The organism is Chloroflexota bacterium, assembly GCA_020850535.1.
Lineage (GTDB): Bacteria > Chloroflexota > UBA6077 > UBA6077 > JACCZL01 > JADZEM01.
This window is the reverse complement of sequence record JADZEM010000176.1, coordinates 1-48,095: the sequence shown is the minus strand read 5'-3', so window position 1 is coordinate 48,095 and position 48,095 is coordinate 1. Positions and strand designations below refer to the sequence as shown.

Genomic DNA, 48,095 nt, shown 5'->3' with positions numbered 1-48,095 from the left:
TCGTATGTTGAGCGCGTCGTGCCGCCGCGTCGGGGCTTGAAAGCCCCGCCTACCATCCTGCAGTCGCTGCGCGACGCTCCAGTCGCACCAGTGCCGGCCGTTCCCGGCGGCCGTCGCGCAGCGACGGTGTGACGGTAGGCGGGGACTTCAGTCCCCGACCGCCCGTTCCATGATGCTTCAGGGACACCAATGAACATGCCATCGCCCTGATCGGGCGAGCCGCCCGGGCTACTTCAGCAGCCAGTTGACCAGCGGCGTCACCAGCAAGATGCGGTCGCGGCACGCGCCGCTGACTCGCGGCAACGGCAGCCGTGCCGTCACCAGTCCCACATACTCGCGCGCCACCCGGATCACGAAGCGGTGATCCCGCCACCACGAGTCGGGGCTGAACGGATCGCCAGCGGCCGGCCGAAGCAGGCCACGCGGGCCGTCCGGAGCCACCTGCCGCCAGAGCGCCGCGACGCGCCGGCTGTGGTACTTCGAGGTGACCAGGATCACCGGCCGATCCGGAGCGTCCAGCGCGCCGGCGGCGATCTCCAGCTCGTCGGCCGTCATGCAGGCGTACTGCTGCGCCACCACAATCGCCGAGGCCGGCACCCCCTGCTGGATCAACAACGCGCGCCGCTGGGCCAGCGTCGGTCGGTCGTCGTCCTCATCGCGCCCGCCATCTGCCTCGAACCATTCGGGCACCAGGACAATGCGCGGCGCAAGCCCCTCACGGTAGACGTTCGCCGCCTCCCACTCACGCGTCGGGTAGCCGCCCGCCAGCACGACGACAGCCTGGGCCGGCTCAAGTTGATCCTCCACGATCAGGAACGCGCCAATCGGGGAGAGGGACACGGCCCCCACGGGCAGGAGCAACAGGCCCAGCGCAAGCCGCTGGAGCAGCCGCGTTGACGGCCAGGAAGCACGCCGCTCGGGGTGGATACGCACAGACACGCCGGATACTATCTCGGAGCGCGTCGGCCGGCCGCCACGATAGTCGCGCGGCCACCAGTACTCCTACAAATGTGTGAGTCAATCGATCATCATTTCGCTGATTCCGTATGAGAGTGTTATGAAACTCTCACCGGAACTGTTACGAGCGTCCCTGCACACATCGAAGGTCCGTTTCTTCGGATAGCTGCACGATGCACAGCGAAATCATCGCGTGCACGATCATGGCGACGCGCACATCGCCAGCCCGACGAGCACCATTGAGGAGTCACAGACAGCGCACATCGCACCGATAAAGGCAAAACGGTCGAAAGGCCGCGACGCAAAGCCACGGGTCTACCCCCGCAACGGGAACGATAGCCGGGCTACCGAAGTGGCAGCCGCTGATCCAGGACACGTCTATGGGGTGGTGGCTGCCTGTTCTCAGGCAGGACGTGTCTCAACGTGAACACCCCATCGCACCATCATCGTCCCCCCTCATGGGGCTGGCTCAAGCAGCTGGGCAGCCTCACCGCCCTGCTCGCCATCGTTGCCAGCATCGCCATGCCCACCACCAGCCCCGTCCCGCCGGTCCAGGCGGCCCCCGCCGCTGCCCCCGTGGCCGCGCCAGCCGACGCCCTTGCTGATTCCTTCCCGCTCGGCATTTTCGACGACGGCAACATGATCTTCGGCAAGCCGGCGAACTTCGACCGGCTCATCCGCGACTCGCAGGCCCAGGGGCTTGATACCGTCCTCTTCAACAACAACTCGGCCATCCGCGACGAGGCGATGCTGAGCGTCTCGGACAGCCTCGGGTTCAATGTGATCTTCGGCCCCCAGGCCGAGCTGCACTCCCAGTGGTACGACGTGGGCGTGCCCGCGACCATCGCGCAGGCCCGCACCGTCGTCTACCCGCTCGTGGACCGCGTCAAGGCGCACCCGAGCGTCAAGGGGTACAACGTCGCCGACGAGCCGCACAACGAGCAGACCGACAAGGTCCGCTACGCCACACAGGCGTTCCAGGAGCGCGACCCGGCCCGCCGCGCGGCCCCGCTGGTCATCGGCGTCAACCGCGGCGACCAGATCTTCGCGGCCTCCGGCGCCAACATGCTCCTGGCCGATGTCTACCCGGTCGGCGCGGACAACCCGCCCTGCAACTTCATGATGACCGGCTTCGGCTACCCAACATTCACGTTCGCGGACTATGTCCGCCGGATGAACGCGAACCGGCCGGCCAACAAGCCGCTCTGGCTGGTGCTCCAGACCCACAACGTCGGCACCGGCGGCGCCTACTCTCTCCGCACGCCCTCCGTGCCTGAGGTGCGCGCCCAGCACTGGATGGCGCTTGGCGAAGGGGCCACCGGCATCTTCTGGTACGCCTACAGCAGTCAGCAGGGCTGGACGGGCCTGAAGGACAACCCGACCCTCTTCGCCGAGATCGGCGCGCAGGCGGCCCGAACCCGACCGCTCCGCTCCACCTTCCTCGGGCTGCACCGCGTGGACGATCAGTTCATCACGTCCGGCGCACCGGGCGCGTACATCAGCACCATGACCACGGCAGACAGCTCGAAGCAGTACGCCGTCGTCGTGAACACCAGCAGCTGCTCGTCGGCCACGCCGATCTCTGTGCTCGCGCCGACGCTCTCCGGCCGCCTCAAGGATGTCGAGACCGGCGAGATCTTCGATCTTGGCACGCCGATCCCCTTCGAGCCGGGCGATGGCAAGCTCTTCGAGCTGGTGCCCTTCCCGCCGCAGGCTGGCCCGACCCCGACGCCCGCTGGCATGGGGCCGAACGTGGTCGTGAACGGTGACTTCACCAGCGCGACCAGCGGCTTCCCCAGCGGCTGGCAGGTGCGCCCGTCCGCAAGCTGGGATGGGACGGTCGGTCGGAACGCCCCCGGCTCGTTCAAGATCAGCGGCGCGTCGAGCACCTACTCGCAGTCCCCGCTGACCGTCCGTCCGGGCGCGTCCTACCTGCTGACCTACTGGATCAAGACCGAGAACGTCACCGGCCAGGGCGCCACCATGCGCTTCGTGCAGCTCCAGCCCTCCACGGCGATCCTCAAGATCCCGCCGCCGGTCAACGGCACCACGGACTGGACCAGCGTGGTCACCACCCTCAACGTGCCCAGCACCTGGGCCGGCGGCCGACTGGACATCCAGTGGGACATCGCCGGCGGCAACGTCTGGCTGGACGACATCGTCCTGGCAGAGCTGGGCTACACCGGCGGCACGGGCAGCTCTGACCCACCAACGGCAACCCCCACGACGGCAGCCGCCGCAACCTCCACCCCCAGCCCGACGGCCACCGCCACGAAGACGCCGACCTCGGCCCCGGCGACGGCCACCCCGACAAAGACCCCGACCGCTGCGCCGCCGACGGCCACGCCAGCGTCCGTCAACCTCGTGACCAACGGCAACTTCAGCACGCCGAACGGGACGTTCCCCGCCAACTGGCAGGCACGCCCGTCTGGCTCCTGGGACAGCACGACCGGCCACGCAGCGGCGGGCTCGCTGAAGGTGTCTGGCTCGGCCGATACCTACTCGTTCCAGGGCCTGCAACTGATAGCTGGAAAATCGTACAGGCTGTCGTTCTGGGTCAAGACCCAGGGCGTGGTCGGCAAGGGCATCGCGATGCGCTACCCGCAGACCTCGCCAAGCACCCAGATCTTCGGCCTGACGAACTACACCACCGGCACGTCGAACTGGACCCAGCAGACGGCCACCTTCACGTTGCCGGCGACCTTCGCCGGCGGCCGGCTCGACATCCTGTGGGATATGACGAGCGGCGCCGCGTGGATCGACGACGTGGTGCTGACGCAGCTTCCGTAACGCCCCAGCAAGTAACCTCGCCCCCGGCCCTCGGGACGACCTCACCCCCCGGCCCGCTGCGCGGCGGGCAGGGGGTGAGGGCAGGGCGATGGCATGTTGATTGGTGTCCCCGAAGCATCATGGAACGGGCGGTCGGGGGTTGAAACCCCCGCCTACAGTCACACCGTCGCTGCGCGACGGACGCAGGGAACGGCAGGCACTGGTGCGACTGGCGCGTCGCGCAGCGACTGCAGGATCGTAGGCGGGGCTTGAAAGCCCCGCCTACGCCGCACGACGACATCAACATGCAATCGCCCTGGGGGTGAGGGGCGTGTCGTCAGCGAATCACCACCAGCAGCTGTGCCCCGGCGATCCACAGAAAGGCGATCGCCAGCGGGACCACGGCGATCGTCAACCCCCGCGCGAACCGGTTCGAGCCGGCGTCGAGCACGCCGCCGGTCGCGTCCTTCAGCACCAGCAGGATCAGGACGACGATCACCGCCACCAGCGGCCCCAGACCGGCGTTCGTCGGGTCCGTCGTTTCGAGGAGGCGGGTCCACGGGCCGTAGGTGGGAAACATCAGCGTGCCGCCACCGGCGTCCGCCGCTCAACAATCAGCAGAGGCCACGACTGATCCTTGGCCGAGATCTCGGTGGGCGGGATCGGCCACTGGATGCCGATGGCCGGATCGTCGTGGCGGATGCCGCGCTCGCAGGACGGCGTGTAGACGCCCGTCGTCGGGTAGAAGACCTCAGCGCCGTCCGTCAATGCCTGGTAGCCGTGCGCGAACATCGGCGGGACGTACAGCGCCTTGCGATTCTCAGCGCTCAGCTCGATGCCGAACCACTGCAGGTAGGTCGGCGAGTCCTCGCGCATGTCCACGATCACATCGTAGATGGCCCCACGGATGCACCGCATCAGCTTCGCCTCGGGCGCTGGCGCAACCTGATAGTGCATCCCACGGACGACGCCCTTCCGGAGATTGTGGGACATGTTGACCTGCACGATGTCCGTCTCCATCCCCAGGGCGCGCATCTCGTCCACGCAGAAGATCCGTGCAAAGAAGCCTCGCTGATCGGAGATCGGCTCCAGTTCGATGCTGTAGGCGTCCTTGAGGCCGGTGTCGATGAACTTCATGCTGTGTTGCGGTCTCCCTCTCGATGGTCTTGGGCACGGCGGCGGCCAGTCGCAGAGCGGCCGGCTGCCGGGGTGAAGGTGAAAGCGGTTGGCTCAGACGAGCGTCGGGATGCGCGCAGCCGGACAGTCCGCCGGCAGCGGCGCTGGCGCGGCGTCCTGCGGCGGATCGCCAGATGGCTGCTCGGCGACGATCACGTACGAGCAGGGCATCGCCCCCCAGCGAAGCGCACTATCGGGAATGGCCTGGCTCGTCGAGACACCGTCGATGCGGTCGATGAGCGCATGTACCCCTGCCAGCCCGCTTCGGAACAGCCAGCCAAAGCCGTGGTGGTCAGCAAACGTCGATGCGTGGATGCCGAGCAGCATCACCAGGACCGAGAGCGTCCGCTCGCAGGCCTCCAGCGACTGCACGCGCAGACCGTTCCGCTCGAAGAGCTTGCGAAGGCCCGTGTGGGTCCAGCGCCAGTGGTCGCTCGGGATCGGGTGGTACAGGTACATCCCGTGCGTCGAGGCAATGACCAGCCCGCCTGGACGGAGAACGCGCCGCCACTCCGCCACCGTCGCATCCGGGTTGTCCACGTGTTCGAGCACCTGGGTCGAAACGATGACATCCGCCGACGCATCGGCGAACGGCAGGTGCTCGGCAGCGCCGCGCACGTCTGGGCCGAGACCATCGCCCGGGTCAACCCCGATGTACTCGCGGGCGTACGGCTCGAAGATCGGGAAATACGGCTTCCGCCCGGAGCCGATGTCGAGGATCCGATAGGTCGCTGTCGGCTCCAGACAGCGCGCCGCGGCAGCCGACAGCGTCAGCACGAGCCGCTTCAGGTGTAGGTAGTGGGCATCGCGCCGTGATGGCTCGCGGATGGCGCGCCCAGGCCAGCCGTTCGAGAGGCCGGCGCTTGTAGCGGGCGAGCGTACGGATGAGAGCACCAAGGAGGCTGCCTCCGGTGTGTCGCACAGACCCACCGCCATCAGGCGACGAGCCTGCCGAGCGCTGCGCGGTCAACGGCTACCCCACACGCCACCCCGACGCGCAAGAGCGAGGCACGGCAGACCGCCCTGCACGCATCATCGACAGCAACGGTTGAGGCTACCCAAGCATCCCGTCAAGAACTGTTTGAGCAAGCCTGTAATCCCACAAGAAGCCGATGGGCAGGAATGACGCATTCATTGTTATGATGAGTGATCATCACCATGAGTGAGCATTGTCGAATAGTATCTCTCATCGTTTTTTGACCATCTGCTCACACATCTTCAAGAGGTCGTCATCAAATCGTCAGTAGACATCATACTCATTCTCGTGAAGTCTCACGATGACTATGCAGTGTTTTACTATGATCAAGTACTGGGCGTATGTCAACGTGTTCTCAACACGTCGCCAGGGATGTAATCAACCGCCGACACACATCCTGTTCCTGCGGCCTCATCCGCGACGCTGCGGGGGGCGTGCCTGTCGGTCTATCGCGCTCGGTATCTCTACCCGATATATCGAACGCGAGCGGCTGACCTGCACGAGCGTCACCTCGACCAGAACAGGAGTGGTGCATGAGTCAGCGCACACTGGAACGAGAGCGAGATGAGCCCTGGGGGCGGCACGCGACGCCAGCGTCGCGCGACACCGTCCGCGAGCTGCTCGGCGAGGTGGGCGCCGAGCCAGGGCTCAGGACTGATCCGCGAGTCGTCGCCGTGGTGCCGGCCTTTAACGAGGAGCGGTCCATCGGCAGCGTGATCCTGAAGGTGCTGCCCCACGTCGACGAGGTCATCGTCGTCGACGATGGCTCGGCAGACGCCACGGCGGACATCGCGCACCGGGCCGGCGCAACCGTTGTCCGGCATGAGGAGAATCAGGGCAAGGGCGTCGCCTTGCAGACCGGCTTTCGCTACGCTCAAGAGCGCAAGGCGGACGCCGTCGTCACGCTCGACGCCGACGGCCAGCACATCCCGGCCGAGATCCCGAAGGTTGTGCGGCCCGTCCTGGACGACGAAGCTGATATCGTCGTCGGCTCCCGCTATCTGGAGCCGGCCAGCGACGTGCCGCTGGCACGGATCTGGGGCCATCGCGTCTTCAACTTCATCACCAACCGCTCGTCAGGCGTCTCCGTCACCGATTCGCAGAGCGGTTTCCGCGCCTTCTCGCAACACGCCCTGGAGAATTTCCGCTTCAGCTCGAGCAGCTTCTCGGTCGAGTCCGAGATGCAGTTTCTGGCCCACGAGCGCGGGCTGCGGCTGACCGAAGTCCCCATCATCATTCGGTACGACGATCCGCCGAAGCGCAACGTCTTCGTGCACGGGCTGATCGTCCTCAACGGCATCATGCGGTTGATCGGTCAGCATCACCCGCTGCTGTTCTTCTCGCTGCCGGGCCTGATCATCCTGCTGGCCGGTCTCGGCCTCGGGATGTTCGTCGTGGACCGCTACACCAACTACGGACAGCTTGCCGTCGGCTACGGCCTGATCACAGTGCTGCTGCTGGTGGTCGGCCACGTCTCGTTCTTCGCAGGGGTGATCCTGCACTCGGTCCGTGGGCTGCTGCTCTCGCTGATCCCACGTGGATCGCAGTAGCGTGCAGGTCGTCTCGCAGCCGCCCGCCAAGGCGGCAGATTCCATAACGCGCACTGGTGACGCCGGCGTCGTCGCCGCCAGTGCGAGCGTCATCATCGTGAACTACAACGGCGCGGAGAAGATCGAAGCGTGCTTGCGCTCGATCCTCCGCGAGGGCCGCCCGGCCACCGAGATCATCGTCGTGGACAACCAGTCCACCGACGGGAGCGCTGAGCTGATCGAGGCCCGTCTGCCGACGGTTCGCCTGATCCGCAGCGCTCGCAACGGCGGCTTCGGCTACGGCTGCAACCTGGCCGCCCAGCACGCCACCGGCGAGTACCTGGTGTTCCTCAACCCGGATACTGAGGTCCGGCCGGGCTGGATCGACGGGCTGATCGGCTCCCTGGAGCGCCACCCTGAGGCCGGCATGACGACCTCGCGGATCCTGCTGACGCGGACGCCGGACCGGCTCAACGCCGCCGGCAACGAGCTGCACCCGACGGGCCTCTCGCTCTGCCGAGGGGTTGGGCAGCCGCATGGCCGCTACCCACAGGACGAAGAGATCGGCCTGATCTCGGGGGCCGCGTTCGCCATGCGCCGCGCGCTGTTCCAGACGCTCGGCGGCTTCGACGAGGCGTACTTCCTGTACGTCGAGGACACCGATCTCTCGGTGCGGGTGCGGCTGGCCGGGTACACCATCCGCTACGTGCCGGCCTCCGAGGTGCTGCACGACTACGAGCTGCGGTTCGGCCCGAACAAGACGTACCACCTGGAGCGCAACCGCTACCGGCTGCTGCTCAAGGCGTACCGCTGGCGTACGCTGGCGGCCCTGCTGCCGTCGCTGGCGCTGGCCGAAGCGCTGACCTGGGGCTACGTGCTGCTGCTCCAGCGCCAGCGTGCGCAGGAGAAGCTGCGCGCCTACCGCTGGGTTGCCGCCAGTTGGGATGAGATCATGGCCGCCCGCCGCCAGACTCAGCAGCAGCGCCGCGTGCCAGACCGCGCCATCCTCGGCGTCTGTGTCCCCGACCTTGACTTCGGCCAGGTTGGCACGTCTCCTGCTGCCACCCTGGCCGCACGCATCTGCAACCCGATCTTCCGCGTGCTGCTCGGAGCAACGCGCGCCGTCGTGAGGTGGTAGTCCCGGTGGCTGGCCGTATGCGGATCGCCCATGTCACGGCGACCTTCCCCCCGTACTACGCTGGGACCGGCATGGTCTGCTACCGCAACGCCCAGGAGCTGGCACGGCTCGGGCATGACGTGACGGTGCTCACGGCAGCCTACGGCCCCGGCGACCGCGAGGCCCCCGAAGGTGTGCGCGTGCGGCGGCTGCCGCCAGCGTTCCGGATCGGCAACGCGCCGCTGCTCCCGGGCCTGCTCTCCCCTGAGCGCTTCGACGTGATCCACCTCCACTACCCGTTCATCTTCGGGGCGGAGATGATCTGGGCGCGGGCGCGGGCGACCGGCGTGCCGTACGTGCTGACCCACCACAACGACCTGATCGGGGATGGTGGGCGCGGCAAGCTGTTCGAGGTCTACTCCCGGGTGACGGCCCCCGTCATCCTGGGCGGCGCGCGCAAGCTGGCGGCCGTCTCGCTCGATCACGCGGCCAACTGCCGGCTGGGTGGCATCTTCCGGCGGCGCTGGAGCGATGTCGTCGAGATGCCGAACGGCGTGGACACGGAGATTTTCCGCCCGGACGCTGACGGTGCGAGCGTGCGTGCACGCCTCGGCATCAGCCCAGATGCGCGGGTCGTGCTGTTCGTCGGCGCGATGGACCGCGCGCACCACTTCAAGGGCGTCGAGTATCTGTTGCGGGCGCTGGCGCAGATCGAGGACCGCGACGTCATCGGCCTGCTGGTGGGCGAGGGCGACCTCCGGCCCGGCTTCCAGGCCGAAACTGACCGTCTGGGGCTGTCCGAGCGCACCAGATTCATTGGTGGCATTCCGCACGCCCAGCTGCCGCCCTACTACGCGGCGGCTGACGTGGTAGTGCTGCCCTCGTTCCCCCCAGAGTCGTTCGGCATGGTGCTGATCGAAGGCATGGCCTGTGGCGTACCGGTCATCGCGCACAACATCCCTGGCGTGCGGACCGTGGTGAAGCACGGCGAGACCGGGCTGCTGGTCGAGCCGGGCGACACGCCCGGGCTGGCCGAGGCGATCACCCGTATCGTGCAGGACCGCTCGACGCGGGACACGATGGGCGCGCGCGGACTGGCCCACGTCCACGAGCGCTACACCTGGCCGGCCATCGGGCGGCGGCTGGAGGCTCTGTACGAGCAGGTGACCGGGCGGGCAGGTCGCCCGGCCCCCGTGGAGGCGGTGGATGCAGGTCCAACGGCCGTCCATGCTGGCTGACCGCCCAGGCGCGGCGACGCACGCTGCGCGCATGGCCGTGCCCGGCCTGACCGACGGCTGGCCGACCCGCCGCCCGAGCCTCGCCTACCAGTGGGCACTCGACCAGGCGGCCCGGGCCGCCTGGGAGCACGGCGGCAGCCGCGTGGTGGTTGCCGATCACCCCCTGCTCGGGCAGGAAGCGATGCGCCGGCTGGGCGGGGTCTGGTTTGGGCAGGCCAGCCTCGCGCCGGAGGACGCCCGCGACATCGCCGCCCTGACTGTCGTCACGCGCGGCCTCTCCGGGCCAACCGACCCGCGGGCAGCCTTCGACACGGCCCTCTGGATCGAGCCGACGGCCGCCCAGTGGCCCACAACGCTGGCCAGCCTCTCGGAGCGGCTGGCCGAGCGCGGACAGTTGCTGGTCATCTGCACGACGCCCCTGCTCGGGCGCAACCTGCCCGAGCGAGCCGCCCCTGGAGCCGCCCCGGTCACCGAGCTGTTGAGCGGGCGGGCGGTCGCCAACCGGCTGCTGGCCCGGGGCTGGACCCTCGACGCGCCGCTCGGATTTCGGGGCGTGCGCGCCCTCGGGCTGAGCGTGCTGGAGCGGGCGGCGACCGTCATACGGAGGCCGGCGCTGGCCGACCGGCTGGGCGTCAGCGCGCGGGCCGCCTTCGTGGAGCGTGGCTGGCTGGCGCACCTTGGCTCGGTGGTGCTGCTGCGCGCGCACCCGCCACAGGCCTGGTCGGCGCAGCCGGGAGCCGCACCATGACCCCGGACCGGCCCGACGTGGGCCACGACCGGCCTGCCATCGGCCACGGCCAGCCCGACGTGGGCCACGACCGGCCTGCCCTGGGCCACGACCGGCCTGCCCTGGGCCTCGCTGTCGCGCGTCTTGACGCCTGGCTGGAGACGATGCGCGGTCCGTCCGGTTACACCGGCCCCGTCGCGCACTGGTGGCAGAACTGTCTGCTGTACACCGGCCCCGGCCTGGATTGGCGGTATGAGGGGATCATCCACGGCTACCTGACCCTCGCCTCGGTGACCGGCGAGGCGCGCTGGCTCGCGAAGGCGAAGCGGGCCGGCGACGACATTCGGGGCGGCCAGCTCCCCTCGGGCCACTTCGAGAGCTCCTGCTTCGAGTTGAACCCCTACACCGGCGGAACCCCCCACGAAGCCGCCTGCGACATCGCGTTGCTGGCACTGGCCACCACACTCCGTGAGCGCGGCGATGATTCCTGGCGAGCCTACCAGATGGCCGCCGAGCGGAACGTGCGGGTCGCCCAGCTCGGCAGGCTCTGGAACGGCGAGAGCGGCATGCTCCAGGACGATCCGTCCACGCCGACGTTCGTCCCGAACAAGGCCGCCACCCTTTCCGAGGCGATCCTCGCCCTGGCACGGGTCTCGTCGGACGGCGTCGAGCTGATCGAGCGGTACGCCCTGCCGATCCTCGATCACATTCGCGCTCACCAGATCGAGGACGGCCCGCAGCGGGGCGGCATCTGGCAGAATACCTACGGCTCGCAGCGCGTCGAGAAGCTGTTCCCGTTCTACGTGGCCCGCTGCGTGCCGGCCCTGGTGGAGGGCTACCGGGCCTCCAGCGACGAGCGGTATCTGACCAGCGCCCTCGAAGCGATGGAGTTCGTGCTGCGGTACCGCGATGCCGACGGCGGCTTTGCCCAGGTGGTCTACGCCGACGGCTCGACGAACGTCTACCCGCGCTGGATCGCCGGCGTGGCCGACATCCTGCGGGCCATCGAGACGCTGCGCCCACACGGCTACGAGGCGGACCTCGAACCGACCCTCTCCTGGCTGCTGGCGGCGCAGAGTCCATCCGGCGCCTTCCCGACAGCCGAAGGGTTCTCGGCGCAGACGGCGACCGGCCGCCCCACCGTTGCCCCAACCCTGCGCGACGTGCTGCCCGTCGTCGGCTGGAACGACAAGGCGTTCCGTTTCCTGACCACCCTGCTGCCGCCCGGTGTGCAGCTGCCGGGCGTCCGCTCAGAGGCGTACGAGACGGCCTGCGTCGTCGAGCGCGGGACCGGCGTCTGGGCCGAGACCCCGCGCCACCTGGAGCTGCGCGTCGCCAACGACGTGGTCTACCGCTGGGAGAAAGGATCGGCCTGGGCGACCATCGCCGCGCCGGATCTCGCATGGAAGTAGTCAGACGCGCACGACAGCTCCTGGACACCGTGGCGCTGCCGCTCTCGGTGGCGCTCCTCGGGGCGTCGGGCTGGCGCGCATGGCAGCAGTACCGTGCGACGCCCCCGGCCGAGACGCTGCCAACCCCCGTGACCGTGGACAGCGTAGCCCGAGAAGGCGCGCCGCTCGTCAGCGTCCTGGTGGCCGCCTGGAACGAGCGCGACACCATCGGCGCGCTGATCGACAGCTTCGAGTCGCTGACGTACCCGGCCGCCGAGCTGATCCTCTGCGCGGGCGGCCGGGACGGCACCTACGAGCTTGCCAGCCAGCGGGCCTCAGACCGGATCCGCGTGGTGTACCAGGAACCGGGCCTGGGCAAGCAGCGCGCCTTGCAGCGCTGCTACGCCGAGGCGCACGGCTCCATCATCATGCTGACGGATGCTGACTGCCGACTCGTGGACGAGGCGTTCCTCCGGCTGCTGGCACCGATCCTCCAGGGCGAGGCCGAGGTTGCCACCGGTCTCTCTGAGCCGGGCGAGGAGGAGCGGCGGGCCGGGCTGGTGCACTACCAGTGGCTCATCGACCGCTGGTGGCACCATCAGCTGCCGCGGGAGGGCGATGGCCTCCACGGGCGCAACTGCGCGCTGACCCGCGCCGTGCTCGACCGTGTCGGCGCGTTCGAGACCCACGTGCCAACCGGCACGGACTACCACCTGTCGCAGTCGTTGCGGCAGGCCGGCTACCGCATCCGCGTCGTGCATGACAGCCGCGTCGTCTCGGAGTACCCGGCCGAGGCCGCTGGCTACCTCCGCATGTACGAACGCTGGCACAAGAACCTGTTGATCCTCGGGCCGCGCTTCGGGGCCTGGATGGACGTGCGACGCGTCCTGACGGCCTTCGGGCTGTACGGCACGATGGTTGCCCTGCCGTTTGCCGCGCCGCTGGTCGGCCGCATCGCCCCGGCCGCCTCAGGCGTGCTGCTCGCGACGGCCCTGCTCCAGCGCCTCGCGCGGGCGAGCGCCGGCGCCCGACTGGCCGGGGAGCCCATCTCGTCGTCCCTGGTGCTGCAAGCCGCCCAGGCCACCGTTCTCGATATCACCGCCGTGTTCCTTGCGATGTACGCGACCCTCGATCCGCGACGACGAGGTCGCTGGTAGGCCGGCTCTGCCGGTAGCCCGGCCGCGCCGGGCGCACACCTTTTCAGGAGGAAGAGCACGCATGGCCGTCAGCCAGCGACCGACCGAGCAGCTCGGCGGACCCGAGCCGAGCACGCAGCCAACCCAGGGCGCGGCAGCTCCGGAGCGGCGTCCGATCCGCAAGCCGCGCTACCTGATGATCAGCAGCGAGGTGCGCCGCGATCTCCAGCAGCCGCTCACCTACTTCAAGAACCTGGAGATCATCCACCTCTACCGCAGCGCGCCCTGGAACGACATGCGGGATGAGGACTTCAACAAGCGCACGATCCGCTTCCAGTGGCCCTGGGATCTGTACTGGACGATCTCCCGGGCGAAGCCGGACATCATCCAGGGGCCGGACCCGCTCTCGATCTTGATGCTGCCGTTCCTGGTGACCGCGCTGGTCTACCTCTGGCTCCATCCGAAGGTCAAGCTCGTCACCCTCAGCCTCGAGCCGATCCCCCTCCACAAGAAGTACCACTGGCTCGTCGTGCCGCCCTACTGGGCGATCCTGGCGCTCTGGTGGCGGCGGGCCTCGGTCATCTTCTGGCTCGACACGAAGTCCCGCGACAACATGATCCGCTACAGTGCGCCGAAGCACCGCCTGGTCTACATGCTGTACGGCTGCTGGGGCATCGACGTCGAGCGCTTCCGCCCCGAAGGCCAGGCCGTCCCCATCGCGACCACCGATCCCGTCGTCCTCTTCGCCGGGCGGATCACACCAGAGAAGGGCCTGGATTACCTCTTCGATGCCATCAGGATGGTCCGCGACCGAGGCCTGGGCGTCCACCTGGCGCTGTGCGGGGCTGGCCCGCAGGAGCAGGAGCTACGAGACAAAGCCGAGCGGCTGGGCATCACGAAGCACGTCACCTGGTTCGGCAACATCAAGCACGCGGACCTCGACCGCTACATGCGGGCCGCCGACATCTTCGCACTGCCGAGCACCACCACGAAGCTCTGGATTCAGCAGCTCAGCACGGCGGCGTGGCACGCCATGGCCTCCGGACTGCCGGTCATCGCCACACAGACCGGCTGCCTCGACGAGTTCACGCCGCCGGAGGCCGGCATCCTGGTGCCCGAGCGCAACGCCCAGGCCCTGGCCGATGCCATCGCGGACCTCGTCTCGAACACCGAGAAGCGCGAGGCCATGTCGAAGGGGGCGCGGGCGTACGCCGAGACGCGCTTCGACGACCGCAAGAACGTCGCCACCGCCGAGGAGGCGATCCTCCGCTGGTGCAGATAGTGTACGGACGAACGTCTCGCTTGAGAAGCCCGAGGTGGGTGGGCGTCCTGGAGCAGCAGTAGGTATGGACGTTGCCCTGATCGCGAAGGCGGGCCATGCACACACCGGCGTCGGTCGCTACACCGGTGCGCTGACGCCGGCCCTGCAACGGCTCGGGCACCGCGTCGCACTGACCCACCCGATTGTGCCGGTGCCGACTGCCCTGACGCGGCTCGGGCAGCGGGTGGCCGGCGTGGACGCTGCCGCCTTCTTCAACAACTACCCCGTCCGGGCGCGGCCGCCGCGCGCGGACGTGGCGCATGTCAGCAGCCAGAACCTCGCCACGGTCTTGCTGCTCCGCCGGCCACGCGCGCCCACCGTCGTCACCGTCCACGACATCATCCCCTACATGGTCCGCAACGATCCGGCCCTCTGCACCTACCGCACCCTGGCGGATCGGGTGTTCGACCTGCTGGCGCTGACGGGTCTCAAGCGCGCCCACGGGTTGATCGCCGACTCGGAGTACACGCGGCAGGCGCTGGGGCAGCACCTCGGGATCGACACGGGGCGGGTGCGGGTCGTCCACCTGGGCATCGACCAGGAGCGATTCCGGCCGCGGCCGGTCACCCAGGAGCTGCGCGACCGCTTCCAGCTACGCCAGGACCGCCGCTACCTGATCTACGTCGGCTCGGAAGACCCGCGCAAGGATCTCGGCTCGCTGATCGACGCGCTGGCCCAGATCCGGCAGACCGCGCCAGACGTGGAGCTGCTGAAGATCGGGCAGGCCCACTTCGCCGACGAGCGCGAGCGGCTGCTGGCTCGCGCACGCACGGCGGGCGTCGGGGCGGCCGTCCACTTCCTCAACGACGTCTCGGACGCCGACCTGCCGGCCCTCTACTCGCTGGCCAGCGTCTGCGTGATGCCATCACTCTACGAGGGCTTCGGCTTTCCGGTGCTGGAGGCGATGGCCTGCGGAACGCCGGTGGTGGCCGCCGATGCCAGCTCGCTGCCGGAGCTGGTGGGCGACGCCGGGCTGCTGGCCCCGCCCCGCGCGCCGGCCCGGCTGGCCGCGGCCGTCGGCCAGATGCTCGACGTGGACGGCTGGTCACGCGACTGGCGGGCGGCCGGCCTGCATCGAGCGAGCCTCTTCACCTGGGACCGCACCGCCCGCCAGACGGCCGAGGTCTACGAGGATGTCCGCCACGGCACGAGATCGAAATCGCCGCCCGCGCAGGTCCGCGCACCCAGCGCCGTCTGAGCGCCGCGCTCCCCGCTCCCTTGTCGTCAACGCGTCCCCCTGCCACCCGAGAAACGCCCCTACTGCTGAGGTTCGCTGATGGCGACGAGCGCCCTTGAGGCTCCGCACCGGCCGGCGCGTACGGCTTCGCAGACGGTGGCGGCGGCGTCAGCCCTGACCGACGACCGTCTGCTGCGGCTCTTGCCGTTCCTCGTCGCCCTGTTCGTGTACGGCGCAGCCTACCTGCACATGCAGCCCACGCCGACCGGCGACGAGCCGCACTACATCCTGTACAGCCACAGCCTCGTCTTCGACCATGACGCCGACCTCGCCAACAACTACGACCGCGCCACCGTCCAGCGCTACTTCCCGTACTACGGCCAGCTCGATCCGCACGGCCGCGAGTACCTGGGCGATGGCACGATTCACTCGATCCACTACCTGGGCGTGCCGCTGCTGATCTCCCCGATCATCCTGGCCGGCGGCGGGCTGGCAGCGGTGCGGGCGCTGATGCTCCTGCTGAGCGCGCTGCTGGCGTATCAGGTGTTCGGCCTGCTCAAGGACACCCGTCTCGGGAGCGGCGGCTACGTCTGGCTGGCCTGGATCGCCACCGCCCTCTGCATGCCGATGCTGACCTTCTCCGGGCAGGTCTACCCGGAATTCCCGGGCGCGCTGCTGATCGTCAGTTGCCTGCGCGTCCTGCTCCGCACGCGGCCCACGCACCGCGCGCTGGTGCTGGCGATGCTCGGAGCGGCCGTGCTGCCCTGGCTCCACTTCCGCTTCATCGTGTTTGCCGCCGGCATCGGGCTGGGCGTCCTGTACCACCTGGCGCGCGGCCTGACGCCGGTGGGGACGTTGCGAGCGGGCCTCCAGCGTCTCCGCGAGCCGGCAGCATGGCGAGTGTTCTGGCCCGCCCTGCTGCCCGTCTCGACGCTGCTGGCGCTCAGCATCGTCACCTACCGCCTCTACGGCAGCCCGTGGCCCCCGGCGATGTATGCGCCTGAGCTGGCCTCGATTGCCCCCTGGAGCCTCGCCATCGCCTACCGTCACGGTCTCGGCGCACTGTTCAGCCCGGGCGATGGCTGGCTGCCGTATGCGCCGGTCCAGTGGCTCGGGCTGGCCGCGCTGATCCCGCTGGCCGTGCGCTTCCGCCGTGCCACACCCGCCGTGCTCCTGTTCGTCGGCGTGTACTTCCTGCTGGTGGCGGGGCCGGTGGCCGTCGGCAACAGCCTGCCTGCCCGCTACATCGTCGTGCTGACGCCGCTGGTGGCCGTGCCATTACTGCTCGCCATCGCCACCAGCGTGGCCGCGCGGCTGCTGTTCGTGCCGCTGCTCGGGCTGTCACTGGTGCTCGCCAGCCTGGGCGTCCTGCACCATACGCTGCTCTACCAGGACGGCTCGGCGCTGCCATCCCTGCCCCTGGCCACCGAGCTGCAGGAGATCTGGCCGGACATCGGCGCGGACCGGCCGCGCCTGCCGTTGACGACCCGCCTGGAGTTTGTGGTCGCCCCGGCCACGGCCCAGCGGCAGACGGGCCGCGTGGTGGACGGGACGGCCGCCCCCGTCGCCTTTGCCGCCCCTGGGACGGACCAGCCCGGAATGCTCTCCTACGGGCCGTACAGGCCGCTTCTGCCAGGGCGCTACGTGGCCCGTTTCCACCTCGCGGCGGCCGGCGACGCACCGATCCGCTCCGTCGCCACCCTCGACATCATGACCGAGCTGCCGGTGCTCTACACCGTGCTGGCCCAGCGCGATATCCGCCTCGGCGATCTGCCAACGGGCGGCGGCTACACGACCGTCGAGCTGCCGTTCACCGTCCGCGAGCGCGGGCGCATCGAGACGCGCGTGCGCTACCACGGCGAGACGGAGCTGTGGCTCGGGTCCATCGAGGTGCTGCCGGCCGCGATACAGGACACCGTCGACCAGCAGTTTCCGTCCTGGCCGCGCACCCTGCTGTGGCTGGTGCTGACGGTGTTCGTCGGCGGGCTGCTGGTGGGGCCGGCGCGGCGCGCGCCGGCCTCACTCGAACGGTAAGCGCGGACCTACGGGAGCGCGAGGCGCGGATCGACGGCGCTGGTGCTCACCCGCAGCTCGAAGTGCAAGTGCGGCCCCGTCGTGCGGCCGGTCATCCCGACCGCCCCGAGCACGTCGCCAGCCTTGACCTTGTCGCCGTCCTTGACGGAGAACGAGCCGCAGTGGGCGTACCACGTCGAGATACCGTCGCCGTGATCCACGATGACGATCCAGCCGTAGCCACTGAACCCGTCCGGGTTCTTCGCCGCCATCTTGACCGTCCCGGCAGCCGCCGCCTTGATCGGCGTGCCTTCAGGCGTGTAGATGTCGATGCCGGTGTGGCCGGGGCGGAAGCCCTGGCTGACGCCGCTCTTAGGCGGGTTGTTCGGGACCGGCCAGGCGAGCTTCGGCACCTTGCGGTTGGTGACCGTCACCGTTGGCGTGCCCATCGCCGTCATCACGCCCGGCACCTGAATGACCGGGGCGATGCTGGAGATCAGCGGCGGCGTGGGAGAACCCGTGCCAGCATTTGTTGGGATCTGCGGGATCGGCACCGGCTCCTCGGCGCTCGCAGCGGCCACGGGGGCCGGCGTGAACGCGGGATCGCCGTTGCCGCTCTTGACGGGGATCAGCAGCCGCTGCCCAGCCTTGAGGGTCGCATCCTCAGCCAGCCCATTGACCGCCGCGATGCCGGTCTTCGAGACGCTGTAGGTCTGCGCCAGCGAGTCGAGCGTGTCGCCGTCCTTCGCGACGTGCAGCTTGCCGGTGGACGGTGGGATCACCAGCTGCTGGCCCTGCTTGATGACGTTCGGGTCCGTCAGGTTGTTGGCCCAGAGCAGCGCATCGACGCTGACGCCGTGCCGCTTGGCGATCGAGAACATCGTGTCGCTGGCCTGGACGGTGTACGTCTTTGGCACGGTCGGCGCAGGCGGGACAGCGGCCGTCTCGGGGGCCGGCGCGGCAGCAGGGGTCGTCTCAGCGGCCGGCTCCTCAGCCGGAGCGTCCTCGCCAGCCGGGACGGCGGCAGCATCCGTCATGACGATGCTGTCAACGTCCTGGGCGTGCACCGCGCCGTTGCTGAGCGTCAAGCACGCCGCAACGCCAAGGATCATACCGAGGACATCGCGCCGACTACGCCGACGCCTGTCGCTCACCATCGATGTAGCTGAAGCCCTGGCCTCAGGGCCACTGCCCGACTGCGCGTCGAGCGGGAGCGGTTGTGCCAGGAAGCGGTCTGCGGGACCAATCATCGCGCGGCGGGGCCCTTCCAGCGGGGATGAGTCGGGTCACTGGGAGACGTACACGCCTGCCAGCCCGTGCGAAGCCCCCGAATAGTAGGGGCTAGCGCCTGAGGCGTCAACTCTGGGTGGGTCACAACGGAATTACATCCGCCCAAAACACGCCTCCCTGAGAAAACGACGAGCGAGGATACGAAGGGATTCGCGGCGCGTTACGATTTGAGGCGAATTCGTGACTTCCGTCAAGCAGAAAGCCTTCTCTCGGATTGCGACGGGCCTCAACGGCGCATTCGATCGACGTCGCACGCCCCGAATGCCGCGATTCTGGCCTGTCAAGACCCCCGCGCCGCCACAGTGTACATGGTCCGCCTGTTTCGCGGGCAATGTGCAGCCGAACACCTGACCGATGCATCCGGACACGGCCATCCGACGGCGCCGGGCGCGCCTGCTCAGGCAACCCATTCGGTCTGGAACACCGAGCCGTCGGGCCGCTTCTGCACGTCGATCCGCACCGGGAACCGCTCTTTCAGGTCGTCCAGGTGGGTGATGACGAGGATCATGGCGAACTCTGGCTCGATACTCTTGATCGCCTCGACCAGCCGGTCGCGCCCCTCCTGATCCTGGCTCCCGAACCCCTCGTCGATCACGAGCGTCTCCAGGCGCGCACCGGCCCGCTGGGCCAGCAGCCGTGACAGCGCGATGCGCAGGGCGAAGTTGACACGGAACGCCTCGCCGCCGGAGTACATCTCGTAGGGCCGGCTGCCGAGGTTGTCGTGGATGACCACGTCGAGCGTCTCGATCTGGCCGTCGCCGCTGGCGCGCTCGCGCTGGGTCTTCAGCTCGACGTGCATGCGCCCGGAGGTCATCGCCGCCAGCAGCCGGTTGGCCTCGTCCTGGATCTCGGGAATGGCCGTCTCGACGAGCATCGCCTGAATGCCGTTCCGCCCGAAGGCCGTCGCCAGGTCGGTGTAGAGGCCTTTCTCGCGGAGGACATCTTCCAGCTCACGGAGCCGCTCGGCACGGGTCTCCTGCAGGCGGTCGAGGTAGCTGAGCCGCTGCTGGGCCTCGCCAAGCTGCCGGCTGGCGGCCGTGTGCTCGCGCCGCAGCCGTTGGACGGCCTGCTCGCTCTCGGCCTGCCGCTCGCGTAGGGCGGGCAGATCCTTGACCTCCTCGCGGAGGGCCAGCACGCGGGCCTTGTCCTCCGCAAGCCGGGCGTCCCAGGTTGCCAGCGCCGCCCGGGCCGCGTCCAGGGCCTCGTTGCGCAGCGAGACCTCACGGCGGGCGCCGTCCAGCTCACGGGCTAGCTGCTCGTACTGCAAGAGCGGCGTCAGCTCGCCGCGGATACGGCGGTGGGTCGCCGGGTCGTAGCCGAGAGCATCGATGCGGGCCGCCACCTCGCGCAGTTGGGCCGCGTCGTCCTGGGCGTACGCCTCACACGAAAGCTGATCCTGCAGCTTCGTGACCTCCGCCCGCGCCTGCTCGACCTCCCGCGCCGACTTCTGGGCGGCCTCCAGGGCGTGCTCGGCGGTTGCCAGCCGGCGCTCGACCCCGGCCAGCTGCCCCTGCTCGGCCGCCAGCCGCTGCTGATCGGCGGTCTTCTGCTCGATGACGCCATCGAGCGCTTTGGCTCGCGCCTGGTTCTGGCGGTACTGCTCCCGCTGCGCGACGCCCTCATCGGTGTACTCGGCGGTCAGCCGCTCGCGGCGGGCAGGGTCGAGCTGGCTGTGGCAGATCGGGCAGATCGGCTCAGACTGGATCGTGTCGATCCGCGAGCGGAGGACATCCATCTCCTTCCGCAAGCCGAGGTTCGCACCGCGCAGCTCGGCGGCCTCCTCGCGGGCCGTCGCCAGCTCCCGCTCGACCTCGGCCTGCCGGGCCTGGATGCGCGCCAGCTCGCCCTGGTCCTGGTGGGCTTTCTGGACCGCCTGCTCGTACTCGCGGACCTTCCCCGCCTCGCGCTCGTGGCGACCCAGGTGCTGCTCGACGTTCCGCAGCTCCCCCTCCAGGCGCGTCCGCGCCTGCGCGATGGCGCTCTCCAGGCGGCCACGCTCGTCGTTGAGCGGCGTCAGGTCGCGCAGCTTCTGGCTCAAGGCCTCGTCGGCCTGCCGTGTGCGCTGGAGATCGGCGACGCCCTGCTCGATCTCCCGGGCGTTCTCGAGCAGCCGCTGCTGCCCGGCGATGGCCCGCTCGTGATCGGCAATGGCCTTCTTCTGCCGCTCGACCTCCGTCACAGACTGCCGCGCGCGGTTCGTCGCCTCGTCCAGCTCGCGCTCGCGGGCGGTCAGCCGGGTGACGGACTCCTGTACGGCCCGCAGCGCCGCCTCGTCCTCGGCCAGCCGCCGCTCGACCTCCACGATCTCGGCTTCGAGGCGCTGACGCTCGGCCTCATAGGTCGGGCGCTCGCGCAGCTCGGCGTCGGCCTCACGGAGCCGGTCGGTCAGCTCGCGGTGGCGAGCGTCGCGGGTACGGACCTCCTCGCGGGCGCGCTCCTGCAAGCGGTCGTACTCGGCCAGCTCCAGGATCTCGCCCAGCACCTCCTTGCGCTGGGTGGGCGTGCGGGTCGTGAAGGCGTCGGCCTGCCCCTGGAGGATGAACGCCGAGTTGGTGAAGGTCGTGTAGCTCATCCGCAGCAGCCCGACGATTTTGGCATCGGTCTCGCGGATGGTGCTCCCGCTGATCGAGCGGAAATGGTCGCCGTCGAGGATCGAGAGATCGAGCAAGGTCGTGCCGCTGCCGCGTCCGGTCCTGGGGGCGGTCCATTTTCGCAGCACGCGGTAGGTCTCGCCGGCCAGGCGGAACTCGTATTCGACTTCCATCTCGGTGCGGCCGGCGTGCACGAGTTGCTGAGCCGAGCCAGCCCCGGCCCGCGAGTAGCCCCAGAGCGCCCAGGTGACCGCGTCAAGGAGCGTGGACTTACCGGCGCCGTTCTCGCCCGAGAGGCAGGCGAGATGGATGCCCTCGAACACGAGCGGCTCGTGGACGTCGGTGTACGACATGAAGTTGCGGAGGCCGAGCTTGACGGGGATCATGGCGAGGTACTCCCCTCACCCCCCGCCCCGCTGCGCGGCGGGGGGTGAGGGGTGGTCTTCGCAAGCTGCAGCACGTCGAGTCTACTCCGCCATCAGGCCGCGCGCGCGCGCCAGCAGCTGTTCACGGCGGTCACTGGTCACGGACTGCTGGCGCTCGAAGTAGAGCGCAAGCAGCTCCAGAGGCGAGCGGCCCTGCAAGTCCGCGCCAGCGATCCGGATGCGCGCCTCGTCGGTGTACTCCCGCTGGATCGGGATGACGTAGTGGGCATCGGCAAGCTGGTGGCGCAGCTCGCGCTCGTCCAGGGCCTGGATGCGCGAGCGCGGCCCCGCCAGTTGCAGCCGCACGATCGATCCGGGGAGCTTCGGGCCGGCGCGGAGGATCGCCCGCGAGACCTCTTCCATCGGCGAGTCGGTCATCGGCTCGCAGCGGATCGTCAGAAAGGGCCGCGCCTTGACCGGCACGAACTGCCACTCGCTCTTGCCGGGCTGCAGCTCGACCAGCACAAACCCCTTCCGCTCGTCCTCCTCGCTGAAGTCCACCCGGTTGATGCTGCCCGAGTAGACGACGGGCCGCTGGCCGCTGACCACCTGCTGATGCTTGTGGATGTGCCCGAGCGCGTAGTACCCGATGTTCGGCAAGTCGAGCATGCTGACGTTGAGCATCGGATCATTGCCGAGCGTCAGCAGCCGCTCGGCCCCGACGCGCGCCCCGAAGACGTGGGCATGCCCGACCAGCGCCGTCGGCAGGCTCGGGTCCAGCTCGGCGCTCAGCTCCTGAAGCCGGGTGTCGATCATGCCGGCCATCTGCTGCATCAGCTCGTCCAACCCGAGGTTCTTGAAATCTTCGTGGGCCAGGAACGTGCTGCGGGTGAGCCAGGGCAGCGCCACGATCTGCAACGGGCCGTGCCGCGTCTGCACGCGGGCGGTCGCCATGGTGCGGAGGACGGTGACGCCCGGCAGCTCCAGCGTGCGGAAGATGTCGAGCGAGGTGGCGCGGCCGGCCGCCATCGGAGTGTCATGGTTGCCAGGGACCAGGATCACTTCGACGTTGGCGCGAATCAGCTTCAGGATGCGCCGGGCGAACTCCCGCTGATGGGTCGGGGAAGGGTCGCGCGACTTGTAGACGTCGCCGGCCACCACGACGGCGTCGACCTCGTCCTCAATCGCCCGGTTGACGGCCTCGTCCAGCGTGTCGAGAAAATCGTGGAGGCGGGTATTGAGGCCGGTCTCCGGGTTGATCCGCCCGTAGTTCTCCATGCCGATGTGGACGTCGGCGATGTGCAGCAGCTTGATCATGCCTGGGCCAGAGGATGGCCCTCACCCCCCGGCCCCCTCTCCCGCGTACAGGGAGAGGGGGAGATACCGTGCTCGCTGCCGGTCGCCCCTCTCCCCGTGAGGGAGAGGGGGTGGGGGTGAGGGGGAAGGTTGAATCTATTCATCATCAGGGAACAGATCCTGGTACTTGCGGGTCGGCTTGACGCTCGTGGCGATGGGATCCTGGCCCCAGGGGCGATCGTTCGTCACCAGGCGCGGCATCTTGCTGGCTGCCTCGGCGACCCATGCGTAGAACGTCTCGTCGTAGGTACGGGTACGCAGCGCCATCGGCATCGGGACGGCGTGCCCGAGGATCATCGCCTGCTGGCGCGAGTCGAGGCTGGCGAGGATCGAGCGGAGGTGCCCAGCGCCGCTGACACCCGCCAGCACCGCCTCGATGTCCTTGTCGTCGTTGAGGGCGCAGGTGATCCGCGTACCGATCTGCGAGAGCACCTCGTCGTCGATGCCCGAGGGCCGCTGATCGACCACCAGCAGCGTCACGTTGTACTTCCGCAGCTCCCGCGCGATGGTCCCGAAGATCGTCTGGTTGGCCGCCCGCGAGTTGAGAAACTTGTGGGCCTCTTCGATGGTGATGGTCAACTGCGGGGGCGCCTGCCCGCCGCCCTGCTTGTGCGCCTCGACCTTCTTCGTCCACTCACGGTGGATGCGCCGTGTGATGACGTTGGCGGCCAGCATGTAGGCCAGCAGGCTGTTGTGCTGCCCGAACTCCAACACCACGTGCTGGCGCTGGCCGAGCGCCGCCAGCAGCCGATCCAGGCCAGAATCGCGGTCGCTGACGTGCGGCTGCACGAACGGCAGACGGCGGATCAGCAGCAGCTTGCGCTGGAGCGCTGACAGCGAGCCTTCGTGCGCGCCGACCCGCCCATTCAGCTCGGCAATGACCACGTCCTCGTCGGTCAGCTGCGCGATCCAGTCCCGCCCGAGCCGCGACTCGCACAGCGCCGCCGACTCGACGGCTGTGGCGTTCAGCCGCAGCTCGTCGGCCAGCAGCTCGATGTCCTCGATCTCGATCTCGTTCAGCCCGATCTTGATGAGGCCGTCGTTGCTGGTGGTGGAGCGCGGATCGAGCGTGTAGACCTGGACCCGCGAGCCGAACAGCGGCTTCAGCCCCTTGACCCCGTAGCCGCCCTCGCTCTGGCTGGTCCAGCCGTACTCGCTGTGCATGTCGAAGATCAGGTTGACGGCCGCGCCGCTGGTCACGACGCCACAGAGCAGCAGCCGCGTCAGAAAACTCTTGCCGGTGCCGGACTTCCCGAAGACGCCGTTGGAGCGCTCCACGAACCGTTTCAGATCGAGGCGGACGGGCACATCCATGTCGAGCGGCTGCCCGATCTCGAAGCGATGATCGGCCTCCGCGCCGAAGACGCGGTCGAAATCGCCCTCGGCCGCCGTGAAGACCTCGGCGAAGTGCGGCGGGATGGTGCGGACGGGGCGCGGGCCGTCCTCCGTCGCGGCGTCTTCCGAGCCGTCGCGGGCCAGCATCAGCATCGGCTGGACCGCCAGCGCGCCGTAGGCCGTGGTGCCAGCCAGCACCTCCAGCGCGAAGAGATCGTCGGGCACGGGCGGATCGGCCACCATGTCGTGGCTGGTCGAGTCGAGGCGGACATCGGTCACCAGACAAAAGTAGTCGTGCTTGCGGCCGGTGACGCGCACGAACTGGCCGACGCGCACGTCCTCGATGGACTGGAGGCCATCGAGCCGCGCACGCAGGCCATCCACGAGCGAGCCCTCGACGATCAGGCCCAGGCGATCATCTGCCACGGCTCTCTCCCACTACCGAACCTGGTCCTCCACCGCCGCTCTCAGAGCAACATATGCAAGGTTCAATTGTTATCCCGAGCCTGCGAACGATCTCTCCCGCTGGCTCGATCCTCGCTGTTCAGTTGTCATCCCGAGCCTGCGAACGATCTCTCCCGCTGGCTCGATCCTCGCTGATGAGGCTGTCACCCTGAGCCTGCGAACGATCTCTCCCGCTGGCTCGATCCTCGCTGTTCAGTTGTCATCCTGAGCCTGCGAAGGATCTCTCCCGCTGGCTCGATCCTCGCTGATGAGGCTGTGAGATCCTTCGACTGCGCTCGCACGCTCGCTCCGCTCAGGATGACAGATGGACGTTGCATGCTCGCTCCGCTCAGGATGACAGATGGACGTTGCGCGCCCACTCCACCTGCAGACTCCTCAGTCAGCCAGCGCCCGCAGGATCGCCGTCAGGCGCGGATAGTCGTTTTTCAGGAGCGTCGCCAGCTCGCGGCCAGCCTTGATGCGGAAGCCGCGCGCGTCCCGGTGCGCCGTCGAGGCCAGCCGGATGTTGGCCGCCAGCAGCGCATCGACGGGCGTCTGGAGCGATGAGAGAATGGTACGCAAGTAGTCCAGCCGACCGGTCAATTTTGCGATCTCAGACGGGTCACATTCAACAACCGACCAGTGCAGCGGCGGCGGGCTGGGCGGCAGGTAGGCGCGCAGGGCGTCTCCTTCCTGGTGGCCGACGATCAGCGCCGAGAACTCCGTCCGCAGCAACTGTTCGAGGTCGGGGTTCTGGTCGAAGATCGCCTTGTCGCGCATGCCGTCGCGCCCGCGCAGGACGGCCCGGCCGCCCGGCTCGAGGCTGCCGGTGTGGATGGCGTAGACCACGCCGTAGACCGTCCGCTCAGGGACGGTGACCTTGACGAACCCGCCGAACGGCGGCGCGACGTTCAGGGTGCAGGCCTGGGCCGTGAACTCGGCCACGGCGGTGTCGATGATCTCGCCGCTGGGCGCACCCTGCGCGCTCCTGTCAGCCGCCTCGTGGTCGGCGTGGGTCAGGGGCAGCCAGTGGTAGCCGTTGCCGCCGTTCAGTCCTTCCATGCTGCTCCCCCGGGGCCGCCCGGACCGCCTGGACTGGCCAACCCTCGAACATCTGTCTCAGTGTACACGCCAGCGGACGCCTGCATGAAGTCCTGTGAGAAAAACGGACCGGCCCCTGCGTGGTGCGGCCAGCGGCGTCACGTCTGCGTGCCAGAACGGGAGGGCGGCGTTGGCGTCGGCATCTCGGATTCTGAGCGGCCACGCCGCCGGATGCGCTAGAGTCCCCCTCTAGAGCATTGTGGGCGCACCTGTGGCGTCCAGGCGGGAGTAGGACCGTGCGCGAGCAACTGGCGAACGCGATCCGGGAACGGACCGGACTTGACGAGGCGATGGCCCTACAGGTGGCCGATGTCGCACTGGACTTCATCAAGGGGCAGTTGCCGCCCGCGCTCGCGCCGGTGCTGGACGGGCAGGCGCCTGACCTGAGCGATCCGGGCGCGCTGCTGGGGCAGCTTGGCGGGCTGGGCGGCCAGCTTGGGAACCTCGGGGCGTTCGGCGGCCTGTTCGGGCGGCGTCCGGAACAGGGATGACGCGTCTTCAGCGATCGGTTGTCAGGAGCGTTCGAGGCGGCGCATCAGGTTGTCTCGCATGCACGCCGGCTCAACCGCTGACGACCGATCGCTGTTAGCTGACAGCTGACTTCAGGAGCGCCCGACGAGCTCCGGCTCCAGCAGCTCGGACAGCGGCGCCGGCAGCTTGGCGAGCGGGCGGTCGATCCAGACTTGCCAGGCCCGCTCGCTGTCGCGCCACCACGTCTCCAGCGTGCCCTCGACGGTCACCTCCGGCAGCGCCGGCAACTCGACCAGCACGGTTCGCTCGCCCCGCAGGAAGTAGTACTGCACCAGCACTCCTGGAGCATCCACCTCGTCAAGGCGAACCGCTCCGTCACCGCCTGTCACGCCGGCCACCGCCCACGTCAGCGGGGTTCCATCGGCGTCCAGCACGCGCACTTCCTGACCGTCAAGCCTGCTGCGCCCAGTCATCGCACGCCTCCCGGGATCGAGCCAGTGCCTCAGCTCCACCTCTACGCTCATCTCGTGTCGGTGCGCGTGCGCTTGTGGCCAGGCCACACCGGAGCGCCCGACGCAGACACGATAACGCCACCCGCACGGGATGTCACGGATTACGTCACGTGAGCCGATGTTCTCCTTGCACTGGCAGCTTCCTTGCTTGGGCGGCCACCGTTGGCCGTCACCGGGTCCACCCTGCATAACGCCCGTTCACCCAGATGTGGGACGGCCCAGGCGCGCGAATTCATGCAGATGTGTCACCGGACGCTCAGGCCGGCCCGCGTCACGAGCCGGCCGACATCGGCGAGGCCGGAGGCCGCTTGCGAGGCGCTGTGCAGCATGCGTTCCGCGATCTGTGCACCGGGGTTACGATCTGGTGACAGTCGTGCGACGGTGTGCGCACCCGTGCGCGGGGCAGCTCAGCGCGTGGAGGCCGTCAGGCGAAAGGCGTCGCTCAGGGTGCGGGTCAGCTCCAGAAAGCGCATCCCGTAGCTGGCTGACGGCTCGATCTGGTGTCCTTCGAGCCACTCATTGAACGACGAGATCATCACCCAGTCCGGCCCCGAGGCAATGGCCCCCTGGAAGGTGCGCTCGTAGTAGCTGCCGCCCGCCCGATCCACCGCGAAGGTCTTCCCGCGCCCGGGAATGCGGGTATCGTCGTAGCCGGGCATCGCCGTGGCGATCCACCGCTTCGCCGTCCCGTTCGCGCCGTTGTACGCGCGGACCTTACCGCCGTAGCTGGCAAGCTGGCTGGCCGGGTCCGCCGCCCAGGCGATGGAGTACGGGAAGATGCCGTCGAACACGTCGAGGATGCTGAAGTCGTCGCCTTCGCCGATCCAGACGGCCTGCCGGGCCGGATCGACCTCGTCCAGCAGCGCGCGCCACGCGGCAACCGCTGGCGCACCGCGCTGGTTGACCCGCGCGCCGTTCGGACCGAAGACGGCGGACGGCCGCCACACAAAGATGACGGGGCGGCCATCCACACGCAGATAGGCCGGGTGGCTCGCATGGGTTGCCAGCGCGTGCTTGAGCGCCGTCACCAGCGAGGCGCGCGTCGGGAAGAACTCGCCGCTGTCCGTCTCCAGCAAGATCGCCAGCTTCAGGCCGGCCGGCTGGGCCACGTCGAGCAGCGTCTTCAGATTGTTCTCGGTGGGGTTGTTGTCGCGCGGGCCGAACCACGCCGAGACCAGCACATCGATGCCAGCGTCCTTCGCCCAGCCCACGTGCCGCTCGACGGTCTCACGGTGCCAGGAGGCGTACGGGATCAGCGGCCGGTCCGCCGTCACGCCGCTGTCCCAGGCGCCCTCGTCGTACCAGGGGTAGTAGAGCGCCAGCACCAGCGGCTGCGTCCCTGGGAATGAGGTCGGCACACCCTGCGCGGCGGCGATGCCCGCCCCCAAACCGAGGGCTACGGCGAGAGCAAGCGCAAGGGCGATCAGGCGACGCATCGGGACTCCGGACATCAGGATACGGCACAGAGGGAACGAGCGGGCGCTGCCGGCGGTGACGGCCGACGACGGAGCACCTCACCAGCATGAGGTGGCCGCCAGTATCCTGGTCTACGGTGAGGTCCACGTCGCGTCCTGCTCTCGCGTCTGCCATCATGTGCGGGTGCGCCGCTGACAGCGCAGCAGCGCCGCTGCTGCCGTTCGGGCGTCAGAGGGGGTCAACGATGGAGTTTGGCGTCACCATGTTCCCGGCCGACTACGCCATGGACATCCCAGAGCTGGCTCGGGAGTCCGAGGCGCGCGGGTTCGAATCGCTCTGGTTCCCGGAGCATACCCACATGCCGGTGGCCACCGTCCTGAACTCGACGGGCACTGGGCCGCTCGCGGACGAGTACCGGCGGACGCTCGATCAGTGGGTGGCGCTGGCGGCGGCAGCGGCCGTCACCTCGAAGATCAAGCTCGGGAGCGGCATCTGCCTCGTCACCCAGCGCGACCCGATCCTCCTGGCGAAGGAGGTCGCAAGCGTCGATCACCTCTCGAACGGGCGCGTCATCTTCGGCATTGGGGCCGGCTGGAACCGACCAGAGATCGAGAACCACGGCGTCCCGTATGCCCGGCGCTGGCGAATGATGCGCGAGCGGATCGCTGCGATGAGGGCGATCTGGGCAAACGACGAGGCCGAGTACCACGGCGATCTGGTCGATTTCGGCCCGATCCACTCCTGGCCGAAGCCGGTCCAGAAGCCGCACCCGCCGATCATCGTGGGCGGGGACGGCCCCCGCGCCGTTGACCACATGGTGGAGTACGGCGACGGCTGGCTGCCGCACCCGACGGGTGGCGGGGCCTCGCTGGAAGATCGGATGGCGGCGGCAAAGGAGAAGCTGGCGGCGGCGGGACGTGGGCCAGCCCCGGTCACCGTCTTCGGGGCCGTCGGCGACGACGCCGAGGTGGCGGAGTACCAACGGCTCGGCGTGGCGCGCTGCGTGCTGCGCCTGCCGCCCCGGGGCCGCGATCAGGTGCTGCCGGCGCTGGATCGGTTCGCGGCGCTGGTCGCCCGGCATAGCTGAAACGCAGACGCGTACCCTGGAGGCTTGCCATGCAGTTCGGCGCCATGATGTTCCCCACGGATTACGCCATCGACCCGGTCAGGCTGGGCCAGGAGCTGGAGTCGCGCAACTTCGACTCGGTGTTCCTGCCCGAGCACACCCACATCCCCACCAGCCGCCAGACGCCGTTCCCGTCTGGCGGCGACCTCCCCGACGAGTACCGTCACACCATCGACCCGTTCGTGGCGCTGGCCGCGATGGCCGCCACGACCACCCGGCTGAAGCTGGGGACCGGCATCCTGCTGGTGATCCAGCGGGACACCATCACCACGGCCCGCGAGGTCGCCAGCCTGGACCACATCTCCAACGGCCGGGCGCTGTTCGGCATCGGGGCCGGCTGGAATCGCGAGGAGATGGGCAACCACGGCACCCGCTTCTCGACCCGCTGGCGGCTGATGCGCGAGCAGATGCTGGCGATGCAGGAGATCTGGACGAAGGAGGAGGCCGAGTACCACGGCGAGTTCGTGAACTTCGACCCGATCTGGCAGTGGCCGAAGCCGGTCCAGAAGCCGCACCCGCCCATTATCATCGGCGGCGACGGCCCGAAGGCTGTCGAGGCCCTGCTGGAGTACGGGACCGGCTGGATCCCGCGCCCGCAGGACCGCTTTGCGCCGCTGGCGGACCGCATCGCCGACATCAATCGTCGGCTGGCCGAGCGGGGCCGCGAGCCGGTGCCGATCTGGGTCTTTGGGGCGCCGCTGGACCCGAAGAAGCTGGAGGAGTTCCGCGCGGCCGGCGTCGGCACCTGCGTCTTCCGCCTCCCGCCGACCGGCCCCGACGACGCGCTGCGGACGCTCGACCAGATCGGCGAGGCGATCAAGCAGCTCGGCTGACCGGCGCCGGCTCGCGCCGTTCCGGAGTGCGCCGGCGCAGCGGCCGGCGCACGATACAATCAGCGGAGGGGCGTCCATCACCATGTGCCGCCCGCCCGCGCCCCGGGCCGTGGGCTTCAGCCACACCGAGGGCTTCAGATGACGGCCAACACGAAGCTGCTGACGGCAGACGACCTCTGGCAGCTCCCGGACGACGGGATGCAGCACGAGCTGGTGCGCGGAGAGCTGAGATCGATGGCTCCACGGGGATTTCAACACGGACGATCATCAACGCGGATTGGACGATCACTCGACCACTTCGTTGAGGAACACGGGCTCGGCGAGGTGATGACCAGCGAGATCGGCTACCGGCTGGAGTCCGATCCGGACACGGTGCGCGGACCGGATGTCTCGTTCATCTCGGCAGCGCATCTTGCGAGGGTCGGCGAGCCGCGCACCTTCTTCGCGGGCTCCCCGGATCTCGCCGTCGAGGTCGTCTCGCCGAATGACCGCTACACCGATGTCCAGGAGAAGGTTTCTGAGTGGCTCCAGGCCGGGGCACGGCTCGTGTTCGTCGTCGATCCTCGTCGCCGGACTGTGACCGTCTCTCGGCCCGACCTCACGACCTTCACGCTCGGCATCGAGGACACGCTGCCTGGCGAGGACGTGGTGCCCGGCTGGTCGATGTCCGTTCGGGAGCTGTTCGAGCAGAAGTAGTGGTCGGCGTCAGGCTGGGGACGACGCCGTCGCGGAGGCTTCTTCGGGTGAGGCGAACTGCTGCTGGTGCAGGCGGTGGTACGCGCCGCCTCGGGCCAACAGCTCGGCGTGCCGGCCTCGCTCAACGATCTCGCCGCCGTCCACCACCAGCACCTGATCGGCGGCATGGATCGTCGAGAGCCGGTGCGCCACCACGAGGCTGGTGCGGCCGGACAGCAGCCGCTGCAACGCCTCCTGCAACTGGACCTCGGTGCGCGGGTCCACATTGGACGTTGCCTCGTCCAGGATCAGCACACGCGGATCGGCCAGCACGGCCCGCGCGATGGCGATCAACTGGCGCTGCCCGAGCGAGAGGTTGGCGGCCCGCTCCATGACAGTCGTCTCATACCCTTTGGGGAAGCGGGTGATGAACTCGTGGGCGTGGGCCAGCTTCGCCGCCTCGATCACCTGTTCGTCGGTGGCATCTGGGCGGCCGTAGCGGATGTTCTCGGCGACGGTGCCGGAGAAGAGGAAGTTGTCCTGGAGGACGACGGCGATGTTCTTCCGCAGGGCCGCAAACGAGAGATCGCGCAGGTCGTGGCCGTCGAGCAGGACGGCCCCCTCGGTCGGATCGTAGAAGCGAGCGAGCAGGGCTGAGATGGTCGTCTTACCGGCCCCGGTGTGGCCGACGAGGGCGGTCATCGTGCCGGCTGGGATATCAAAACTGATGTCCGTGAGCACGGGCCGGACGCCGTAGCTGAACCCGACGTGCTGGAACGAGACATCGCCGCGCACCGTCTCGGGCGTCACGGCGTTCGGGCGCTCGTCCAGCGTGACCGGCTCGTCCAGCAGCTCGAAGACCTTCTCCGCGCCGGCCATCGCGGCCTGGAGCTGGTTGTAGAACTGGGTCAGCTCACGCAGGGGCTGGAAGAAGCGGGTGACGTAGGTCAGGAAGGCGACCAGCACGCCGAGCGTCACGCTGGGGTCGCCGGCCAGCACCAGCATGCCGCCGTACCAGACGACAGAGACGGTGGCGAGGGCGTTCGCCAGCTCGATGACGGGCATCAGGCCCGAGGACAGCGTATTGGCGCTGACGTTCGCCTGCCGGTTGTCCTCGTTGATGCGGTCGAACTGGTCCTCGTTGACGCCCTCGCGGGAGAACGCCTGCACCACACGCACGCCGTCCACGTTCTCCTGGAAGCCGGCCGCCACCGCCCCGACCGTCTGGCGGGTCCGGCGGTACGCAACCTTCGCCCGCTCGGTGAATATCCAGATAGCGATGACCATGATCGGCATGACGCCGATGGTGACCAGGGCCAGCCGGGGACTCAGGTAGAGCATGATGGCGACGGTCGAGAGCAACAGGAGGATGTCCGTCACCAGGCTGAGGATGCCGTTGGTGAGCACCTCGTTCATCGCCAGCACGTCGCTGATGAGCCGCGAGACGGTGACGCCCGTGGGCGTGCGGTGGTAGTAGCCCATCGGGAGCCGCTGCAGGTGGCGGAACAACTGGGCGCGCATCGTCAGCAGGATCTGCTGCCCGACGACGGACATGATGACGATCTGGCGGGCCGAGGCGAGGTAGCCGAGGACGTAGACGCCGAGCGTGATGACGGCGATGACCGTCAGTCCGGCGATGTCCCCCACGGCGATATGCTCGTCAATGGCGACCTTCACGAGGTACGGCGCCAGGACGCTCATCGCGGTGGCGAAGGTGGTCAGGATCAGGGCGATCAGCAGTTGCCGTCGATGCGGGCGGGTGTAGGCGATAGCCCGCTGCATGTTCCGCTTGTCGAAGGGGACACGATCGACATCTGGGACATCGTCGAGACCGCCGCCGCCCCGCCAGGTGCCGGGTCGCGCGATCATGAGGGCGCACGCTCCACGCGCACGGGCGCGCCGGTAGCCGTGTGGCCGGTGGAGCCAGCGATACCGTTCGTCGGAGATGGCAGCTGACCAGCACGATCGGGCTCGCCTGTCGAGGATGCGGCGTCGTCGGACTGGAGCTGGAGGGCGTAGGTGTCGCGGTAGAGCGGCGTCGTCTCCAGCAGCTGCTCGTGCGTGCCGATGGCGACGAGCTGCCCGGCCTCCAGCACCAGGATCTGGTTGGCTGCGCGGACCGTCGAGAGGCGGTGCGCGATGACGAACGTGGTGCGGTTCCGCATCAACTCGACCAGGGCGGCGCGGATCAGCCGCTCGGTGGCAACGTCCACGCTGGAGGTGAACTCGTCGAGGATCAGGATGCGCGGGTTCATCAGCAGCGCCCGCGCGATGGCGATGCGCTGCTTCTGGCCGCCCGAGAGCGAGACGCCGCGCTCGCCGACGGGGGTCTCGTACCGTTCCGGCAGCCGCTCGATGAACTCGTCGGCGCGGGCGGCACGGGCAGCGGCGCGGATCTCGGCATCACTCGCGCCGGGCCGGCCAAACGCGATATTCGCGCGAACGGTGTCGGCGAACAGCAGCGTCTCCTGCATGACGATACCGATCTGCTGGCGCAGGCTCCCGATCTGCACGTCGCGGACGTCGTGGCCGTCCACCAGCACCCGGCCGCCATCCACGTCGTAGAAGCGCGGGATCAGGTTGGCGATCGAGGTCTTGCCGGAGCCGGTCGCGCCGACGAGTGCGACGGTCTGCCCAGGCTCGGCGCGGAAGCTGACCTGCTGGAGCACCGGGCGGCCGGGATAGTAGGAGCAGGAGACGTCTTCGAACTCGACGGACCCGATGAGCGGCGGCAGGACGGTTGCGCCATCACGGTCTGCCACGCGCACGGGCGTATCGAGGATCTCGAAGATGCGCTCAGAGGAGGCCGAGGCGCGGGCGGCCATCGTCATCAGCCAGCCGCCGCGGCGGATCGGCAACACCAGTTGGAGCAGGTAGGCGTAGAAGGCGACCAGCTCGCCGAAGCTCAACTGCCCCCAGACGACGAGGATGCCGCCGAGCCAGAGCATCAAGAGGGTGCAGCCGTTGGAGAGGAGGTCGAGGAAGGGGGCGTTGAGTGCGGTGGCGCGGGCTGCCGCGACGTAGCGACGGTAGAGCCGCTCGTTCTGGCGGTCGAACCGCTCGACTTCGTACTGACCGCGCCCGAACGCCTTGACGACCTGGATGCCGGCGACGGTCTCCTGGATACGGTTCGCCAGGGTCGCCAGCTCGTCCTGCACGGCGCGGTGCATCGGGCGGACCTCGCGGCCGAAGCGGTAGGCGCGCCAGGCCAGGGCCGGCAGCAGCAGCATCGAGAGCAGCGCCAGCTTCCAGTTCATCCCAAACAGGGCGATGGCGACGCCGAGCAGCAGCAGCACCATGTTGGCAACCTGCGTCAGCCCGCGCCCGGTGAAGGCGCGGACGGACTCGACGTCGGCCGTGGCACGGGCCATCAGCTCGCCGGTCTGGGCCTGATCGTGGAAGCTGAAAGAGAGCCGCTGAACGTGGCCGTACAGGGCCCTGCGTAGCTGATAGCTGACGCCCTGGGCGGAGGCCTCCGCGAGATAGCCCTGTCCGAAGGCGAAGAGGCCGCGCAGGACGCTGGCGGCCAGGATGAAGACGCCCATTTTGGCGACGAACGACATGTCGCCAAGGACGATGCCGCGATCGACGGCCTGCCCAAGCATCCACGGCACGACGAGGGTGAACGCTGCATTGAGGACAACGCAGATGTACGCGCCGGCGGTGAGACGCCAGTACGGCCGCAGGAATGAGAGCAGGCGGAGGAGCAGTCGCACACCTGACCTACGACACGGGGTGCGTCCGCTCTCGCGAGCCACTCACTGACCGGCGGCGGGGAGCGCGCCGGCCTCAGTGGACCGCGAGAGGGGACACTCGGAACATACCGCGTCTGGCAGGGACGATGCCAGGGACCGGTTGGTCACGTCAGGGCGATTGCATGTTGATGTCGTCGTGCCGCCGCGTCGGGGCTTGAAAGCCCCGCCTACCATCCTGCAGTCGCTGCGCGACGCGCCAGTCGCACCAGTGCCTGCTGTTCCCGACGGCCGTCGCGCAGCGACGGAATGCGTGTAGGCGGGGACTTCAGTCCCCGACGCGGCGGCACGACGACATCAACATGCAATCGCCCTGTCTCCGCTGCGACGGATGTTGCTCAGCGACAGGTCCATGTGGCAGACGCCACGATCTAGTGCCGGATCGTCGATGCGTTGCTTCAGACGCTCGGCCAAGGCGACCATCTCGGGCCAGCGGCCGGCCTGCACGAGGTGCCGGCGCATGCGCTCCAGCTGCTCGTCGATCGGCGCGACCACGGGCACGCCGTGCCGCAGCAGGTGCCTGATGAGGTCAGTCTCCCACTGCACCTCAGCGGCGGTCCGCGTCCGCGTGTTGTAGAGCTTGAGCGCGAACCTGCCCTGCCGGGCGGTGACCGCGGCGACGTCGTTGACGGGCACGCGCAGCCGCTCTAGGCCGACGTCGGCGAGCCCGTAGCGAGCTGCCGTTCGAGTGACGCACCGGCATCTAGCAGATTCATGGGGTAGAGCCGCGGTCTGTTTCCACCGACCTCCGGTCATCACGCCCTCCTTCGATGCCGTTCGAGAACACCGCCTCGATTTTGCTCATCCAGGCGAGCAGGTGCTCGTCCTGATCCGGGCGGGCTCCTCCCTGAATCCCGAGGGGGAGCCCCGATGGATCCGGATCGGCTGGTACGGTGGCGCAGGGCATACCGACGTACGACCAGGCCGTCGTCATGCCGCCCCAACCGGTGACGTCGAGACCGGCCGGGGCAGGGCCAGCGCTCGCCGGGGTGATCCAGAGGTCGATGGCTGTTTCGTCCATCAGGGTCTCGACCCGAAAGCAGAACGCCAGGCGATGCTCCCGACACCCCATTACGTCCTGGTAGATGATCGCCTGGCCACGTTGGATCGCCCGTTAGGCTGCACACCGCGGATGCTTCGCTCCCCCGGAAGAGCTCCGGCGGCAGTTCTGAGCCGGCGCGTGTGGGAAGACCGTCAACTCGGAAGCAATCCTTGACGCCGACCGCGACGCCGTAGAGCGGTGGGGGGAGCGGACGCATCGCTCGTCCACCGCTCCAGTGAGATAACCTCCCGCCGGATCCGATCCGATCTGCCAGGCTCCGGCACGAAAGCGTGCAGGTGAGGATCGACGCGCTCGACTCTGGCTTGGATCTGGTCCCAGTAGGCAGAGACCGGCAATTCTCCCGTGCGCAGGGCCCCAGCCGTTGGGGCAAGCGGCGCCCGGAGAAGCAGACTAGGATCCATGGCAAGATGATCGCCAATGTCGCCAGATCGACGCACATGGGCCGGCCTTGACAGGATCGTCAAGCGGAAGACGAGTATCCGTTGACCGTCGCGGCTCCCAGCGTGGGGACGACCTCATCGATACGCCCTGGCTTGCAGCTCGTACAGCTCCGAGTAGAGGCCAGCGGCGGTCATGAGATCGTCGTGGCCGCCGACTTCCGCGATGCGGCCATCGGCGACCACTACGATCAAGTCCGCCATCCGCACCGTCGAGAACCGGTGCGACACCAGGACCGTGATCGCGCCGTTCGCCGCCTGTTCTCGAGCGGCGCCAGCATAACGCTCGAACAGCGCGTGCTCCGCCTGGGCGTCCAGGGCGGCCGTCGGCTCGTCGAGGACCAGCAACAGTGGCGTCGTCCGCATCATCGCACGACCGAGCGCCAGCTTCTGCCACTGGCCGCCGGACAACTCGGCGCCATCCTCGAAGCTCGCCCCGAGCTGCGTCTCCAGGCCGGACGGCAGCGTCGCGATCACACCCGATGCCTCCGCCCGGTCGAGCGCCGCGCCCACCGCGATCGGATCGGCCAGGCGGGTGAGATCGCCTACGCCGACGTTCTCGCGGGCCAGCAGCTCGAAACGGGCGAAATCCTGGAAGCCGGCCGACGTGCGCGCCCGCCACTCGGCGATGGCGAACTGGCGCAGGTCGACGCCGTCCGCCAGGATGCGCCCGTCCGTCGGCTCGTACAGGCGCGTGAGCAGCTTCACGAGCGTCGTCTTGCCGGCCCCATTCTCACCCACGATCGCGACCGTCGCGCCGGCCGGGATCTGGAGGCTGACGTCGCGCAGTACCTCGCGCTCGGTGCCGGGGTAGCGGAAGGTGACGCCATCCAGGCGGATGCCTCGTCGCAGGGCGTCGGGCGGGGCGACCAGCGCGCCCGAGGTCGGGCGCTCGACGGCCGCCGCGTACTCCACCAGCCAGACGTAGCGCCGCGACGCGTCCAGCACCCATAAGAGCTGCGTCGTCTCGCCGACCAGCCCGGCTAGCTGCGACTGCACCTGATTCGCCAGCGCGATCGTCATGGCGACGTCGCCGAGCGTCGCCTCGCCCCGACTTGCGCGCAGCGCCACGAAGAGGATGGCCCCCACGAAGCCCAGCGCGAAGATGATCCAGCCCAGCATCGTCTCGGCGGCCATACGAAGCTGCGCGACGTCATGCCCGTGGTCGAGCAGCCGCCGAAGCTGCCGATGCCTTCGCATGATCTCGTCGCGCAGGCCGAAGACCCGGACCTCCTTGCCGGCGGCGGCCGACGTCGCGACGTCGTACAGGTGCCACTCCAGGCGACGCGGCTCGATCAGCTCCTCCTGGACAGCGTGCATCCGACGCTGGGCCCGGCCGCTCAAGTAGATGATGGGCAAGCCGAACAGCGGCAGCGCCAACAAGACCCAGTCGACGCTGGCCAGCAACAGCAGCGTCCCGGCCAGTGTCACCACGTAGCCCAGCACGACCACCGCCGACTGGTGGACCCAGCCCAGGCGGGCCCGCTCCTCGCGCAGGAGATCCAACTGCTTGAGGTACTCCGGACGCTCGAAGTGGTCGAGGCTCGGAATGCCGGCCGTCAGCGACGCCAACTGCCGCTCGATCGCCAATGAGGTGCGCTCACGCACGCCATTCCGCAAGGCGAACCCCAGCAACGCGGCCAGATTCGCGACCAGCGAGTTGCTGCCCAGCAGCACCAGACTGAGCACCACGCCGGCCGCGTCGCGGTGGGCGGCGCCGTCGACCAGCCAACGCATCCCCAGCGCGAAGAAGGCCCCGTTCACGCTCTCGGCCAGCGTCACCAGTAGTGCGGCCGTCGCACCACGTGGCTCGGCGCGGAACGCCAGACCCGAGATCAGCCAGAGCGCCCGAATCGACTGCGGCACCACGATACGCTGTGTCATGGCACCTCCGCCGGAGCGTCGCTGCTCTCGTGCTCGCCGAAGCGCGCCGCTTGGAGCTCGAACATCTCGGCGTACCGCCCGCCCGCCGCCAGCAGCTCGGTGTGGCTACCATCTTCCACGACGCGCCCGCCATCCAGCACCACGATCCGATCCGCCCGCCGCACCGTCGAGAAGCGGTGGGAGATGACGATCGTGGTGAGGCCACGGGTCAGGTCGAAGAACTGATCGTAGAAGGCGGCCTCGGCCCGCACGTCGAGCTGGGCGGTCGGCTCGTCCAGCACCAGGATGCCGGCCCCACCAGCCGCCGCGAAGAGCGCGCGCGCCATCGCAATGCGCTGCCACTGGCCCCCCGAGAGGTCGGTACCATCGGTGAACCGGCGCGACAGGGCCGTGTCCCAGCCGTGGGGCAGCCCCTGGATCAGGTCGAGGGCGTTGGCCCGCTGCGCCGCTCCGACCAGCGCCGCCCGATTCTCGCGCCGCTCGACGGCCCCGAATCCGACGTTGTCCGTGGCCGGCAGCTCGTAGCGCATGTAGTCCTGGAAGATGGCCGCCACCGTTCGCTGCCAGGACCGGATGTCCAGGTCCGTCAGGTCGATGCCATCGGCGGTGATCCGCCCGGCCGTGGGCTCGTAGAGGCGCGCCAGCAGCTTGACCAGGGTGGTCTTGCCGGCCCCGTTCTCGCCGACGATCGCCAGGGTCCGGCCGGCCGCGATCGTGAGGTCGAGGTCGGAGAAGATGGGGGCGCGGTCGCCGGGATAGCTGAAGGAGACGCGCTCGAAGCGGATCTCGCGCTGCGGCAGACCCTTGGCCGGACGGGCGTGCTGGCCTGCCCGCCGCTCCTCGTCGGCGGCGATCCGTTCGAGGTCGGCTGTTGCCGGCAGGCCGGACGTGCCGTGGTCGATCATGGCATCGGCGTCAGAGAGGGCCGAGAGTTGCTGCGCCAGCAGCAACGCCCGAACGTACACCACCAGCGAGCCCAGGTCGACGGTGCCATTCAGGGTCGCCCACCCGATCGCGGACAGGCCGACGACCTGGGCGATCACGACCGGTAGGCCGGCCCAGGCCGCCGTCCTCCAGAGCGACGAGCGGGCCAACCACAACTCGGCCATCGCCGTCATCCAGGTGTGCTGGAACCGATCGACCAGCCAGTCGGCAAGCCCGAAAACGCGGATCTCCTTGGCCGCCTCCGGGCGCAGCGTGAGCTTTAGCAGGTAGTTGGCGCGGCGGAGGGAATCGGCCTTGCCCATCCGCATGTTGACCAGCCCGCGACGGACCGGCCCGAAGTGACGCGCGCTGTGGAGCATCGCCAGCAGCAACGGGACGGCCAGCCACCACTGGAAGTAGGCGACGATCGCCAGCCCGACGATACCCTGCAGCTTTGTCACCGCCTGCGCAGCCAGGCCCATCACGGCCAGTTGCGAATCATGGCGGTTGGTGGCGAGCGCCCGAGACACCTGATCGAGGTAGGCCGGGTCTTCGAGGTGGGCCAGGCCAGGCGGGGCCAGCGTCGCCACCATGACCCGCCGGGTGTGCTCGCCCATGAAGCGCCGGCCGAGAGCGTTCGCGGCCGTCGTCCGGACCGAGATCACGATCTGGATGAAGAGGAAGGTCAACCCGAGCGCTACTACCGCCACCAGCATCTGCTGGCCGGCCGGCGAGCCCGGCCCCTGCTCGATCGCGTCCGGCAGGGTGTTGATCAGGTGGCCGGAGAGCAGCGCGAACGCCGTCGGCAAGGCGACGTTGAGCAGAACGCAGACGGCGGTGAGCATCGTGAGTGGGAGGCTGATGGACCGAAGACTGCACACGAGCAGCCAGCGCGGCGAATCGACGATCCATGAACGCAAGCGCCTGAAGGTCGCGTCGATCAAAGCCCCTCCTCTGACATTGAGGCAACGGGCAGTCGTGAGATAAGTCTACTCCCTGTCGACGGGCCGAATGTATGCCGGCCTCCTGATGTTCACCTCAAGCAATCAGCCGGCCTATGATTGAGGGCATGCGGCGACGATTCGAGGCCTCGCTGGTATTTCGGCCACTCCACGAGCAGGATCTACGCCAGATTCTCGAATGGAGCTATGGCGGACCGTACGCCATCTACGATTCACGCCCTGACGACGTGCAAGGCATGCTGGACCCGAGCAACGCCTACTTCGCGGTGCTGGACGCGGATGGAGAGCTCCTGGGCTTTTGCTGCTTCGGGGCCGATGCCCGGGTCGCCGGCGGCGACTACCAAACCGAGGACGCACTCGATGTTGGAGGTGGGCTACGGCCCGATCTGACGGGGAAGGGATTGGGCATCGCGTTTCTCCGGTCCGTCCTCGATTTCGCCCGCCAGCAGCTCCATCCCAAGGCGTATCGGGTCACCATCGCCGCGTTCAACCAGCGGGCCATCCGCATGTGCCACTGGGCCGGCTTTGAGGTCGCGGACCGCTTCGAGACAAGCCTTGCCAACGAGACGCACGAGCTCGTGATCATGACGCTGGAGGCGTAGCCGCCGGTCTCTCACTCGCACCAAGTGGGCCTCCGAGACATCTTTCGCAGGCCGACTGGATAGGCTAGCGAGGGTTCCGGATACTCCCATCACGCCCGAATTGAATCACCCCTACAAGACGATGACTTCGGGAGAGCGAGTGGCGCCAGCACCTTGCTTCCATGACCATTTCATCGTGCCCCACGTCGGCAGCTACAGCGGGGCGGCACGATTGCTGTTGGTGGAGCAGGCCGGCGCCTGGACTCTGCCGGGCTGGGCACATCCGGCCCGGCTCGGGCATACGGCGCGCGAACTGGACGATCCGTTCTGGCCAGCGGCAATGCAGCAGGCGGTACTGCGTCGCCTCGGTCTCGCGGTCAGCGTGCTCCATGCCGATCTCTACGACGAGAGGGATCCGTCGACCGGAGATCGTCGCACAGTGATCGTGCTGGAGAACCGTAGCCCAGAATGGTCTCCCCGGCAGGGAACGCGGTGGGTGAGCCGTGAGGAGTTCAATCGCATCGCCCTTCCGCCTGAGCTGCCGCGTGCCTCCGTGCTGGCATGGTTTGACGAGGCCGAGGCCGTGACTGATCGCGCGGCGCATCGACGGCCGCCCTGGCAACGACCTGGTTGGTTCGAGGAAGCAGTGAGCTGGAGTGCCGAACAGTTACAGCATCGCGGCCTTGCGCCACGTGGTGCGGCTGAACAGCTTGGGACAAAGGTCGGCCGTTACCTCATGCGCATTCCGACGGCGTCTGGTGCGGCCTACTTCAAGGCGCTGCCCGCCATGTATGACCGCGAACTCTCCCTCCTGGCGCTGCTGGCGACCGAGTTTCCCTCGCATGTGCCCGAGCTGCTGGCCAGCGATACGAACCGCCGCTGGCATCTGACCCGCGACCATGCTGGCACCCCGTTGGGTCAGATCGTCGACATCGTGAGGTGGGAGCATGCCCTGGAGGAGCTCGGCCGAATCCAGGTCGCCTACATTGGGCGCGCGACAGAGCTGTTGGCCGCCGGGTGCATCGACCTGCGACCCGAGACGATGGCAATACAGATTACGACGCTGATCGGCGATGTAACTGGCGAACTGACCGAGCAGATCCACAGCCTTTCTCCGGATGAGATCCACGCCCTCGAAGCTCTGGTGCCCGATCTCAAGGCCGCATGTGAGCTTCTGGCAGCAGTCGCCGTGCCGTCCAGCCTGGTGCACGGCGACTTCATCCCCGACAACGTGGCAGTGGTAGGCGATTCGCCGATCTTCACCGACTGGTGTGAATCCGCGCTATCTCACCCGTTCTTCAGTGTCGTGCGATTCATGGTCTCCGCCCGTTGGGGCGATCGTTGGGTGCGCGACGATCGTCAGGTGTACGCGCGGCTGCGCGGAGCGTATCTGAAGTCCTGGGAGCGAATCGCTCCAATGTCGGACCTCGTCACGATATTCGAGCTTGCTGCCGCGCTCCAGCCGCTCGCGTACGCGCTCACCTACTGGCACCTCCTCAACGAGCAGATCGCCGACGGCCAGAGCATCGTCAACTGGGAACGAAAGGATCTGCCCACGATTAGCCTCAGGCGATTGCTCGATCAGCGCATACGCCTTTCGTACGTGCTGTCACTGTAGGCTCGGGGCCCTCCCGGCGCGACGCCGAACAAACCGTGACGGATTTGAAGAAATCCTCTGCGGACGGCAGAATTGTGATGGCGTGGTCTCGGACCCCCAGGAGCCATGGCTGCTGCGCCCAGGGTTTCGCTTGGACGAGGAGGGAGTATGGACACTGTCAAGACGCGCGGCTGCCCAGTGGATTCGAGCAAAGCGAGAGGGCACGCCGTGGCCTCAGTTTGCGCTTCGCTCGCGGCGTCAGAACCACGTTGGCCGTATCTCGTCTCAGGTTGCTCAAGGGGGTCTTCGGGCGCTGGGTCAGTGGCAGGATCACCGCAATGATGAGGGTACGATCACCCGTCATCCGGAGCCTACATTTCGGTTCCGTTGTCCCGACATATGAAGCAGCGGTGGCGGCGGCGAATGCGATGCCCCACCTCGGGCAGTTCATCGCCACGGTGCGGGTACCCCATGACACTTGCTTTGAGCGATGGGGGCGCGACCCCAATCACTGTACGGTTTGGGAAACTGCTGAAAAGCTGTTGGCGCACGTGGTGTCAGTGAGTCTTGTCGAACGGATACGCTGATCGCATGCACTACGAACTTTGGGACTTCCGCTCACGAAACCTCCTGGCCGACTTCGATACCGAGCAGGAGGCGCTGACGGCTGTCAACGAGTTGCTCGCAGTCAACGACCTGAGCATGGCAGACGATCTCGCGCTCGTGTGGCGTGATGGTGGTGTCGGTGGAGCGGTCGCCGAAGGAGCTGCATTGGTGACACTCTGTCAGCAGGCGAGTCCGGAGCGTGCTTCACTTCCGCGATGATGACGGAGAGGGCCTCCAGCAGGTGCGTGATCACCAGGGCAGCAGCGCGGCCTAGACGGCGCGCCCCCCGTGTTCCGTGGACTTGACCGTGGCCGGCGACCAGTCGCTCGCGCGGCGGCGGGGCGTGACGCTCGTGGCCATGGACGGCCCGGCCGCCTCGCCATCGAGCCGGAACCGGGCCACCAGATCGCGCAGCCGGCCGGCCGTCTCGGACAGCTCGTCGGCCTGCGCCGACAGCTCCTCAGCCTGGGCGGTCATTTCCTCAGCCGATGCCGTCACTTCCTGCGTCGCCAGGGAGCTGGACTCGGCCACCGACGCGATGCTCTCCACCGCCACCGTGACCTGACCGGCCCGGGCCGCCATCTCCTCCGTCGCGCCGGCGCTCGCGTCCGCCACCGCCCGGATGTCCCGCATGGCGTCCACGACCTCGTGCGCGCCACTAGAGAGCTCCTGGGCCGCCGTGGCGATCTGCTCGACTTGCGTGACGGTGGCCGTCGCCGCTTCCAGGATCGCGTTCAGTGCGCGGCCAGCCTCTTCGGCCTGCGCTGCGCCGTCTTCGACGGCGTGCGCGCCCTGCGCCATCGCCTCCACGGCGTCGGTGGTGCCAACCTGCACCGTGCGGATCAGGTCCGTAATGGCCCGCGTCTCCCGCTGCGAGCGCTCCGCCAGCTTGCGGACCTCGTCGGCGACCACCGCGAAGCCTCGACCGTGCTCGCCAGCGCGGGCCGCCTCAATGGCCGCGTTGAGCGCCAGCAGGTTCGTCTGCTCGGCGATGTCGTCGATGGTCTCGACCACCGCGCCGATGCTCGCGCCGAGCCGCCCAAGCTCGGCGACCTTGGTGGACGCCTGCCCGACGACGCTCCGAATCTCCTGCATCCCGGCGGCGGCATCGCGGACGGCCCGTGCGCCGTGCTCCGCCGAGGTCCGCGTCTGCAGGGACGCCTGGGAAACACGCTGCGCGCTGCCGGCCACCTGGGCAATCCCCGCGGCCATGTGGGTCGTCGTGTCGGAGGCGGACTGCACCTGTCGCGCCTGGACGGATGCGCCCTCGGCAACATGCTCGATGGAGCGTCCGAGATCGGCAACGGCCTCGTGGGACGCCGCGGCCGACTCACTGGTCTGCATCGAGCCATCGGCGATGCTCTGGATGGCGAGGGTCACCTGCTGGACGGCCTGCCCGGTCTGCCCGGCCACCTCACCAAGCTGCTCTGACGTTTCGGCCAGGACAAACGCCGCCTGTCGCACCTCACCGACCATCGTTCGAAGGCTGGTCACCATCGTCTGGAACGCCAGCCCCAGCACATCGTGCTCGGAGCGCGGCTGCACGGTGCGCGAGATGTCGTTGGCGGCCAGCGCATCCGCCTCGCGAGCCATCGTCTGCATATACTCGACAAGCTGCTGGAAGGCACGCGCGAGGCGGCCGGCCTCATCCCCGCGATTCGTGTCGAGGTGCACGCGCAGGTCACCCTCCGAGAGCGCCGTCGCAGCGGCTTCGAGCTGCTGCAGCGGGCGTACGGCGCTGCGTGTCACCATCAGGGAGGCGGCGACGGAGAGAGCGAGCGTCACGAGGCCGAGGATGCTCAACTGAAGCAGCATCGCCAGTGCCTCTGCGCGCAGCTCACCCGACAGCGCGATGACGTCGGCGGCCAGCCGATCTTCGACCTGCTTCATCAGGTCGATCTTGGCGGTCATCTGGTCAAACCAGATGGTCGAATCGACGCCACCCAGGTCGTCGGCGGTGGCGTGCTCGATGGCGGTCTGCTCCATCCGCGCCACGGCGTCCACGGCCGGCCCCTGTATCGTGCGCTTCACGAACGCCGATGCCTCGTCACTCGCCAGCGACTGGAAGGTGTTCTGGAAGCTCGCCTGGGCGGCCCGCAGCCCGGCCAGCTGCTCGAACTGGCCCGGCCCGAAGCGGCCGGCCCCGAACGCGTTGCTGAGGAGCGCCCGCTCGACGCCGGTATTCTCCTTGACCTGGGAGTACGCGACGCTCGCGGTGACCAGCCGGGCGACCTGGGCATGGTCGCTGACCGACGCGATGGCGCTGCTCACGTCCAGCGCCTCGCGGATCAGCACCGTATACCCCGCCAGCGCATCCTTGACGGGAATGGCGCGGCTGTCGATGGCGGTCCGGTGTGCGGCGAGCGTCGCGGTGCGCCGTTCGAGGGCGGTGACGCGCTCGCTCAGGGCGGTTCCGTAGGCGGTGCGGTCGAGGCCGGTGATGAAGGCCATCAGATCGGCGAGTCGCGCGTCACTCTGCTTGCGCTGGTCAGCAAGCTCGCGCACGAGTTTGTCGTCCGCCTTGCCGTAGACCAGCCCGGTGCGTCCACGCTCCTTCTGGATCTCGTGGACGACCAGCGACACGCGGCTGTTGAGCTGTGCCAGCTCCTGGACAGCGCTGAGGCCGCGCACCTCCTGCCAGTGCTCCCAGAGGATCATGCCCAGCACGATGGTCAGTCCGACCATCGGCGCGAGCAGCAGGAGCGCGAGTTTTGCGCGCATGGGTAGCTGGTCGATCGTCCGCATCACGTCGTTCCTCGTCTTCTCACCGGCGCTCAACACGCCCTGTCGCTCTACCCTCTCACAGAGATCATCGACAGCATGACGAAAAGAGCGCAGTCCCCTGGGGAAAGAACCGGGAAAGATGTGAGGCGCAGAACCACCCGCCGTGGCGGGTGGCCAGCGTGTTGGGGGCAACGAAGACAGCCCGCGGCGACGACGGCCCGCGGCGACGACGGCCCGCGGTGACGACGGCCCGCGGTGACGACGGCCCGCGGTGACGACGGCCCTACGCGGTTCCTGCGCTGAACGTGTGTCGCTGGTAGGCGTGCTGGTTGGGCGGGCCAACGGCGACATGCAGCTCGCGGCGCGAGGGGACGGCCACCAGCGAGGCGAACGTCATCACGTCCCGGCCGGGGCTGTCGGCTGGCTCGCGGCAGAGCGTGTCCGGGTAGCAGGTGCGATCTTGCAGGATCTGCTGGGCCGTGGGGACGTCCAGCGTGCCGCGCCGCTCGGCGGCAAGCTCTCGGAGGCGGCCCATCCGCGTCTGCGAGTTGTGGACGTACTCGCCGGCCCGCTCCTCAGCGAGCAGATCGGGCGAGACATAGTGGTTCGCATGCGCCAGCAGCCCATCGACCGGATCGAGGCGCGCATCGCGGGTGGGGGTCAGCTCCAGGTCGGCCGCCGCGCCGCTGGCGTCCAGCAGCAGCAGGTTGCGCGACGATGCTCTGGGGATGGCGCGGATGGCCGCGATCGCTTCGTCAACGGTCTCCTGAGCCAGGGCCACCCGCGAGAGCAGGTAGCGCGGGAAGCCGATCCGCCAGCCGTCGCAGGTCAGGTAGTTGGCGGTGACGGCGAGGCCGCGCTCGTTCATGCCACGGTGAGGAGGATGTCCTCCACACCGAGGATGTCCTCCACACCAACGACGCGCGATCGTACCGGGGCTGTCAGCCGACGGCGAGGCGGGCGGTCAGGTCGAGGATGATCTTCGTGCCAAGCGTCAGGTTGTCCAGCGAGAGCCGCTCGTCGATGCCGTGGTACCCCTTCAGGTCGTCCGCCGTGAAGATACACGGCACCAGCCCGTAGGACGGCACCCCACGCTGGCGAAAGAACCGCCCGTCCGTGCCCGCCACAAACAACGATGGCGTCACGACCGCATGCGGTGCGTGCGCCCTGCAGGCCGCCTCGATGGCCGCGAACGGGCTGTCCGCCTCCCAGGGCGCCAGGACCGGCTTGACGTTTGGCCAGCCCACCTCGAAGGTGATGCCCGGGTCGTCTACCACCTGCTCAAGCTGGCGGATGAACTCGTACTCGTCCGTCTCGGGCAGCAGCCGGCAGTCCAGGCTCAGCTCGGCGCGCTCCGGCAGGATGTTGATCTTGTAGCCGCCCGAGAACATCGTCAGGCTGATCGTGTCGCGGAGCAGGGGGCGCGTCGCGCGGTACTGGCGGATCTCCTCGCGGGCGCGCTCGCCGCCGAGCCGTTCGATCATCTCGGCCACGGCCCCGGCCGCGCGCTCGTCCGGCAGGCGGTCCAGGATGCGGCTGGCCGCCATCACCAGCCGGTGGGTGGCGGCCTCATCCCAGGGCTGCGAGGCGTGCCCAGGCTCGGCGCGGGCCACCATCTTCATCCAGATGATGCGCTTCTCCCCCACCGAGACGGCGAAGACATCCCCCTGGCTGAAGAAGCCACGCATCCCCGAGCCGCCCTCATCCAGCACAAAGGCCGGGTCGAAGTCGTCGTAGTGCTGCTCGACCAGGATCTGTGCGCCCAGCGTGCTGCCGATCTCCTCGTCCGAGGTCATCATCAGGAGCACGTCACGCTGGAGCGGCGCGCCGAGCCGCTTCAGGAGCAGCACGGACACCAGCTCCATGATGCCCATGCCCTTCATGTCGAGGGCGCCGCGCCCATAGACGTAGCCGTCGGCGATGGTCCCCGAGAACGGATCGAACGTCCAATCCGACGCGACTGCCTGCACCACATCCATGTGGTTGGAGAGGGCAATCGCCTTGCCGACCGGATTCTCGGCGCGCAGCCAGGCCGCAACGTTGACCTTGTTCGGGTCCGGCGTCTGGTAGCGGCGGGTCTCGATGCCCTCCCCACGCAGGATCCCCTCCAGGAAGTCCGCCGTTTCGATGGTGCGCCCGAGCGGGTGCGAGCTGTCGATGCGGACATAGGCCGAGAGGAGATCGGCGGCCTCGCGGCTGGCCGCCGCCCAGTCCACACGGGCGAGCAGCGGATGCGGGGCCGGCGCAGGGGCGGCGGCAGTCGGCCTGTCGGTCTGGTCGGTCATCGGCGAGCCTCACGGGCGGGGATGCTGGGCATAGGGTACAGGAAGCGGTGACAGGCAACAGGGATGGGGAACAGAGAACAGGGGAGAGGGGCAGGGCGATTGTATGTTCATTGGTGTACCCGAAGCATCATGGAACGGTCGGTCGGGGACTGAAGTCCCCGCCTACAGTCACACCGTCGCTGCGCGACGGACGCAGGGAACGGCTGGGGCTGGCGAGCTTGGAGCGTCGCGCAGCGAC

The 48,095-nt window shown here is 68.5% G+C and carries 37 protein-coding genes and 1 riboswitch; of the genes, 17 read left to right on the top strand and 20 right to left on the bottom strand.

Annotation, left to right across the window (positions count from 1 at the left end; translation table 11 throughout):
• Nucleotides 1-228: 228 nt before the first annotated feature.
• Nucleotides 229-939: a YdcF family protein gene (locus IT306_25410; protein ID MCC7371782.1), complete on the bottom strand. Its 711-nt coding sequence runs from the start codon at nt 937-939 to the stop codon at nt 229-231.
• A 284-nt stretch (nt 940-1,223) separates the two neighbouring features.
• Nucleotides 1,224-1,309: riboswitch (cyclic di-GMP riboswitch) on the top strand.
• Between the two features lie 71 nt (nt 1,310-1,380).
• Here IT306_25410 and IT306_25405 point away from each other — a divergent pair.
• Nucleotides 1,381-3,747: a carbohydrate binding domain-containing protein gene (locus IT306_25405; protein ID MCC7371781.1), complete on the top strand. Its 2,367-nt coding sequence runs from the start codon at nt 1,381-1,383 to the stop codon at nt 3,745-3,747.
• 316 nt (nt 3,748-4,063) lie between these two features.
• Here IT306_25405 and IT306_25400 read toward each other — a convergent pair whose 3' ends face one another.
• The 3 genes from IT306_25400 to IT306_25390 form a co-directional block, all read right to left on the bottom strand.
• Complete coding sequence (locus IT306_25400; GenBank protein MCC7371780.1) at nt 4,064-4,306, bottom strand: hypothetical protein; 243 nt, start codon at nt 4,304-4,306, stop codon at nt 4,064-4,066.
• Complete coding sequence (gene rfbC, locus IT306_25395; GenBank protein MCC7371779.1) at nt 4,306-4,863, bottom strand: dTDP-4-dehydrorhamnose 3,5-epimerase; 558 nt, start codon at nt 4,861-4,863, stop codon at nt 4,306-4,308. The genes IT306_25400 and rfbC overlap by 1 nt, the downstream gene beginning before the upstream one ends.
• Nucleotides 4,864-4,956: 93 nt before the next feature.
• On the bottom strand, nt 4,957-5,799 hold the full coding sequence (locus IT306_25390; GenBank protein ID MCC7371778.1) for a class I SAM-dependent methyltransferase: 843 nt from the start codon (nt 5,797-5,799) through the stop codon (nt 4,957-4,959).
• A gap of 612 nt (nt 5,800-6,411) precedes the next feature.
• Between IT306_25390 and IT306_25385 the strand changes: the two genes are divergently transcribed.
• The 9 genes from IT306_25385 (at nt 6,412) to IT306_25345 (ending at nt 17,548) form a co-directional block, all read left to right on the top strand.
• Nucleotides 6,412-7,428 (top strand): glycosyltransferase family 2 protein, encoded by a 1,017-nt coding sequence (locus tag IT306_25385; GenBank protein MCC7371777.1) that lies wholly within the window; start codon nt 6,412-6,414, stop codon nt 7,426-7,428.
• A 1-nt stretch (nt 7,429) separates the two neighbouring features.
• Nucleotides 7,430-8,545 carry a glycosyltransferase family 2 protein gene (locus IT306_25380; protein MCC7371776.1) on the top strand — a complete coding sequence of 372 codons (1,116 nt, stop codon included), beginning with the start codon at nt 7,430-7,432 and terminating at the stop codon, nt 8,543-8,545.
• Nucleotides 8,546-8,562: 17 nt separating this feature from the next.
• Complete coding sequence (locus IT306_25375) at nt 8,563-9,762, top strand: glycosyltransferase family 4 protein (protein MCC7371775.1); 1,200 nt, start codon at nt 8,563-8,565, stop codon at nt 9,760-9,762.
• Entirely contained in the window at nt 9,731-10,510 is a 780-nt protein-coding gene (locus tag IT306_25370) for a hypothetical protein (protein MCC7371774.1), read from the top strand. The genes IT306_25375 and IT306_25370 overlap by 32 nt, the downstream gene beginning before the upstream one ends.
• Nucleotides 10,507-11,901 (top strand): hypothetical protein, encoded by a 1,395-nt coding sequence (locus tag IT306_25365; protein MCC7371773.1) that lies wholly within the window; start codon nt 10,507-10,509, stop codon nt 11,899-11,901. The genes IT306_25370 and IT306_25365 overlap by 4 nt, the downstream gene beginning before the upstream one ends.
• The gene (locus IT306_25360; GenBank protein MCC7371772.1) at nt 11,892-13,037 is read left to right on the top strand and encodes a glycosyltransferase; all 1,146 of its coding nucleotides are present in this window, start codon (nt 11,892-11,894) and stop codon (nt 13,035-13,037) included. Before IT306_25365 ends, IT306_25360 begins: the two co-directional genes overlap by 10 nt.
• 61 nt (nt 13,038-13,098) lie before the next feature.
• Complete coding sequence (locus IT306_25355; protein ID MCC7371771.1) at nt 13,099-14,298, top strand: glycosyltransferase; 1,200 nt, start codon at nt 13,099-13,101, stop codon at nt 14,296-14,298.
• 64 nt (nt 14,299-14,362) lie between these two features.
• A complete protein-coding gene (locus IT306_25350; protein MCC7371770.1) occupies nt 14,363-15,535 on the top strand; it encodes a glycosyltransferase family 4 protein in 1,173 nt (390 codons plus the stop codon).
• Between the two features lie 78 nt (nt 15,536-15,613).
• Entirely contained in the window at nt 15,614-17,548 is a 1,935-nt protein-coding gene (locus IT306_25345) for a hypothetical protein (GenBank protein ID MCC7371769.1), read from the top strand.
• Nucleotides 17,549-17,556: 8 nt separating this feature from the next.
• Here the strand turns inward: IT306_25345 and IT306_25340 are convergent, their stop codons facing one another.
• From IT306_25340 to IT306_25320, 5 genes are all read right to left on the bottom strand, one after another.
• Nucleotides 17,557-18,639 carry a LysM peptidoglycan-binding domain-containing M23 family metallopeptidase gene (locus IT306_25340; GenBank protein MCC7371768.1) on the bottom strand — a complete coding sequence of 361 codons (1,083 nt, stop codon included), beginning with the start codon at nt 18,637-18,639 and terminating at the stop codon, nt 17,557-17,559.
• 575 nt (nt 18,640-19,214) lie between these two features.
• Entirely contained in the window at nt 19,215-21,794 is a 2,580-nt protein-coding gene (locus IT306_25335) for an SMC family ATPase (protein MCC7371767.1), read from the bottom strand.
• Between the two features lie 81 nt (nt 21,795-21,875).
• Nucleotides 21,876-23,090 carry an exonuclease SbcCD subunit D gene (locus IT306_25330; GenBank protein MCC7371766.1) on the bottom strand — a complete coding sequence of 405 codons (1,215 nt, stop codon included), beginning with the start codon at nt 23,088-23,090 and terminating at the stop codon, nt 21,876-21,878.
• 135 nt (nt 23,091-23,225) lie between these two features.
• Nucleotides 23,226-24,890, bottom strand: coding sequence for an ATP-binding protein (locus IT306_25325; protein ID MCC7371765.1), 1,665 nt, complete (start codon nt 24,888-24,890; stop codon nt 23,226-23,228).
• A 414-nt stretch (nt 24,891-25,304) separates the two neighbouring features.
• A complete protein-coding gene (locus IT306_25320; protein MCC7371764.1) occupies nt 25,305-25,970 on the bottom strand; it encodes a hypothetical protein in 666 nt (221 codons plus the stop codon).
• A gap of 275 nt (nt 25,971-26,245) precedes the next feature.
• Between IT306_25320 and IT306_25315 the strand changes: the two genes are divergently transcribed.
• Entirely contained in the window at nt 26,246-26,500 is a 255-nt protein-coding gene (locus tag IT306_25315) for a hypothetical protein (protein MCC7371763.1), read from the top strand.
• A 111-nt stretch (nt 26,501-26,611) separates the two neighbouring features.
• On the opposite strand, the gene IT306_25310 is transcribed toward IT306_25315, so the two are convergent.
• On the bottom strand, nt 26,612-26,953 hold the full coding sequence (locus tag IT306_25310; GenBank protein ID MCC7371762.1) for a hypothetical protein: 342 nt from the start codon (nt 26,951-26,953) through the stop codon (nt 26,612-26,614).
• A 446-nt stretch (nt 26,954-27,399) separates the two neighbouring features.
• Nucleotides 27,400-28,428, bottom strand: a complete 1,029-nt coding sequence (locus IT306_25305; protein MCC7371761.1) for a glycoside hydrolase family 99-like domain-containing protein — start codon at nt 28,426-28,428, stop codon at nt 27,400-27,402.
• Between the two features lie 224 nt (nt 28,429-28,652).
• Here IT306_25305 and IT306_25300 point away from each other — a divergent pair, with 224 nt between their 5' ends.
• From IT306_25300 to IT306_25290, 3 genes are all read left to right on the top strand, one after another.
• Complete coding sequence (locus tag IT306_25300) at nt 28,653-29,495, top strand: LLM class F420-dependent oxidoreductase (GenBank protein MCC7371760.1); 843 nt, start codon at nt 28,653-28,655, stop codon at nt 29,493-29,495.
• Nucleotides 29,496-29,524: 29 nt separating this feature from the next.
• Nucleotides 29,525-30,367, top strand: coding sequence for an LLM class F420-dependent oxidoreductase (locus tag IT306_25295; protein MCC7371759.1), 843 nt, complete (start codon nt 29,525-29,527; stop codon nt 30,365-30,367).
• 138 nt (nt 30,368-30,505) lie between these two features.
• Nucleotides 30,506-31,063 (top strand): Uma2 family endonuclease, encoded by a 558-nt coding sequence (locus tag IT306_25290; protein ID MCC7371758.1) that lies wholly within the window; start codon nt 30,506-30,508, stop codon nt 31,061-31,063.
• A gap of 9 nt (nt 31,064-31,072) precedes the next feature.
• Here the strand turns inward: IT306_25290 and IT306_25285 are convergent, their stop codons facing one another.
• From IT306_25285 to IT306_25260, 6 genes are all read right to left on the bottom strand, one after another.
• Nucleotides 31,073-32,911, bottom strand: coding sequence for an ABC transporter ATP-binding protein (locus IT306_25285; protein ID MCC7371757.1), 1,839 nt, complete (start codon nt 32,909-32,911; stop codon nt 31,073-31,075).
• Entirely contained in the window at nt 32,908-34,758 is a 1,851-nt protein-coding gene (locus IT306_25280) for an ABC transporter ATP-binding protein (GenBank protein ID MCC7371756.1), read from the bottom strand. Before IT306_25280 ends, IT306_25285 begins: the two co-directional genes overlap by 4 nt.
• Nucleotides 34,759-35,091: 333 nt before the next feature.
• Nucleotides 35,092-35,430 carry a phosphotransferase gene (locus tag IT306_25275; GenBank protein ID MCC7371755.1) on the bottom strand — a complete coding sequence of 113 codons (339 nt, stop codon included), beginning with the start codon at nt 35,428-35,430 and terminating at the stop codon, nt 35,092-35,094.
• A 76-nt stretch (nt 35,431-35,506) separates the two neighbouring features.
• On the bottom strand, nt 35,507-35,815 hold the full coding sequence (locus tag IT306_25270) for a hypothetical protein (GenBank protein ID MCC7371754.1): 309 nt from the start codon (nt 35,813-35,815) through the stop codon (nt 35,507-35,509).
• Between the two features lie 557 nt (nt 35,816-36,372).
• Nucleotides 36,373-38,178: an ABC transporter ATP-binding protein gene (locus IT306_25265; GenBank protein ID MCC7371753.1), complete on the bottom strand. Its 1,806-nt coding sequence runs from the start codon at nt 38,176-38,178 to the stop codon at nt 36,373-36,375.
• Complete coding sequence (locus IT306_25260) at nt 38,175-40,046, bottom strand: ABC transporter ATP-binding protein (protein MCC7371752.1); 1,872 nt, start codon at nt 40,044-40,046, stop codon at nt 38,175-38,177. The genes IT306_25265 and IT306_25260 overlap by 4 nt, the downstream gene beginning before the upstream one ends.
• Nucleotides 40,047-40,171: 125 nt before the next feature.
• Here IT306_25260 and IT306_25255 point away from each other — a divergent pair, with 125 nt between their 5' ends.
• The 3 genes from IT306_25255 (at nt 40,172) to IT306_25245 (ending at nt 43,067) form a co-directional block, all read left to right on the top strand.
• Nucleotides 40,172-40,666, top strand: coding sequence for a GNAT family N-acetyltransferase (locus IT306_25255; protein ID MCC7371751.1), 495 nt, complete (start codon nt 40,172-40,174; stop codon nt 40,664-40,666).
• A gap of 139 nt (nt 40,667-40,805) precedes the next feature.
• Entirely contained in the window at nt 40,806-42,263 is a 1,458-nt protein-coding gene (locus IT306_25250) for a phosphotransferase (GenBank protein ID MCC7371750.1), read from the top strand.
• A 570-nt stretch (nt 42,264-42,833) separates the two neighbouring features.
• Nucleotides 42,834-43,067 (top strand): hypothetical protein, encoded by a 234-nt coding sequence (locus tag IT306_25245; protein ID MCC7371749.1) that lies wholly within the window; start codon nt 42,834-42,836, stop codon nt 43,065-43,067.
• A gap of 51 nt (nt 43,068-43,118) precedes the next feature.
• Here the strand turns inward: IT306_25245 and IT306_25240 are convergent, their stop codons facing one another.
• The 3 genes from IT306_25240 to IT306_25230 all read right to left on the bottom strand — a co-directional run bounded on the left by IT306_25240 (nt 43,119) and on the right by IT306_25230 (nt 47,857).
• Nucleotides 43,119-45,569 carry a nitrate- and nitrite sensing domain-containing protein gene (locus tag IT306_25240; protein MCC7371748.1) on the bottom strand — a complete coding sequence of 817 codons (2,451 nt, stop codon included), beginning with the start codon at nt 45,567-45,569 and terminating at the stop codon, nt 43,119-43,121.
• Nucleotides 45,570-45,855: 286 nt separating this feature from the next.
• Nucleotides 45,856-46,440 carry a hypothetical protein gene (locus IT306_25235; GenBank protein ID MCC7371747.1) on the bottom strand — a complete coding sequence of 195 codons (585 nt, stop codon included), beginning with the start codon at nt 46,438-46,440 and terminating at the stop codon, nt 45,856-45,858.
• A gap of 73 nt (nt 46,441-46,513) precedes the next feature.
• Nucleotides 46,514-47,857 carry a M20/M25/M40 family metallo-hydrolase gene (locus tag IT306_25230; protein MCC7371746.1) on the bottom strand — a complete coding sequence of 448 codons (1,344 nt, stop codon included), beginning with the start codon at nt 47,855-47,857 and terminating at the stop codon, nt 46,514-46,516.
• Between the last annotated feature and the right edge of the window lie 238 nt (nt 47,858-48,095).

Coding starts and splice junctions, on each gene's coding strand:
- IT306_25400 (MCC7371780.1), bottom strand. CDS start 4,306: ATGTTTCCCACCTACGGCCCGTGGACCCGCCTCCTCGAAACGACGGAC.
- rfbC (MCC7371779.1), bottom strand. CDS start 4,863: ATGAAGTTCATCGACACCGGCCTCAAGGACGCCTACAGCATCGAACTG.
- IT306_25385 (MCC7371777.1), top strand. CDS start 6,412: ATGAGTCAGCGCACACTGGAACGAGAGCGAGATGAGCCCTGGGGGCGG.
- IT306_25375 (MCC7371775.1), top strand. CDS start 8,563: ATGCGGATCGCCCATGTCACGGCGACCTTCCCCCCGTACTACGCTGGG.
- IT306_25370 (MCC7371774.1), top strand. CDS start 9,731: ATGCAGGTCCAACGGCCGTCCATGCTGGCTGACCGCCCAGGCGCGGCG.
- IT306_25365 (MCC7371773.1), top strand. CDS start 10,507: ATGACCCCGGACCGGCCCGACGTGGGCCACGACCGGCCTGCCATCGGC.
- IT306_25360 (MCC7371772.1), top strand. CDS start 11,892: ATGGAAGTAGTCAGACGCGCACGACAGCTCCTGGACACCGTGGCGCTG.
- IT306_25355 (MCC7371771.1), top strand. CDS start 13,099: ATGGCCGTCAGCCAGCGACCGACCGAGCAGCTCGGCGGACCCGAGCCG.
- IT306_25350 (MCC7371770.1), top strand. CDS start 14,363: ATGGACGTTGCCCTGATCGCGAAGGCGGGCCATGCACACACCGGCGTC.
- IT306_25345 (MCC7371769.1), top strand. CDS start 15,614: ATGGCGACGAGCGCCCTTGAGGCTCCGCACCGGCCGGCGCGTACGGCT.
- IT306_25340 (MCC7371768.1), bottom strand. CDS start 18,639: ATGATCCTTGGCGTTGCGGCGTGCTTGACGCTCAGCAACGGCGCGGTG.
- IT306_25335 (MCC7371767.1), bottom strand. CDS start 21,794: ATGATCCCCGTCAAGCTCGGCCTCCGCAACTTCATGTCGTACACCGAC.
- IT306_25330 (MCC7371766.1), bottom strand. CDS start 23,090: ATGATCAAGCTGCTGCACATCGCCGACGTCCACATCGGCATGGAGAAC.
- IT306_25320 (MCC7371764.1), bottom strand. CDS start 25,970: ATGGAAGGACTGAACGGCGGCAACGGCTACCACTGGCTGCCCCTGACC.
- IT306_25310 (MCC7371762.1), bottom strand. CDS start 26,953: ATGACTGGGCGCAGCAGGCTTGACGGTCAGGAAGTGCGCGTGCTGGAC.
- IT306_25305 (MCC7371761.1), bottom strand. CDS start 28,428: ATGCGTCGCCTGATCGCCCTTGCGCTTGCTCTCGCCGTAGCCCTCGGT.
- IT306_25300 (MCC7371760.1), top strand. CDS start 28,653: ATGGAGTTTGGCGTCACCATGTTCCCGGCCGACTACGCCATGGACATC.
- IT306_25295 (MCC7371759.1), top strand. CDS start 29,525: ATGCAGTTCGGCGCCATGATGTTCCCCACGGATTACGCCATCGACCCG.
- IT306_25290 (MCC7371758.1), top strand. CDS start 30,506: ATGACGGCCAACACGAAGCTGCTGACGGCAGACGACCTCTGGCAGCTC.
- IT306_25285 (MCC7371757.1), bottom strand. CDS start 32,911: ATGATCGCGCGACCCGGCACCTGGCGGGGCGGCGGCGGTCTCGACGAT.
- IT306_25270 (MCC7371754.1), bottom strand. CDS start 35,815: ATGGACGAAACAGCCATCGACCTCTGGATCACCCCGGCGAGCGCTGGC.
- IT306_25265 (MCC7371753.1), bottom strand. CDS start 38,178: ATGACACAGCGTATCGTGGTGCCGCAGTCGATTCGGGCGCTCTGGCTG.
- IT306_25255 (MCC7371751.1), top strand. CDS start 40,172: ATGCGGCGACGATTCGAGGCCTCGCTGGTATTTCGGCCACTCCACGAG.
- IT306_25245 (MCC7371749.1), top strand. CDS start 42,834: ATGCACTACGAACTTTGGGACTTCCGCTCACGAAACCTCCTGGCCGAC.
- IT306_25240 (MCC7371748.1), bottom strand. CDS start 45,569: ATGCGCGCAAAACTCGCGCTCCTGCTGCTCGCGCCGATGGTCGGACTG.
- IT306_25235 (MCC7371747.1), bottom strand. CDS start 46,440: ATGAACGAGCGCGGCCTCGCCGTCACCGCCAACTACCTGACCTGCGAC.
- IT306_25230 (MCC7371746.1), bottom strand. CDS start 47,857: ATGACCGACCAGACCGACAGGCCGACTGCCGCCGCCCCTGCGCCGGCC.